33 protein-coding genes and 1 other annotated feature are annotated in these 43,692 nt (G+C 59.3%); of the genes, 12 read left to right on the top strand and 21 right to left on the bottom strand.

Going from position 1 to position 43,692, the window contains the following annotated elements; genetic code table 11:
* Both E0L15_RS06095 and E0L15_RS06090 read right to left on the bottom strand, forming a co-directional pair.
* Positions 1-3,048, bottom strand: a 3,048-nt coding sequence (locus E0L15_RS06095) for an alpha-L-fucosidase (RefSeq protein WP_243155409.1), incomplete at its 3' end; no start/stop codon positions are given.
* A 272-nt stretch (positions 3,049-3,320) separates the two neighbouring features.
* The gene (locus E0L15_RS06090) at positions 3,321-5,387 is read right to left on the bottom strand and encodes a ribonucleoside triphosphate reductase (RefSeq protein ID WP_243155408.1); all 2,067 of its coding nucleotides are present in this window, start codon (positions 5,385-5,387) and stop codon (positions 3,321-3,323) included.
* A 715-nt stretch (positions 5,388-6,102) separates the two neighbouring features.
* Here E0L15_RS06090 and E0L15_RS06085 point away from each other — a divergent pair.
* The 8 genes from E0L15_RS06085 (at position 6,103) to obgE (ending at position 13,869) form a co-directional block, all read left to right on the top strand.
* Entirely contained in the window at positions 6,103-6,789 is a 687-nt protein-coding gene (locus E0L15_RS06085) for an anaerobic ribonucleoside-triphosphate reductase activating protein (RefSeq protein WP_168124925.1), read from the top strand.
* Between the two features lie 110 nt (positions 6,790-6,899).
* Positions 6,900-7,535, top strand: a complete 636-nt coding sequence (locus E0L15_RS06080) for an MBL fold metallo-hydrolase (protein ID WP_168124924.1) — start codon at positions 6,900-6,902, stop codon at positions 7,533-7,535.
* Complete coding sequence (gene hemZ / locus E0L15_RS06075) at positions 7,532-9,016, top strand: coproporphyrinogen dehydrogenase HemZ (RefSeq protein WP_168124923.1); 1,485 nt, start codon at positions 7,532-7,534, stop codon at positions 9,014-9,016. The genes E0L15_RS06080 and hemZ overlap by 4 nt, the downstream gene beginning before the upstream one ends.
* A gap of 126 nt (positions 9,017-9,142) precedes the next feature.
* Entirely contained in the window at positions 9,143-11,077 is a 1,935-nt protein-coding gene (locus tag E0L15_RS06070) for a leucine-rich repeat domain-containing protein (protein ID WP_168124922.1), read from the top strand.
* Between the two features lie 179 nt (positions 11,078-11,256).
* Positions 11,257-11,568, top strand: coding sequence for a 50S ribosomal protein L21 (gene rplU / locus E0L15_RS06065; RefSeq protein ID WP_087233272.1), 312 nt, complete (start codon positions 11,257-11,259; stop codon positions 11,566-11,568).
* Between the two features lie 15 nt (positions 11,569-11,583).
* On the top strand, positions 11,584-11,928 hold the full coding sequence (locus E0L15_RS06060) for a ribosomal-processing cysteine protease Prp (RefSeq protein ID WP_168124921.1): 345 nt from the start codon (positions 11,584-11,586) through the stop codon (positions 11,926-11,928).
* Positions 11,929-11,966: 38 nt separating this feature from the next.
* Positions 11,967-12,251 carry a 50S ribosomal protein L27 gene (gene rpmA / locus E0L15_RS06055; protein WP_087233266.1) on the top strand — a complete coding sequence of 95 codons (285 nt, stop codon included), beginning with the start codon at positions 11,967-11,969 and terminating at the stop codon, positions 12,249-12,251.
* A 334-nt stretch (positions 12,252-12,585) separates the two neighbouring features.
* Positions 12,586-13,869 (top strand): GTPase ObgE, encoded by a 1,284-nt coding sequence (gene obgE, locus E0L15_RS06050; RefSeq protein WP_087233263.1) that lies wholly within the window; start codon positions 12,586-12,588, stop codon positions 13,867-13,869.
* Positions 13,870-13,907: 38 nt separating this feature from the next.
* Here obgE and E0L15_RS06045 read toward each other — a convergent pair whose 3' ends face one another.
* Entirely contained in the window at positions 13,908-15,173 is a 1,266-nt protein-coding gene (locus E0L15_RS06045; protein WP_168124920.1) for a chloride channel protein, read from the bottom strand.
* A 109-nt stretch (positions 15,174-15,282) separates the two neighbouring features.
* The gene (locus E0L15_RS06040; RefSeq protein WP_168124919.1) at positions 15,283-15,912 is read right to left on the bottom strand and encodes a hypothetical protein; all 630 of its coding nucleotides are present in this window, start codon (positions 15,910-15,912) and stop codon (positions 15,283-15,285) included.
* A gap of 377 nt (positions 15,913-16,289) precedes the next feature.
* Here E0L15_RS06040 and gap point away from each other — a divergent pair, with 377 nt between their 5' ends.
* A complete protein-coding gene (gap, locus tag E0L15_RS06035; RefSeq protein ID WP_087233254.1) occupies positions 16,290-17,300 on the top strand; it encodes a type I glyceraldehyde-3-phosphate dehydrogenase in 1,011 nt (336 codons plus the stop codon).
* 729 nt (positions 17,301-18,029) lie between these two features.
* On the opposite strand, the gene E0L15_RS06030 is transcribed toward gap, so the two are convergent.
* Positions 18,030-20,312 (bottom strand): YhgE/Pip domain-containing protein, encoded by a 2,283-nt coding sequence (locus E0L15_RS06030; protein ID WP_168124918.1) that lies wholly within the window; start codon positions 20,310-20,312, stop codon positions 18,030-18,032.
* A 200-nt stretch (positions 20,313-20,512) separates the two neighbouring features.
* Here E0L15_RS06030 and E0L15_RS06025 point away from each other — a divergent pair, with 200 nt between their 5' ends.
* Positions 20,513-21,064, top strand: coding sequence for a TetR/AcrR family transcriptional regulator (locus E0L15_RS06025; RefSeq protein ID WP_168124917.1), 552 nt, complete (start codon positions 20,513-20,515; stop codon positions 21,062-21,064).
* Between the two features lie 52 nt (positions 21,065-21,116).
* On the opposite strand, the gene E0L15_RS06020 is transcribed toward E0L15_RS06025, so the two are convergent.
* The 8 genes from E0L15_RS06020 to ileS form a co-directional block, all read right to left on the bottom strand.
* On the bottom strand, positions 21,117-22,478 hold the full coding sequence (locus E0L15_RS06020; RefSeq protein ID WP_168124916.1) for a hypothetical protein: 1,362 nt from the start codon (positions 22,476-22,478) through the stop codon (positions 21,117-21,119).
* A 310-nt stretch (positions 22,479-22,788) separates the two neighbouring features.
* Positions 22,789-24,174 carry a hypothetical protein gene (locus E0L15_RS06015; RefSeq protein ID WP_168124915.1) on the bottom strand — a complete coding sequence of 462 codons (1,386 nt, stop codon included), beginning with the start codon at positions 24,172-24,174 and terminating at the stop codon, positions 22,789-22,791.
* Between the two features lie 65 nt (positions 24,175-24,239).
* The gene (locus tag E0L15_RS06010) at positions 24,240-24,821 is read right to left on the bottom strand and encodes a hypothetical protein (protein ID WP_168124914.1); all 582 of its coding nucleotides are present in this window, start codon (positions 24,819-24,821) and stop codon (positions 24,240-24,242) included.
* Between the two features lie 16 nt (positions 24,822-24,837).
* Positions 24,838-26,220, bottom strand: a complete 1,383-nt coding sequence (locus E0L15_RS06005) for an amidase domain-containing protein (RefSeq protein ID WP_168124913.1) — start codon at positions 26,218-26,220, stop codon at positions 24,838-24,840.
* Between the two features lie 233 nt (positions 26,221-26,453).
* Positions 26,454-26,882: a hypothetical protein gene (locus tag E0L15_RS06000; RefSeq protein WP_168124912.1), complete on the bottom strand. Its 429-nt coding sequence runs from the start codon at positions 26,880-26,882 to the stop codon at positions 26,454-26,456.
* A gap of 1 nt (position 26,883) precedes the next feature.
* Entirely contained in the window at positions 26,884-27,750 is an 867-nt protein-coding gene (locus tag E0L15_RS05995; RefSeq protein ID WP_168124911.1) for a DUF4367 domain-containing protein, read from the bottom strand.
* A 2-nt stretch (positions 27,751-27,752) separates the two neighbouring features.
* On the bottom strand, positions 27,753-28,292 hold the full coding sequence (locus tag E0L15_RS05990) for a sigma-70 family RNA polymerase sigma factor (protein WP_168124910.1): 540 nt from the start codon (positions 28,290-28,292) through the stop codon (positions 27,753-27,755).
* A gap of 146 nt (positions 28,293-28,438) precedes the next feature.
* On the bottom strand, positions 28,439-31,246 hold the full coding sequence (gene ileS, locus E0L15_RS05985; protein WP_168124909.1) for an isoleucine--tRNA ligase: 2,808 nt from the start codon (positions 31,244-31,246) through the stop codon (positions 28,439-28,441).
* Positions 31,247-31,506: 260 nt separating this feature from the next.
* Positions 31,507-31,753 (bottom strand) — a binding site (T-box leader).
* A gap of 163 nt (positions 31,754-31,916) precedes the next feature.
* Here ileS and E0L15_RS05980 point away from each other — a divergent pair.
* Together E0L15_RS05980 and E0L15_RS05975 are read left to right on the top strand one after the other, a co-directional pair.
* Positions 31,917-32,492 (top strand): hypothetical protein, encoded by a 576-nt coding sequence (locus tag E0L15_RS05980; RefSeq protein WP_168124908.1) that lies wholly within the window; start codon positions 31,917-31,919, stop codon positions 32,490-32,492.
* Between the two features lie 101 nt (positions 32,493-32,593).
* On the top strand, positions 32,594-33,823 hold the full coding sequence (locus E0L15_RS05975; protein WP_168124907.1) for a Fic family protein: 1,230 nt from the start codon (positions 32,594-32,596) through the stop codon (positions 33,821-33,823).
* A gap of 47 nt (positions 33,824-33,870) precedes the next feature.
* Here the strand turns inward: E0L15_RS05975 and prmA are convergent, their stop codons facing one another.
* The 8 genes from prmA to E0L15_RS05935 all read right to left on the bottom strand — a co-directional run.
* A complete protein-coding gene (gene prmA, locus E0L15_RS05970) occupies positions 33,871-34,812 on the bottom strand; it encodes a 50S ribosomal protein L11 methyltransferase (RefSeq protein WP_087372301.1) in 942 nt (313 codons plus the stop codon).
* On the bottom strand, positions 34,809-35,537 hold the full coding sequence (locus tag E0L15_RS05965) for a hypothetical protein (protein ID WP_168124906.1): 729 nt from the start codon (positions 35,535-35,537) through the stop codon (positions 34,809-34,811). The genes prmA and E0L15_RS05965 overlap by 4 nt, the downstream gene beginning before the upstream one ends.
* A 12-nt stretch (positions 35,538-35,549) precedes the next feature.
* Positions 35,550-36,881: a Mur ligase family protein gene (locus E0L15_RS05960; RefSeq protein WP_168124905.1), complete on the bottom strand. Its 1,332-nt coding sequence runs from the start codon at positions 36,879-36,881 to the stop codon at positions 35,550-35,552.
* 17 nt (positions 36,882-36,898) lie between these two features.
* Positions 36,899-38,782, bottom strand: coding sequence for a tRNA uridine-5-carboxymethylaminomethyl(34) synthesis enzyme MnmG (gene mnmG, locus E0L15_RS05955; protein ID WP_168124904.1), 1,884 nt, complete (start codon positions 38,780-38,782; stop codon positions 36,899-36,901).
* A 693-nt stretch (positions 38,783-39,475) separates the two neighbouring features.
* Positions 39,476-40,330 (bottom strand): metallophosphoesterase, encoded by an 855-nt coding sequence (locus E0L15_RS05950; protein WP_168124903.1) that lies wholly within the window; start codon positions 40,328-40,330, stop codon positions 39,476-39,478.
* The gene (locus tag E0L15_RS05945; protein ID WP_168124902.1) at positions 40,320-42,221 is read right to left on the bottom strand and encodes a DEAD/DEAH box helicase; all 1,902 of its coding nucleotides are present in this window, start codon (positions 42,219-42,221) and stop codon (positions 40,320-40,322) included. The genes E0L15_RS05950 and E0L15_RS05945 overlap by 11 nt, the downstream gene beginning before the upstream one ends.
* 12 nt (positions 42,222-42,233) lie before the next feature.
* The gene (locus E0L15_RS05940) at positions 42,234-42,734 is read right to left on the bottom strand and encodes a shikimate kinase (protein ID WP_168124901.1); all 501 of its coding nucleotides are present in this window, start codon (positions 42,732-42,734) and stop codon (positions 42,234-42,236) included.
* Between the two features lie 437 nt (positions 42,735-43,171).
* Positions 43,172-43,692: hypothetical protein (locus tag E0L15_RS05935; RefSeq protein ID WP_168124900.1), on the bottom strand; the 521-nt coding region annotated here is incomplete at its 5' end.

Below are 43,692 nucleotides of genomic sequence, written 5' to 3'. Positions count from 1 at the left end.
GCCGGCGGGAGACACGGTGCCGCCGGCATTGGCGGTCACGGTGACGTTGCAGGTCTGGTAGTCGATGTTCTTGGGGGTGATGACCAGCTTGTCCAGCTGGGGAGACTTCTTGGCGGGGCCGGTGAACACCAGGGTGCCAGCGCCAGCCTCGGTGACCTCGATGTCAAAGGTGACGGTGTGGGTGGCGGTGGCGCTGTCCCCGGCGCCAGCGGAGACGGTGCCGGAGGTGATCTTACCGTCCGCCTCGCTCCAAGCCAGGGAGTTGTTGGTGTCGCCGCTGCGGTAGGTGGCGGTGACGGTGTAGGTGCCGGTGCGGTCGGCCACATAGGGGAAGGAGATGGTGTCGTTCTGGTTCAGGCAGTTGATGAACTTGCCGTGGCTGGCCCAGCTGGCCTCAGAGACCTGGAGGGGCCAAGTCTCGCCCTCGCCGGTGTTCTTGAGAATGGCGAACTCAGCTTCCACGGTGTAGGTGGAGTTGGGCTGCCAGGGGAAGGGCACGGGGTCGTCAGCAGAGTACTGCTCGCGCTCCACTAGAGCGCCCTTGGCGGCCTGGATGGCGGCCACAGCCTGGGCCATAGCCTCCTGGTCGGCGTCGGTGGAAGCCAGCAGCTCCTTGCCCTGAGCCACGGCCTGGGCGTAGGCGTCCCAGCCGGAGGAGTACCACTCGCCCAGCTTGCCCTCGGCCTCATTCACCAGGGCCTCCAGCTGCTCGCGAGAGGCGGAGTCCATATCCTTGATGGTGACGGTGGCGATGGGGTTGAAGCCCAGGATGACGTCCTTGTCGGCGGAGGACAGCTCGATGGTGAACTCCCGGTCGCCGGTGATGTTGGTGTTGCGGCGGGTCTCCACCGGAGCGGTTTTCTCGGTCTCACCGGGCTGGAAGGTGACCTCGGTGTTCAGCTCGGTGTTGAAGTCATCCTGAATGGCGGAGCCGGGGTTGGGGGACAGGCGCACGGTGACCGGCTCGTCGCTGGTGCCGCCCACGCGGACCAGCTTGACGTCCATGCGCTGGTCCTCGTTCATGGTGTAGCGGCTCTCCTCGATGCCGATCATGCCCTTGCCGCCGTTGTTGATGGTGTAGGCGGCCTCGATGCCGATGGCCTTGGAGGTGACCCGCAGCTCCAGGGTGTGCTCGCCGTCGGCCAGGTCCTCGGAGACGAAGATGTACTGACCCAGGGCACGGGCGGAGGCGTTGGTGTCGATGGTGGACACCTTCTCGCCGTCGATGTAGATGTCAGCCTTGCCGTGGTTGGGGTCCTTGGTACCCAGCAGGTAGATCTTGGAGCCGGTGAAGTTGACGGTGAAGGTAGCACCGGCGTTGGCCCACTTGTTGGTGCCGCCGATGAACTGGGAGCCAGTCTCGTCGGTCCAGCCGTTGGAGAACTGGAAGGCCCCATTCTTGATGTCGATGACGTCCATGCCGTCGGGGGCGGCGCCGGAGAGCTCAAAGCCCTCGCTGGCCTTGTACACGCCCACCTCGCTGATCATGGGCACCTTGTCGTCGGGGGTGGACACGGTGATCCGCACCTGATCGCCCCGGACGGCGCCGGTGCGCACCAGACGCTTGGCGCCGATGGTCTGGCCGGACTGCATCTCGTGCCACTCGCCGCTGGCATCGCGATACTCCACTTTGTAGGAGTTGATGCGCTGGCCGTTCTGGATGGCCTCTTCCACGCTCACCACGTCGAAGCTCTTCACGCCGCCCAGGTCGATGAGCAGGGTGCCCTCGTTGGTGCCGTCCTCGGTGGTCCAGTAGGTGGCGTCGTTGCCGTCGATGGTGTTGCCGGGCTTGTAGGCCACGTCATTGCCGCGGACGTTGGTGGCCTGCACGGAGGTGGCCAGGTTCTTCTTAAAGGTCTCCTGGACGTTCTGGCCGAACTCGGTCACACGGTCCAAAATGGCCTGGTCCACGGTGCCCTGGTTGTTGGGGGGCACGTTGAGCAGGAAGGTGCCGTTGTGGCCCACGGAGCGGAAGTACATCTCGCCCAGAGCGGCAATGGTCTTGGGGGTGTTCTTGGTGGTGCCCCAGAACCAGCCGGAGGTGATGCGGGCGTCACACTCAGGCACGGTCCACTGGTTGCCGTTTTCCAGGCCCACGGTGTAGCCGCCCTGAGAGCCGCTGTTGATGGTGTTGTTGTCGTAGTTCACCATGGACTTGGACCAGGTGTCGTCGGCGGCGTAGCCGTTCTCGTTGCCGATCCAGCGCACGGTGGTGTAGGCCTCAGCGCCGAAGAGCATACAGTCGGCCTCATAGCCGGCCTTCTTGCCCTCGTTGCTCTGAATGGTATTAAACCACTTCTGGAAGTCGTACTCCTGGGCGTTGGCGCCGGAGCCCTTGGCTCCGTCCATCCACACCTCGACGAAGTGGCCGTCGTTGCCGTACTTGTCGTTGCCCAGGATCTCCTGGAGCTGGTTGTTGTAGTACTCGTTGTAGTCCAGCACGTCGTTTTCCTTGCTGGTGGGGTTGCCGTTGGCGTCGTAGTAGCCGTAGCTGTCGTCGTGGATATCCCAGGGAGACAGATACAGGCCCATGTTCATGTCGTACTTGGTGCAGGCCTCGGACAGCTCAGCCAGAATGTCGCCCTGGCCGTTTTTGTAGCTGGTGTTGGCCACATCGTACTCGGTGTAGGCACTGTTCCAGATACAGAAGCCGTCGTGGTGCTTGGCGGTGACGATGAGCATCTGGAAGCCGGCGTCCTTCAGAGTCTTGACCATGGTGTCAGCGTCGAAGTCGGTCTCCAGCTTGAAGATCTCATCGGGGGTCTTGTCCCCGTAGTGCTCGCCCCACTCGATCTCGTTGAAGGTGTTGGGGCCAAAGTGGCAGAATGCGGACAGCTCTGCCTTCTGATACCAATACTGATTGGCGTTGGGCAAAACGGTGTCCGGGGTGGGGGCTGGGGTGGCGTTGTCGGTGAGAGACGCATCCCCGATGTAGGTGGGCTCTGCGGCCCAAGCAGTCGGGAAGCTGGTGCCTACCACAGTAGAGGCCAGCATGGTCCCCGCCAAAGCCAGAGCCAAACCGCGCTTAGCAGGACGTTTTCCTTTCATGTACATTCCTTCCTTTCATACGTGCGGCGCATTGTGGGACACGCGCCGTTTTTCATTTATATCATACCATACCCCACTTGCCATCGGTACATGTTCTTGTGCGAAATCCCAAATTTGTGAGGTTCGGCAGATTTAAGTATAATTTTTTGTAAAAATTAGATAATATTTCTTCCAGAAACAGGGATTCCCTCTGTTCCCGTGGCGGACAAATTGTTTTGCAGCTTGCACAACGCCCCGGCCTACCTATTTATAAGGTAGACCGGGGCGCTCTTTTATCCCACTTGATAGACTTGTCGGTCGTGGAACTCCTGGGTCTTGCCGTCGTTCCAGTTCTGTACCGGGCGGTAGTATCCGGTGATGCGGCTGTACACCTCGGCGGGCTTGCCGCAGTGGGGGCAGGTGAACTGCTCCCCGGGCAGGTATCCGTGGTCGGCGCACACCGAGTAGGTGGGGGAAATGGTGTAGTAGGGCAGCTTGTAATGTTCCGCGATTTTGCGCACCAGGGCGGCGGCAGACTGCCAGCTGGGCAGTTTCTCCCCCAGGAAGGCGTGGAACACCGTGCCGGAGGTGTAGAGCACTTGGAGCTGGTCCTGCACGTCCAGGGCGGCGAACAGGTCGTCGGTGCACCCCACAGGCAGGTGGGAGGAGTTGGTGTAGTAGGGGGTGCCGTGGTCGTTGGCGGTGCGGATGAGGGGGTATTTCTCCTTGTCGTGCTTGGCAAAGCGGTAGGTGGTGGACTCTGCCGGGGTGGCCTCCAGGTTAAAGAGGTCCCCATACTGCTCCTGGTAGTCGGAGAGGCGTTCCCGCATGTGGGTGAGCACCTCCACGGCGAAGGCCTGGGTGTCCGGGTGGGTGAGGTCGTGGTGCAGCCAGGGGGCGTTGAGGCCCACCTCGTTCATCCCCACCAGGCCGATGGTGGAGAAATGGTTTCGGAAGGTGCCCAGATAGTGGCGGGTGTAGGGGTACAGGCCGTTTTCCATCAGTTGGGTGATGACGGTGCGCTTGGTGTGCAGGGAGCGGGCGGCCAGGTCCATGAGGTGGTCCAGCCGCTGATAGAATTCCTCCGGGTCCTTGGACAGGTAGGCGATGCGGGGCAGGTTGATGGTCACCACGCCCACGCTGCCCGTGGACTCGCCGGAGCCGAAGTAGCCCCCGGACTTCTTGCGCAGCTCCCGCAGGTCCAGCCGCAGGCGGCAGCACATGGAGCGCACGTCGGAGGGCTCCATGTCCGAGTTGATGTAGTTGGAGAAATAGGGGGTGCCGTACTTGGCGGTCATCTCAAAGAGCAGCTTGTTGTTCTCCGTCTCCGACCAGTCGAAGTCCCGGGTGATGGAGTAGGTGGGAATGGGGTACTGGAAGCCCCGGCCATTGGCGTCCCCCTCAATCATGATCTCCAAAAAGGCCCGGTTGACCATGTCCATCTCCTTTTTGCAGTCCCCATAGGTGAAGTCCATGAACTTCCCGCCCACAATGGCGGGCTGTCCCGCCAGATCGGGGGGCACCGTCCAGTCCAGGGTGATGTTGGTAAAGGGGGCCTGGGTGCCCCAGCGGCTGGGGGTGTTCACCCCGTAGACAAAGGACTGGATGCACTGCTTCACCTCGTGCTGGCTCAGATGGTCCACCCGGACAAAGGGGGCCAGATAGGTGTCGAAGGAGGAGAAGGCCTGGGCTCCAGCCCACTCGTTTTGCATGATGCCCAGGAAATTCACCATCTGGTTGCACAGGGTGGACAGGTGACGGGCGGGGGACGAGGTGATTTTCCCCGGCACGCCTCCCAGACCCTGATAGATGAGCTGTTTCAGGGACCACCCGGCGCAGTACCCGGTGAGCATGGACAGGTCGTGGAGGTGCAGGTCCCCGTCCCGGTGGGCCTGGGCCACCTCCTGGTCGTAGATTTCGCTGAGCCAGTAGTTGGCGGTGATGGCCCCGGAGTTGGACAGAATGAGGCCCCCCACCGAGTAGGTGACGGTGGAGTTCTCCTTCACCCGCCAGTCGTTGATGCGCAGATAGTTGTCCACCAGCTCCTTGTAGTTGAGGAGGGTGGACGAGGCGTGGCGCACGTTTTCCCGCTGCTTGCGGTAGAGAATGTAGGCCTTGGCCACCTGGTCATACCCCGCCTGGATGAGCACCACTTCCACGCTGTCCTGGATGTCCTCCACGGCGATGAGGTCGTTTTGAATCTTGGGCTGAAAATCCGCCGTCACCCGCAGCGCCAGCAGCTCCACCACCTCCGGGTGGGCCTGCTGCCCCTGGGCCTCAAAGGCACGGGTCATGGCGGCGATGATCTTGCTTAATTGAAAGGGAACGGTGGAGCCGTCCCGCTTGGTCACTTGGTACATAGGCCACGCTCCTCTCTGTGTTTGCGGTTGCCGCCCCGCGGGCGGTGCTCTTTCATGATAGCACGCCCCCTGACGAAAATCAACATATATTGCTATGTTATATTTTGGACACAAGATATTGTGTATTCAAGCGTGTCCCTGCCAGGGACGCTCCGCTGGGCCCCATTTCTCGCCGATGAGAAATGGGGGAAAGAATCGCCAAAGGCGGGGCCTTCCCCCGCCTTGTGGAATCCACCCCGCCGGTACGGGGCTGCCTGATGCGTCTTTCTCTTCTCGGCCCTGGTCCGGTGGGGTCACATAGATAGACTGTCTTTCTACAGAATGCACCTGCTTCTCTGAAAAATGCTACTTCTACTCCCAGGGCCTCACCCTGGTGAGCCACTGTTCCCAGCGATCGGTGGCCTGGCTGACGGCGGCGGGAACGCCGCTTCTCCAGGGAAGGCCCGGAGGTGGAAACCGCCCAGCCATAGGGCCAGCTGCCATAGTGGCCTGGTGTGGTGGCAGTGGCAGGAGCCACAGCAAGGGTAACGGGCCGAACATAGGCTTGACATATTTACAGCCTCGTACCCCAGGGAGGTCCTTAGGGGGGAACGCCCTAAGCGGGTTTTGGTTCCTTTTGCCCGCACAAAAGGAACCCCCAGCGGGGAGCGTCACCCTTGACAACCCGGCTCCACCCGTCTACCATGAATGGGAGAACAAAAAAGGGGGAATTGCCATGACCATCGATGGATTTCAGCCCATGACCCTGCTGGACTTTCCCAACAAGGTGGGGTGCACCGTATTTTTGAAGGGCTGCAACTTCCGCTGCCCCTTCTGCCACAACGCCCCCCTGGTGGAGGGGGAGCGCCCCTCCCCTGCCATGACCCTGGAGGAGCTGCACCACTTCCTCACCCGGCGGCAGGGGCTGCTGGACGGGGTGTGCGTCAGCGGCGGCGAGCCCCTGTTGAATCCCCAGCTGCCCCAGCTGCTGGAGCTGGTCAAGGGCCTGGGCTATCTGGTGAAGGTGGACACCAACGGGAGTTTTCCACAGCGGCTTGTGGAATTGTGGAAGTCTGGCCTGGTGGACTACGTGGCCATGGACATCAAAAATAGCCCCGCCCGGTACGCCGAGACCGTGGGCGTGGAGGGGCTGGACCTCTCCCCCATCCGGGAGAGCGTTTCCTGGCTGCTAGAGGGCCGGGTGGACTACGAATTTCGCACCACCGTGGTGCGCCAGTTCCACGACGCCCAGTCCTTTGCCCAGATTGGGCCTTGGATTGCCGGGGCCAAGCGGTATTACCTCCAGACCTTCACCCACCGGGACACGGTGCTGCGCCCGGGCCTCTCCGCCTGGGACGGGGAGACCATGGAGGGCTTTGCCGCCCAAATGCGCCCCTATGTGTCAAACGTCGAAGTGCGTTGAAGGGGGTCGAACGGTTCCATCTTTACATTTTGTATCAAACAAGGTATGATGTTACCGACAATTTATGACCTTCTCCCGCCCCAGGCGGGGGAACTGTTCGAGGTGACAATATGGAAATCAAACGCATGCAATTGGGCATGATTCAAACCAACTGTTATATCTTCTGGGACGAGAACACCCTGGACTGCGCCGTGGTGGACCCCGGCGACGACGGGGAGCAGGTGGCCGCTTTCATCCAGGGCCGTGGCCTGAATCCCGTGGCCATCCTCCTCACCCACAGCCACTTTGACCACATTCTGGGCATTCCCGGCCTGCGTGCTCAGTGGCCCAACCTGCCCGTATACTGCCACCCGGCGGATGTGAACCCCAACGAGACCACCACTTCCCTGTTCGGCACCACCTTCCCCAGCGTCAGCTCTTTTGGGAACGTGCTGCCCTACCAGGAGGGGGACACCGTGCCCGTAGGCGGCCTCACCGTCCACGTGCTCCATACCCCCGGCCACACCCCCGGCGGCGTGGTGCTCCAGGTGGAAGACGCCCTGTTTACCGGAGACACCCTCTTTGAGGGGTCCATGGGCCGCACCGATTTGGAGGGGGGCAGCGAGACTCAGCTGCTCCATTCTCTCAAGCGCCTGGCCCAGCTGCCCGGGGACTGGCGGGTGTTCCCCGGCCACGAGGGCTCCTCGACCCTGGAGCGGGAGCGCACCACCAACTTCTGCATGCTGGAGGCCATGAGACGGGGATGAAGCTGTATTTGGTGGGCCACCAGTACCAGTACGCCGTGGAGCAGATGATGATGACCCTGTTCCCCGGCCAAAAACCCGAATATCCCGACACACCACCCACCTGGGACCAATCCATGGCCCAGGTGGAACTGTTCACCCGGGGGCATGAAGTGGTGGCCCATGCCAAGCTGTGGTGGGACGGGGGTGTGTATGAGGCCCAGCGCAGCGAGCCGGAGGCCAACCTCACCGGCGGGCTGGAGGACGACCGGGTGCGCCAGCGGGTGATTCGCCTGGCCTTCTACGACGCCGGAGTGGCCGCTCTGGGCCAAGAGCCCCCCTGGGGGGCCCTCACCGGGGTGCGCCCGGTGAAGCTGCCCACCCGCCAGATGGTGGCGGGCGACACCCCCCAGCAGGCCCGGGACACCCTGACTAATCTCTACCGGGTCAGCCCCTCCCGGGCGGACCTGGCCATGGACTGTGCCCACGCCGCCCTGTCTGTCATCCGCAGCCTGGAGCCCAAACAGCTGTCTTTGTATGTGGGTATCCCCTTCTGCCCTACCCGGTGCGCCTACTGCTCCTTCATCTCCGCCGATGTGAAGGGGGCTCTGGCCCTGGTGGAGCCCTACGTGGACGCCCTGTGCCGGGAGATTGAGGAGGCCGGGGCGCAGCTCAGAGCCCACGGCGTCACCGTCAAGACCGCCTACATGGGAGGCGGCACCCCCACTACCCTGTCCGCTGAGCAAATGGACCGGGTGCTCACCCACATGGAGCAGCACTTGCCCCTGGAGGGGTGCGTGGAGTTCACGGTGGAGGCGGGCCGCCCGGACACCATTACCCGGGAAAAGTTGGAGGTCTTGAAGGCCCACCACATCCACCGCATCTCCATCAACCCCCAGACCATGGAGGACTCGGTGCTCATCGAGATGGGCCGGGCCCACACCGCCGCCCAGATCGTGGACGCCATGGAGTTGGCCCGTGACGCCTACGGCGGCATGGTAAATATGGATTTGATTGCAGGACTGCCCACCGACACCGTGGAGGGCTTTGCCCGCACCCTGGAGCAGGTGGTGGCTATGGACCCCGCCAACATCACGGTCCACACCCTGGCCCTGAAAAAGGGGGCCAAGCTCATGGAGGAGCAGGGTAAGCTGTGCACGCCCCAGGAAGTGGCGGACATGCTGGCCTATGCCGAGAACACCCTGCGGGGGGCGGGATATGTGCCCTACTACCTGTACCGGCAGAAGTACATGTCCGGCTCTTTTGAAAATGTGGGCTGGGCCAAGCCTGGTGCCGTATGCGCCTATAACATCATCATGATGGAGGAGTTGCAGTCGGTGCTCTCCCTGGGGGCCGGGGGCATCACCAAGCTGGTCAACCCCGCCACGGGGAAGATCGACCGCCTGTCCAACCCCAAGTACCCCAAGGAGTATTTGGAGAGCTGGGAGCGGATTTGCCAGCATAAGGCCCAGGCGGCGGAGTTTCAACATCATTTGAATGGTTGAGGTTACCTGTAATGTATTGACATCATTTTCCTGTAGAAGTATAATGTGTGGTAACAACCTTACCGCATCACTTTGAGGAAAGGAGAGACCATAAGACTCCTTTTTAGGGGCTTTATGGGAAAGATTATGAAAACAAAGAGGTACCTTGCTCTGACCATTGCTTTGGTTCTGCTCATTGCGCTGTTTCCTGTAACAGCGTGGAACCAGGCCATAGCCGCTCCCGCCAACGATACAGTGGACATTTCTGACCCTGCTTTTTTGGCCTACCTGAACAGTGAACTGGACGAAAGCAGACCCAGTGACACACCCATTACCCAAGAAGAAATGGCCAGTTTTACCTCCATCGATACTCGGTGGACGGAAGAGTCGATCAGCAGCATCAAAGGCATTTCTGCTGCAGTGAATCTGAAACGGCTGGCAGTATCCGGGGATATAACCGGTTTGGAGGATATTGCTGCGCTGGAGAATTTGACGTCTCTGACGGTAACGGAAAATGAAAATGTGGAAGATTTGACCTTTTTGGGAGAGAAGCCCAATCTGACTTCCTTGTCTGTGGGAGAAAACCCGAATATGACCTCTCTCCAAGGCTTGACTTCCAATACCTGTCCTTCCCTGTCCGTACTCGATTTGTCTCTGAACTCCAATTTGGCGGATATTTCTGCTTTGGATCATGTAGCCTTCCCTGGGCTGACCAAACTGGATTTGGGTGACAGCTCTGCAATTTCCAGCATTTCTGCACTGTGTGGATATACCGCTCTGACCGATTTAAACCTGGAGAAGGTGAAAATTACAGAGGAAAACCGTGAGGACTATCGAAACGCAGTTGCCAGCCTAACAGCGCTGAAGTCCCTATATATGCCTTATTGTGGAGTTACGGATGCCGATGCTGAGGTAATGTTTGCGCCCCTGTCTCAGCTGAAAACTCTTGTCCTGAACGTCAATGATCTGACCAGTGTGGACTTTGTGGATACTATGTCCGCCAACCTTACCACGCTTGGTCTCTACGGCAACGAGATTACCGACATGGACAGCCTGAAAAAGTTTCAGGATTTGAAGACGTTGGGCTTTAGTGGAAACCATGTCACTGATTTCAGCTTTATTTCTGCATTGCCTCAGTTGGGGAATGGTAGCATTCGCCATGAAGAGGGAACGGAAAGCTTCCCCTTTGTCTCCCAATTCCAAGTGGGAGATCCCTCTGACCGCATAGAACTCGGCAATGGCACCCTTACCATTGAAAATCCCTATGTGCAGCCCAATGGTGAGCCCATTTCCTTCGCAGAGGCTTTGCCTGCCCATGTGCTTGGACAGCCGGATGACTCTGGTTACACCATTTCTTATGACGAGGCGACAAACGAGATTACCCTGGAACATGTGAGTGGAGATGTGAGCTTCTATGTGAACTATCAGCTGCCCGCATCCAATGGGAAATTTAAGGTGTGTAAGCTGTTCATCAATGTGTACGCCGATCATCAGCACACCTGGTCTGCCACCACCTATACCTGGGCGGAGGATGGCAGTTCCTGCACGGCCTCCCGGGTGTGCGAAGACAATGCTGCCCATGTGGAACAGGCCACTGCTGTGATTGACCAGCGGCAGACCAAGGAGCCCACGTGCACACAGGCTGGTGAGACGACCTATACCGCTACGTTTAACCAGGATTGGGCTGTGACCCAGACTATGACCCTGGCCGATGTGGCCAAGCTGTCCCACAGTTACAGCCAGGCATGGCAGTGGGATGACACCAGTCATTTCCATAGCTGTGAGCTCTGTGGAGAAAAAGCAGATGCCGCTGCCCATACGTTCCAGTGGGTCACGGATACCCAGGCCGGAGAGAAGTACCAGAAGTGCACCGTGTGCGGCTATCAGTTGGCTGCGGAGCCTCTGCCTACCGCTTCCCCCGCTCCCTCTGCTACCCCCAATCCTGCTCCCTCCGCCACGCCTGCCCCCAGTCAGCCCCCTCAGACTGGAGATACCTCCTCTGTGCTGCTGTGGATTTCGGCCCTGGCTATGTGTTCGGTCCTGCTTCCTGCCCTGATCGCCTGGAAGCGAAATGTCAGATAATTTTCTGATCATCCCATCGGGACGCAGTAGCCGCTGCGTCCCGATTTTTTTCAGAAAACCATTGACAACGCCCCCAGGCGTTGATATAATGTCAAAGCCGCTTTGAATGGGACATAAGTGAAGCGTTCGCTTCCTCCCCCGACAGCGAGCCCGTAATAAAGGAAAGGCAGGTGCAAAGTATGCACGCAATCATCGAGACCGGCGGCAAGCAGTACAAGGTGACCGAGGGCGACGTCCTCTACATCGAGAAGCTGGATGCCGAGGCCGGTAGCTCCATCACCTTCGACAAGGTTCTGGCTGTCCTGAACGGCGACAGCGCTACCTTCGGCGCTCCCGTTGTGGAGGGTGCCTCCGTCACCGCCAACGTGGTGAAGAACGGCAAGGGCAAGAAGGTGCTGGTCTTCAAGTACAAGCCCAAGAAGAACTACCGCCGTCGTCAGGGCCATCGTCAGCCCTACACCAAGGTGGAGATCACCAAGGTCAACGCCTAATTTAGGAGGCGCCATATGACCACCGTCACATTCCACGCAAGCAATGGCCGCATGGACGGCGTTGTGGTGGATGGACACAGCGGCTACGCCGATGCCGGGTCCGACATCGTCTGTGCCGCCATCTCCTCTACCGTGGGCCTTCTGGAGTGTACCTTGAATGAGGTGCTGGGTCTGGGAGCGCCGGTAAAGGTCAAGGAGGAGGAAGCCCACCTGTCTCTGCGGCTTCCTACTGGCCTGAGCGAGGGAAATGAGCACACCAGCCAGAATCTGATGGTTGGCTTGATGGTCTATCTCCAGGCTCTGAGCCAGGAATACCCCGACAATCTCATCGTTCTGCTGGACGATGATGACGAGGACTGAGGTCCTCAATCAGCCTTTAGAAAGGACGGTAACGACTTATGCTGAAGATCAACATCCAGCTCTTCGCTCACAAGAAGGGCGGCGGCTCCACCAAGAACGGCCGTGACTCCGAGTCCAAGCGCCTGGGCGTGAAGCGTGCCGACGGTCAGTTCGTTCTGGCCGGCAACATTCTGGTTCGTCAGCGCGGCAGCCACATCCACCCCGGCACCAACGTGGGTAAGGGCTCCGACGACACCCTGTTCGCCCTGGTGGACGGCAAGGTGAAGTTCGAGCGCATGGGCAAGGACCGCAAGAAGGTCTCCGTGTACGAGATCGCTCAGTAATGCTGTTAAAACGTCCCGGACATAGCTCTTGTCCGGGACGTTTTTGTAATCCCACAAAATGCACGCATTTTGTGGGAGCTTGCAGCCCGCTGCATGCATAATTGGGTCAAAGGGCGACCCAATTCCACACTGGCGGGCTCCAGAAGTGTCTTTTCCCATGCGCATGTCCTGGGAAAAGACGTGATTTTAATTTATTTCCCCGCCTGAAGGCGGGGAAACTCTGCCGAGGGCTTTTTGACCTGGGCGCTCAATCGAAATCTGTGCCGCAGGCACACCATACTTCTTCATTATTCATTATTCGTTATTCACTTTTTTCGAAATGGAGGTGCCTACCATGGCCAATCAATTCATTGATACCGCCCGAATCCTGGTGCGGGCCGGGGCGGGCGGCGGCGGCGCCGTCTCCTTCCACCGGGAGAAATACGTGGCCGCTGGCGGTCCCGACGGCGGCGACGGCGGACGGGGCGGCAACATCGTCCTCACCGTGGACCCCCACATGTCCACCCTCATGGACTTCCGCTATAAGCGCAAGTATGTGGCCGAAACCGGCATGAACGGCAGCGGCAAGCGCTGCACCGGCAAGGACGGGGCGGACCTGGTCATCAAGGTGCCTCGTGGCACCGTGGTGCGGGACGCCGAGACCAAGGAAATCATCTGCGACATGTCCGATGACAAGCCCTTTGTACTGGCCAAGGGCGGCAAGGGCGGCTGGGGCAACCAGCACTTTGCCACCCCCACCCGCCAGGTGCCCCGGTTTGCCAAGGCCGGCCTGCCCGGGCAGGAGCGGGACGTCATCCTGGAGCTGAAGCTGCTGGCCGACGTGGGACTGGTGGGCTTCCCCAACGTGGGCAAGTCCACCCTCTTGAGCGTGGTCACCCGTGCCCAGCCCAAGATCGCCAACTACCACTTCACTACCCTCTTCCCCAACCTGGGCGTGGTGCCCATGGAGGAGGGCCGCTCCTTCGTGCTGGCCGACATCCCCGGCATCATTGAGGGCGCCGCCGAGGGCGCCGGACTGGGCCACGACTTTTTGCGCCACATTGACCGCTGCCGCCTCCTGATCCACGTGGTGGACGTGTCTGGCAGCGAGGGCCGGGACCCGGTGGAGGACTTCGACACCATCTGCACCGAGCTGGAGCAGTGGTCCCCCGAGCTGGCCAGCCGCAAAATGCTGGTGGCTGCCAACAAGGTGGACGTGATGGAGGACCCCGAGCTGCTGGAGCGGCTGCGGGCCCACGTGGAGGCCAAGGGCTGCCGTCTCTTTGAGATGTCCGCCGCCACCCACCAGGGCACCAAAGAGCTGATGTACGCCGCCGCCGACGAGCTGGCCCACCTCCCCCCCATCCTGGTGTTCGAGCCCACCTTTGTGGAGCGTCCCCCCGAGGTGGACACCTCCGCCCCCCTGGAGATCACCCGGGACGACGACGGCACCTGGCTGGTGGACGGGCCCTGGCTGCGCCAGCTCATGGCCAACGTCAACTTCTCCGACTACGAGAGCCGCAACTGGTTCGACAAGCGGCTGCGGGAAGCGGGCGTCTTCGACCAGATGGAGGCCAAGGGTGTCACCGACGGCGACCTGGTGTGCCTGTACAACCTGGAATTCGAGTATCAGAAGTGAGAAAAACACCCTGGAAGCGATGGCTTCCAGGGTGTTTTTTAGTGCGCATGTTCGTCAATGAACCGGGGTTCCAGCTTGGAATAGACAATTTTCTGGCTGGAGTACAACGAGAACTTGCCGCTGAGCAGGTAGCTGAGGGCACAGGCCAGGGCGAAGAACAGAAGCCCCTCACTGCCGAACAGCTCCACACTCAAAAAGATGCTGGCCAGGGGGCAATTCACCACCCCGCAAAACAGAGCGATCATACACACCGCCGCCCCAAAGCCCGGGTCCACCCCCAGCAGCGGGGCCACGGCACAGCCGAAGGTGGCCCCCACAAAGAAGGTGGGCACGATCTCGCCGCCCCGGTAGCCCGCCCCCAGGGTGAGAGCGGTGAGCAGCAGTTTCAACGCAAAGGCCCAGGGCACGTGCACGGTGCCCTCATCCACCGCCAGGGCGATGATGTGGCCCCCTGCCCCGTTGTAGTCGCCGCTGCCCTCCAGGAGGCTGATGGTCACCACCAGCACGCCACCCACCACGGCCCGCAGATAGGGATTGCGGAAGGTGTGGGCGTACCAGTGCCCGGTCTGGTGCACCACCACGCAGAAGGCGATGGCCAGCAGGGCGCACCCCACCCCCAGCACCCCAATCTGGGCCAGAGACGCCGCGCCCAGGGTGGGAATGGCGTCCAGGGTGTAGTGCTCCCCCTCCACCCCCAGCAGGACGGTGACCCCCGTGGACACCAGGGCGGTGAGCAGACAGGGGAAAAAGGCGGAGTAGTGGACGATGCCCACGCTCACCACCTCCATGGCAAACACCGTGGCGGTGAGTGGGGTGCCAAACAGGGCGGCAAACAGGCCGCTCATGCCGCACATGACCTCCACATTCATCTGGCGTTCCCCCAGGTGCACCCGCTGGCCCACCTGGCAGGCCAGACTGCCGCCAATTTGCAGGGCCGCTCCCTCCCGGCCCGCGCTGCCGCCGGTGAGGTGGGTGAGCACCGAGCCGATGAAAATGAGGGGGGCCAGGCGCAGAGGCGGACGCTGGCCGGAGCGTACGCTGGCGATGATCTGGTTGGTGCCGCTGTCGTTTTCCATGCCACAGACCTGGTACAGCCACACAATGGCCAGACCTGCCAGGGGCATACACAACAGCAGCCAGGGGTGCTGCCCTCGCCATGCGGTCACCAGAGTGATGGCATGAGAAAAGGCGGACCCCGCCGCCCCGCATACCACACCCGTGAGGGCTGCCAACACGGTCCAGTGGACCCAGGCCCCCGCCGTGGGGCTGACCCTGCCCCAGAAATCCCTCGCTTTTTCTCTCATATCCTCCCGCCCTTTACGGTTACATTGGTGATTTCGATTATATTCCCCCCTCCCTACACTGTCAAGGGCGGGGGGAGCAAACCGCTCCTCCCGCCCGGGGTATGTGGGTTCAGCCGCCACGGGTGAAGGTCACTTCACCCAGACTGACGTTGCTGAAATCCATATTTAACTTGTCGCCGTCCAAAGTGTAGGGGGTGGCCCCATCGCTGCCCGGCTCCGTGTCCTTGTCATCGGAGGTGTACATCTGATTCCCCTCCAGCCGGTACTGGCCCTCCGTCTGAATCTGCTGGACTACGGAGGAGCTCAGATTGCCCATGCTCTGTTCCATCAAGTCGGTGAAGCTCTCCCGGTCCATGCCGGACTGGGCCAGGGCCTCATCCACCGTCATGTTGGTGATGCCCTGCTCCTTGAGCATCTGCTCCATGTATACCATGGTGGCATCCACCGACTTCTGAATCAGCGCATCCATGCTCTCGTCCAGCTTATCCTGGTCCACCGTCATGATATAGGTGTTGTCGTCCCGGAATTCCATCTCCAGGGGAATGTAGAAGTTCTCTAGCTCCAGCTCGTCGGCGATCTCGGGGGCGGTCACCCGTATCCCCTCCACCACTTGGTCCATCATATCCACCTGGCCGGACCAGGCGCCCACCAGGTCCTCCTTGGGGTCGTTGCCGCCGCAGGCGGCCAGGGTCAGAGTCAGTCCTAAGGCCAGAGGCAATGCCATCCATCTGTGTTTCATGGTTCATAACTCCTTTCCTCGTCTCTCTTGGGCGCATAGCTGCGCTTTTTGGTTCCATCATATCATACGTGTGCATATCTTTCAAGCAGGGCCCAGGATGTTACAAATTTTTTGGATTATTTGACGTGATTTGTCTGGAGAATTTGGCGGTTTTGCCCCGGATTTTCGCGGTTGCTGCCGGTTCAACCGCTCTTTTTTGGCCCGAGTTTCTGCCATATGGAGGATTTTTCCGGCTTTTTGTAGCCAGAGGGTTCCTGTGCTGCCTGGGGCAAAGAAACTTTGAAAAATTTTTCACAACCCCCTTCCATTTGGCTGGAATGTGATGTATAATAGCCTTGCGCAAACGCGATCATCCAATTTTATAAGGAGTGATACCAATGAGCATTAAAGTAGGTATTAACGGTTTTGGCCGTATCGGCCGAATGGTTTTCCGCGCCAGCATCAATCATCCCGAGATCGAGATCGTGGGTATCAACGATCTGTGTCCCGCTGATTACCTGGCCTATATGCTGAAGTACGACACCATGCACGGCCACTTCGAGGGCGAGGTTTCCGCCACCGAGACCGGCATCGTTGTCAACGGCAAGGAGATCCCTGTCTTCGCCGAGCGTAACCCCGCTGACATTCCCTGGGGCAAGCTGGAGGCTGAGTACGTTGTGGAGTCCACCGGCCTGTTCCTGACCAAGGAGAAGGCTCAGGCTCACATCGACGCCGGCGCCAAGAAGGTCATCATGTCCGCTCCTTCCAAGGACGACACCCCCATGTTCGTGTGCGGCGTCAACCTGGACGCTTACACCTCCGACATGACCTTCGTGTCCAACGCTTCCTGCACCACCAACTGCCTGGCCCCCATCGCTAAGGTGCTGAACGACAACTTCGGCATCAAGGACGGCCTGATGACCACCGTGCACTCTGTCACCGCTACCCAGAAGACCGTTGACGGTCCCTCTCTGAAGGATTGGCGCGGCGGCCGTGCTGCTACCGGCAACATCATCCCCTCCTCCACTGGCGCTGCTAAGGCCGTGGGCAAGGTCATCCCCGCTCTGAACGGCAAGCTGACCGGTATGTCCATGCGTGTTCCCACCCTGGACGTGTCCGTGGTCGACCTGACTGTCAACCTGGAGAAGCCCGCCACCTACGCTGAGATCTGCGACGCCATGAAGAAGGCTTCCGAGGGCGAGCTGAAGGGCGTTCTGGGCTACACCGACGAGGACGTGGTGTCCAGCGACTTCCTGGGCGATTCCCGCACCTCCATCTTCGATGCCAAGGCTGGTATCGCTCTGACCGACACCTTCGTGAAGGTCGTGTCCTGGTACGACAACGAGATGGGTTACTCCAACAAGGTTCTGGAGCTCATCAAGCACATGTACTCCGTGGACCACAAGTAAGAAAACCATTTCAAAGGGCTCTGCTTTAAGCAGAGCCCTTTTTTTGCGCTTTTTGGTTCCAAAAGGGGGAAGATTGACCTTCTCCCCGGCTTGGTTTAGGCTTGCCAGCCTGGTGGGGACGCTACCCGCTGGGGGTTTCTTTTGCCCGGTCAAAAGAAACCAAAACCCGCTTAGGGCGTTCCCCCCTAAGTACCCCCCTGGGGTACGAGGCTGGACCTGCGTCAATCCCACCGTCGGCCCTGGCCCCGGTGGGGTCACATAGATGGCCCGGCAACTCTATAGCAAGCCCACCCTTCTCTGTAAGACGGTGCCTCTGTTCCTAGGGCCTCACCCCGGTGTGCGACGTTCCCGCCGCCGGAAGCCTGGCCACCGATCGCTGGGAACAGCGGCTCACCAGGGCAAGGCTCTGGCGGTAGAAGGATGCACCAGCAGAGAAGTAGGCATTTTCCGTAGAATTTCTACGCCATCTATGTGACCCCACCAGAGTAAGGGCTGAAAAGAGGAAGGCGCACCCTCCACCCAGTACCGAGGGGTGGATTCCACAAGGCGGGGGAAGGCCCCGCCTTTGGCGATTCTTTCCCCGATTTCTCATCGTTGAGAAATCGGGCCCAGCGGAGCGTCCCCACCAGGCTGGCAAGCCTGAACCAGCTTCCGGATAGGGACAGCACGCCATACCATACACACTAAAAAGCCCCAAGACCGTAGTCTCGGGGCTTTCCTTTGATGAAATTATGCCAGGCTGTGCTCTTCCAGCCACACCATGAGGGTGGGCTGCCCCCGGCGGATGCGGCGGGTGCGCACGTGGAACACCACCAGCGTCAGGGCGGTGAACACCACAAACCACACCCCCAGATACACCAGGCATCCCGTGATGTCCTGGCCTCCGGCAATGGCGCTGCGGAAGGCCCGCACGGTGTAGGTGAAGGGCACCCAGCCGTTGAGGGCGGGGACGAAGGAGCCGGACAGCTCCAGGGGATAGGTGCCCACCGAGCCCGCCAGCTGGAGCACCATGAAGATGAGCATGAAGAAGCTGCCCACCTTGCCCATCAGGCAGGTGAAGAAGTACATCACCGACATGAAGGTGAGGGCGGCCACCAGGGCCACCAGCACCGTGCGGCCCCAGTCCACGGGCTGGAACCCGTTGAACAGGTGGAGGCTGCCCAGCATCACCAGGGCCTCCGCAATGGCCACGGTGTACAGCACCGAGGCCTTGCTCCGCCACCAGGCAAAGCCGCTTTTCAGCTCGCCGCTGTACTGGGTCAGGGGATACATCAGGCTAAAGGCGATGCAGCCCACCCACAGGGCCACCGACATCATGTAGGGGGCCATGCCGTGGCCGTTGTTGGGCACCTGGGTGAGCTGGCTCTCCTGGGTGTCCACCGGGGCGGCCATCATGTCCGCCACCTCGTCTCCCGTGTTGGTGTCGGCAATCTCCTGAGCGCCCTCGGCCAGTTTGTCCTGGAGGGTGGCCGCTCCGTCCTCCAGGGCCTTTGCCCCGTCGGTGAGGGTCTGAGCCCCCTGGTGCAGCTGTCCGGCGGCGTCCTGAATCTGCACCGAGCCCTGGGTGAGGGCGTCCATGCCCTCCGTCAGCTGGGCCTTGTTGTCCATGAGCTGGCCAGCGCCGTCCACCAGGGTCTGGGTGCCCTGGTGGAGCTGGGCAGCGCCCTGGTACAGCTTGTCCACTCCCTGAGTGAGGGCGGGAAGCTGGCCCTGCATCTGGGTCACGCCCTGGGACAGCGTCTCACTGCCCTGGGCCAGGGTGTCGAGGCCCTGTTGCAGTTGGGCAGCGCCGGAGCGCAGGGGAGCGGTGCCCTGGTCTTTCAGCTGTCCGGCCCCCTGGGCGGCCTGAGCAATGCCCTGGGTGAGGGCGGGGGCCTGCTGGTTGAGCTGGCCCAGCCCCTGGGACAGCTGGTCCGCCCCCTGTTGCAGCTGGCCCACCAGGGCTTGCAGCTGCTCTCCACTCACTTGGCCGCTCTGGATGGCCAGAGACAGCCCCTGTAGCCCCTGCTCCAACTGCTTGGCTCCTTCGGCCAGGGCCTGGGCGTTCTGGGGTAGATCGGCGGTCTGGCTTTGCAGGGTCTGGAGGCCCGCCAGGAGGGCTCCCAGGCTCTCATCCACCTGGGCGGCACCCTGGGATAGGGTACCGCTGCTGGACGCCGCCTGACCGGCTCCCTGGGCCAAATTCTGGGCTCCTGCTTGCAGCTGCTCCACCCCTTGGGTCAGGGGCTGGGTGGCCTGTTGGAGCTGGCCCAGCCCGTCCTCCAGCTGCTTGGCGCCATCGTTGAGGGCTCCGCTGCCCTCTGCCACCTGGGTTACCCCCGCCAGATACTCGCCCAGGCCCTGGCTCAGCCGCTGGGAGCCGTCTACAAAGGTGAGGGAGCTCCCTGCCAGCTGCGCCAGATAGTCGGTGAGGGACTGGGCTCCCTGGGTGAGGGTGTTTGCCCCGTCTTTCAGCTCCCCGCTGCCGTCAGCGGCCTGGGTCATGCCGTCTCCCACCACGCCAATCTGCTCCAGCATGGTGGTGGCGTAGGTGCGGGTCACTTCCTCCCGCACCCCCAGCTCCATCTCCTTCATGGCGCTCTCACTGAGCTTGGAGGCGATGTAGTTGGTGCCGGGGTTGGTCTCGTACTTCAGCTCCATGGTCTGGGGGTGAGCCTCGGTGATGGAGGCGGCCCGCTGGGAGAAGTCCTCCGGGATGGTGATGACCATGTAGTAGGTGCCGTCCGCCAGCCCCTTCTGGGCCTCCTCCTGGCCCATGAAGTGGAAGTCCAGGGAGGCGTCCTCCTTCAGGTTGTCCACCAGGGACTGCCCAATGTCATAGGTCTCGTCCTCCACCGTCACCGGCTGGTCCAGATTTACCACCGCCACCGGCAAATGCTCCACATTCCCGTAGGGGTCCCACATGGAGCCCAAAAACAGGGTGGTGTAGATGGTGGGAATGGCGATAATGGCCACCATCACCACCAACAGCAGCGGATTGCGGAGCAAACGCTTCCATTCTTGTCGTTTCAACGTCAAACCCTTCCTTCCAGGTTTTGTAGACATAGTGTCTACTATACATCTCAGTATTGTGATTTTTTACAAGAGGCATTATACTGGAGGGGATGAGACAACACAACCGACAATTGGTCGGCGTTCTGTGGATTAATAGACAGAGTGACGACAGAATGTCCATTGTTCAAAAAAGATTTACAAGACAGGAGGGGCTTGGGATGGAGCGGAAACCAGACCGACGGGTGCGGCGCACCCGGGCCCAGCTGCGCCAGGGGTTGGCCCAGCTGATGGGGGAGAAGAGCGTCAACGAGGTGACGGTCACCGAACTGGTGGATTTGGTGGACATCAACCGCTCCACCTTCTACCTCCACTACCGGGACATTCCCCACATGCTGGAGTGTGTGGAGCAGGAGCTGTATGAGCAGATTCGCCACGCCATGGAGCAGACGCTGACCGGGCGGTTTGAGGGGGACACCCTGGCCTTTTTGGAGGATGTGTTCTCCATTCTCTTTGCCAACCGGGACATCTGTGCCGCCCTGCTGGGCCCCCGGGGGGACATTGGCTTTCTCCACCACATTGAGGAGATGCTCTCCCAGTACATTCTCACCCCCTTGCAGCGCACCCAGCCGGATGTGGCCTATCGCTACACCTTCTGCGTGGCGGGGGGTATGGGCCTCATCAAGGACTGGCTGTCCCGGGGCTGTCCCGAGTCCCCCCAGGACATGGCCCGGCGTACCAACGACCTCATCGCCGGGGTGACCCACCGATAAAAAAGACCCCCAGGAGCCCGCCAAATGGCGAGTTCCTGGGGGTTCATGGGTTTTAGTAGGACCGGGGTTCCACTTGCTGGAATTCTCCCGTCAACATGTTTTTCGTGCAGGAAAACAACATGGGAAGGCCGTATTCCATGGGTTTCTCATATAAAAGTTCTGTATCGGTCACCTTTGTATACTCATTTTGCATCTCTGCGTCAAAGCGGTGGAAAAACTCCGGGTTCCCCACAGTCCAGCCCACCTCCACATTGGACACTGGGTTCGGCACAGAAATACGGTAGTAGGGCCCGGTGCCCTCCAGCTCCGGGCAGTCGGGGAAGCGATACTGTTCCAGCTCCTTCTGGGTATACTGGTACACCACGTCGGTGTGTCCGTCGTGCACATACAGGCGGTACAGGGCCGCCCCGTCCCCATCTTCCGCTCCAGCCCAGAAGTACAGCACCGAGCGGTCGGCCAGAGGCAGGGGGTTCTGGATGCAGGCAGGCGCAGGCGTTCCATCATAGCGATAGGTATACGCCACAGTCAGAGGGTCGGAAATGCCCCGGTTCATGGTGGAAATGAGGCCGCTGTCATCCACAAAGAGGGTCTCCTGGTGGTTCCCTTTGTAGTCCATGCGGATGAGGGTCTTGCCATCTACGATGCCGTAGATCCACGCCGGGTCCACCGCCTTGACCTCCAAGTTGTCCGTGTCCCAGACCTTCCACAGCGCCTCCCCGGTTTTTTGGCTGTCCACCAGATACAGAGCGCCGTCCCGATACTCAAAGTCGCACTGGTCGTAAAACCACGCATAATCCAGGTCCTCAAAGTCATACTCCCGCTCCTGCTCAAAATACTCCTCGTAGGACACCGACGGCTGCTCCGGTACCTCCCAGGGCACCGTCTGGGGCAGCTGGCTCGGGGTGGGACTGGGCTCTCCCTCTGGGGCCCCAGGGGAGCCATGGGCCACCAGGAGGGGGGACAGCCGGTCATATACCTTCTGGTACAAGTCCTGGCCGTCCACAATGGAGCAGTGGGTGTCCCCAAATTGGGCGGATGTGTAGGCGGAATTGGTGCTCAGGTTTACCCGCATGGACCCCTCAGCCAGCCCCACCTGGATGCTGATGTACACCGAGTCCGGCTCCACGGTGTAGGCGTTCGGACGGGGAAAGAGGGTGTTTCGGATGGTGACCCCCTGGAAGAGGGCCACCAGATCGCTACTCAATTTCTGGGGAATATTCTCCTGGGAGATGTCACAGTGATAGGTCTCCCCGCCGTTCCAATAGTCGGCGCTGATGGAGCGCACCTGGAGGGTGTCGGCGGGGTCCACCATGGGTTTGGAGCGGAAGAACGCGGCGGCGGCCACGGCTACCAGGACCACCAACACCGTCACAATTCCCAGTGGCTTTTTCCACGTGTTTGCTGTGTGCTTCATTTCATACCCCTCCTTACTTGTGCAGCTCACAGGCGTTTGGATTGGAACCATTCTCTGGGGCAATGTGTTTTCCTTGATGCAGGACCAGATTAGACTGGGAAGTAGCTACCCCCCACAAACCAGATTTCGCCCTCTTTGATAAGGATAATGCTCTGGGTGATCGTTCCGTCATCCAGAGGAGAGGGCCAGAAATACACTGGCAAAGTTCTTCTTTTTCGTGTTGCTCACCGCACTTTCCAAGTCATAAATTGCCCCGTCATCAAGTTAAGAACTACTGATGTGATTTAGAAGGAAAAATCGAATCAATATACTATTCATTTTCATTGGCATTGTTTCCTACAGACATAATTCCACCGCTAATATTACCCACATATCCACACCCAAGACACCGGACGTTTGTTCCGGGAGTCTGAGCGTAGTGCCGCTGCAAAATATATCCAGAACACCCACCGTAGCTGCAAGGTACTTTGTGGTAAGAGGCAGAATATTTCTGCGCAGTCCCTGTGAATTTGTGGGCTACGCTCTTAGAAACATAATCATAGATTGCCCTGAACTGTGCAAATGTGTATGTATTCAGCATTACCTTGCAGTGTCCGTCCGCATTTCCTTCGTAGATTGTCACAGTAGAATTGGTACTACCAGCAGTCACAAACGCATGAACGGGTCCACTTACACCATCGCTTCTTCTCGAAACCCACATATATGCCCCATATCCCAACTCTGTGAACACCCGCTTGACATCTGCATCGGCATTGAACCTCCTCGTCGTGGCATTTGAATGTGCATTAGAGTCCGAATACCATGAGCCAGAGGCGGGATATAGATTAGAATATTTGTCAAAAGCATATTTGGCAAATCCAACACACTGAATAGAAGCCCGATAACTTTTACAGTTACACCCACCATAATAGTCACAGTTACTATGGGTCGTACATGCCATCCCGTTATTTGTGAAGTGCGAGCCGTGGCGGTACTCGGGCAAGGGGAACGAGACTGGGCCAGTTGCCGCAGCAGGGGTAGCCGCTCTGCTTACCGGCGCTTGAATTGCTATCTCCTCAGCAAACAGCTTTTGAAGGTCAACTGGCTCGTCCCCAACGTTTACGGTGTGCCGATATGTTTCTTCTTCATCGTTTGCCCACACAAAGCTGGTATTAGTTAGAGGAAATAGGAAAGTAATATTTTCACAGACCGCAATCTGTTCTGTTTCATTATTTTCCAGATCAAGCCGAATCACACGATTACCAACAGAGAATAACAATGTGCCATTGTCATACTCCATGTTGGCGACATTGCCCGCAGCATGATACAGCGTCGTTTGCACATTTCCCCAGTAGTTGGTCTGAATAATGGTTCCACCATCAACGACACAAAACATGGTATTTCCAGACAATCTAAAGTAATCCACCGGGGCGTTTAAGACCTTCCAAATCTCCATTGTTGTAAGATCTTGAACATACAAATAACCTGGAACACATGCGCTACAATCGCCAATCAGTTCTCTGGCCCACGCAAAGTCTTCATCTTCCGAATACACAAATGGATAGTAGCGCATTGCGGAGGAGTCTTCTAAAACAACCTCATCTGTATTTTGATGAGTGTTGATGGCATACGTGGTAGATGTTAAGCTTAACATCAGCGAGCACACACAGAACAATAGCATTAACATACCAACTTGTTTTTTAAGTTTACTACACATTTTTGCTCCTCCTTTTTCTTTTGGAATGTAGATCGGTCTGAGTTCTAAACAGCTGTTGCAGTGACTTAGGTTACATCGGGGGATTGCCGATTCCACACGCTCCAGACTCCGTCCTCTTTGGTGAGGAAAAAGTTCTGTGTTACCTTTCCCGAATTCATGAATGTCTTGGTGTTGTCATACTCCACATCATACTGGGCAGATACCACCATAAATCGGGTGAGCATATCCTCTTGCGTCCAGTCGGCAAACAGTTCCGACTCCCTGCAGAAATAGTGTTTCCACTGCCACGCCGTCTCAGAGGGAGATGGAGTGATTTCCCCGATGGTGAGGGAGATGGTATATTCCTGCTCCGCCTCTTGTTCCAGCTCATTTCTCACCGCAGCCACAGCGGCGTCCTGCTCCGCCTGGGAGTAGGCAAACCGCTCCTGACTGACCTGGTCCGGGTCGGTGAAGGACCATACCCGCTCTGGCAGCTGGGAAGGCGGGCCCTCTGGCTCTTCCGGCGGCGGGGTCATGGTGGGCGTTGGGGCTGGTGTGGCGCTGGGGGTGGCGGTAGGCTGCCTTGCCTCCTGCGGCGTTCCCATGCTACATGCGGCGCACAGTATCAAGACCAGTGCGCCCAGGAACATCCATCCAGACTTTTTCATCATGTTCCCTCCGTTTTTACGAAATCGAACCGTCCACCACATATCGTGCACTACCAGAAATTGCAACCGTTAGATACTGACTAGCAGGTAACTGACTATAGGAAGACAGAGATTGATAGGCTGAATTTGTGGAATCATTATTGGCTGCTATCTTAATATTGCTGATGCCCCGGGACCCGGCGGTTCCGGTGACAGAAGTGACAAACATTGCATGTGTCAAATTCGAAGAACTAGGGGCCCCGTTTTTAGCATGGAGAATTTCATCCCCCACCTTAGCATAACTTAAGCCGGTGCGTACGGTTCCAACTGGACCTACCCGTCTTCTAGAACTGGTTTCGATCAGCTTTGTAAATCCACCCACATTGTCCCAGGCCCAATCCCAAACTGGATTCTGGCCTTTGTCTTTGTAATGACTTGAGGACTGATTACAACACCAGACGTTGGGGGCATCTTTCCCCACCAAACTTGTTGGAACTGCAGGCCAATCCGTAGCCCGATTTGGAAGGTTTGCTTCTGAATTTAGGCCTGCCCAAATACATTGCGAGGCAAAATTTTGACAGTTGCTAGAATTGTATCCGAAAATAGGGTTTGCTGTTTGGCCGTTTCGGGCGGAATACCACTGTTTTGCATAGTTCACGGCTTTTGTTGGGTTATATGTATAGAAGATCCACTTCATCGGCTGATCTGCCAAAGATTCAGGCTCCTCTTCATTTAGAATTTGAGAACGGCTCCCATCCGTCTGGCTTTGCAGAATTTGCACAGTCTCCCTCACATCTAGGGCGGCAAAGGCAGCATAATCAAAATCCTCTGTCTCCCAGGGGTCGTTGGTAACTACCTGCGCAATACACCAGTTGTCGTTCTCTTTTTCCAACGTAAATGTGTACTCACGCATACGATAGTTAAAATCATCATCGAAACCTTCATCTACGTAGTAGCTGTACTCTTCCACCACACTGGCAGTTGCTGTGTTTTCAAAAATCTCAGCTGAGAAATTGGAAAACTTAATGTCATCTGCATAGATTTCCGCACCATTTGCCTGTTGGAGTGCATGCAGCAGTTCATACTCGGACAAACGATACTGAATCGTTGAATCACTTGCTCCTTCCGTGGAAATCAGCTCTGTGCAATGATACGCTTGATTACGGACAGACGCTCTGGCCATTGTAAGAAACGTTTTACAGGTTAGCTCGATTTTGGATGACTCATTTAAAAGCGGATTAGAGCTTGCCTCTTCAACATTTCTGATGTAGGTGGTAGGAGAAGCGTGGATTGTTTCACCAGATACAGTTTTAAGATAATTCTGTGTTTGAAGTGCGCTGGCATGACCTGCCATTGCAGGAGTAAGGGACAGTGATGTTACTAGGCAACCTGTTAATACCAGGGGATAGAGTTTCCTCATTTCGATTGCTCCTTTCTGATGAAGTGAAGATAATGATACTGCCTTCTTGAAACCATTATGGAAGGCCAAACAAAATGGCCCCGTTTAGATTAAGTCAAAACCAAAGGACTTCCCTCCCTCATTATTGTAATTTTCACTTTTGTTATATATACGTCTACATACCTCTGAAAGGTGACAGCAAAATAGAAACTGGACCAGAAAAATTTTTGGTTCAGTTTCAAAATAGATGAGATTTATTTAGGCGCTTGTATGGTCTGAGTTCTTACCAATCTTGTATCATAATCGCTGGCACTACCTGCACATAGAGTAACCTTTGCATAGTAGGACATGCCGGGTGTTCCTTTGTATGTATAAGTCACAATGTGAGCTATACTGCTTTTTGGTGCGATCAAACCGTTGGATATCGTTCCCTGTATGGTGGTCACGTGGCTTCCATCGGATTGAAAAATTTGAATTTCCTTCACCCCAATTCGAGGAACTGCCCAATTAGCTCTAATATCGCATTGGATATAAACCTGGCCACGATAATCGCCCTGTTGAGCAGAAACAGAATATCTATCGACATAATAACTAGCACGAGTCTGAGCGTATGCCTGCGTCCCTGTAATACAAATTAGTACAACGGTCACGAGGAACGCAAGCCCCAACTTCCAATGCTTCACACTACATACCTCCCTCAGTGGATTCATATATTTTCATTGCTGTTTCCTGCGTGATGTCGCCAGATATGGAGCAAATGATATTCCGATGCTGGTATACCGATTTCTTATACCCACAATTTTCGTAAAAGTAGACGGTCTCCCCATTGGCCAGATGCCTTTCCTGGACGGGGGTATCGTCCTTCTCAAAGATCATATACTGCATTTGCTCCAGGCCCTCATAGACATCGACAGATAGATAGAAGGTGGGCAAGTTCTCACCGCTAAACGTGATGATGGCAGTAGACCGGTCGCTCAACTCGTGGGTCTGAATTTCTTCCACGGCATACCCCTCTGGAATCCAGCGGGGCAGATACTCATTCATCTCCAACTCCTCTTGTCCATTCATCCAGCTGGAGGAGGGACCTTCGCCCTGGTAGCTGAAGTGGAAGGTCTCGTCCGACCACCGGACGATCACACCCCACAGGTCCAAGCCAGCGGCTTGCGCTGCCAGCAGGGTGGCAAACAGAATGGAGATGACAGCAGCCACCAGGCCCAAGCGGCGCATGACCCGCAGCCGGGGTCTGCGGCGGGGAGCCTCAGCGGGCGGCACAGCCTCGCTCTCCTCCCAAGCATAGAGGGAAGCAGGGTCATCACAGGGAAGATAGAGCGCCCGACATTGGGCCAGCTTCTCCCGGGCCGTCTCCTCCCCCTGGGGGTCGTCCCCCTTCCTGCGCTCCAGTACGTCCAGAATATACAGAATCGTCTCGGGGTCCAGGGCATCCTCCTGGGGGCAGTCCAGGTCCGCCCGGAGCAGCTCCTCCAGCTGCGCTGTGGTCATGGTGTCAAAGCAATGGTAATCTGGATTCCATGTTTTTTGGGAATCGCCCATTGTCATGACCCCCTTTCATTCATAGTACGTTCGGATGGGACGGAATGGTGACACCTTCCGTCCATTTCTTCAAAATATTTTTTCAGCCGTTTTCGGGCCCGCTCCAGCCGCTTTTTACAGGCGGCAATGGTAATGCCCCGCCTCTGAGCCAGCTCCTTTACCGTCCGTTGCTCCAAGGCGAACTCCTTGAGCAACTGGTAGTCGGGATATTCCCGCAGGTCGCCGTATTCCACATCCAGCCCGTGCTCATCCCGGGCCACCGCTTCCACCTGCGGGGCAGCGGAGAGCTGGACCACTAAGTTGGCCATCCGGGCCCGGGTTCTCCGAATGTTGAGGATTTCCCCCTTGAGGGTGTTCACGATCCACCCCCGCACATTGGGGGAGGAGGCTGCCTGGTCATACTTGGCCCAGAAAATGCGGAAGGTGTCCTGCACTGCCTCCTCCGCCAGGTCCAGGTTTCCCTCCAGGCCTCGTGCGGCGTAGCTCAGAAGTTTATGGTAAAGCTCCAAATAGAGGGCTTCAAAGTGCGCCTCTCGCTCCACGTCTCCATCACCAACTTTCCTCTTTGTCGTTTCCTTTCCAATCAGCATATCACAATCTGGGTGTTATGTCACGGGTCCAGAAATATCAAAGGTGGAAGCAGTCACCGACTGCTTCCACCTTTTATGCGTCAATATGGAGTTGTTGTTTACTCGCCCAGCACAGCGGCGCAGCGAGCGCACAGCTCGGCATGGCCGTGATCGGTGCCGATGCTGGTGTCGTGGTTCCAGCAGCGGGGGCACTTCTCGCCAGCGGCCAGAGAGACGGCCACGGTGAGGCCCTCGAACTCCTCGCCCTGGTAGCCCTGGCCTTCGCCCTGGGCCACGGTGACCTGGGAGACGATGCACAGGGTGGCCAGATCGGCCTCGGAGAGGTTCATGGCCTGGAACTGCTCCCAAGCGGAGGCGGTGAAGGTGAGGGACAGAGCGGCGTCGGTGCTCTTCTTGATGCCCTGCTCGCTTCTCGCGATCTCCAGAGCCTTGTTCACGTCGTCCCGCAGGGCGATGATGCGGTTCCACTTCTCGTCCTCGGCCTCGGTCATGGCGTAGGCGGGATTGACGGCGGGAATGTCGTTAAAGAGCACGCACTCGGTGTCGTCGGTAGAGGCGTGGGGCATGGCGGCCCAAATCTCCTGGCTGGTGAAGGCCAGGATGGGGGCCAGCAGCCGGGTCATACCGTCCACAATGATGTAGAGGGCGGTCTGAGCGGAGCGGCGGCCCGCCTCATCGCCACAGTACAGGCGGTCCTTGATGATATCCAGGTAGAAGTTGGACATCTCCACCACGCAGAAGTTGTAGATGGCGCGGTAGGCGGCGTGGAACTCGTAGCGCTCATAGGCCCCGCGGCAGGCGGCCACCAGGTTGTTGAACTGGTGCACGGCCCAGCGGTCCAGCTCCATCATGTCGGCCACGGCCACAGGGGCGTTGGGGTCGAAGCCGGCCAGGTTGCCCAGCATGTAGCGGGCGGTGTTGCGGATCTTCAGGTAGGCCTGGCTGAGCTGCTTCAAAATCTCGGGGGAGATGCGCATGTCCTGGGTGTAGTCGGCGGAGGCCACCCACAGGCGCAGCATGTCAGCGCCGTAGTCCTTGATGACCTCGTCGGGGGACACGGCATTGCCCAAGGACTTGTGCATGGCCTTACCCTCGCCGTCCACGGTCCAGCCGTGGGTGATGATCTGCTTGTAGGGGGCCACGCCCTTGGCGGCGATGGAGGTGAGCATGGAGGACTGGAACCAGCCACGGTACTGGTCGCCGCCCTCCAGGTACACGTCGGCGGGGAAGGTCAGCTCGGGACGCTCGTCCAGCACGGCGGCGTGGGTGGAGCCGGAGTCGAACCACACGTCCATGATGTCGGACTCCTTGGAGAAGTGGACGCCACCGCAGTGGGGGCACTTCAGGCCCAGACCCTCCACCAGCTCGTCGGCGGTCTTTTCAAACCAGACATTCGACCCGTGCTCCCGGAACAGCTCGGAGACACGCTGGATGGTCTCGGGGGTGACAAGGTCGGCCCCGCACTGGTCGCAGTAGAAGATGGGGATGGGCACGCCCCACTTGCGCTGACGGGAGATGCACCAGTCGTTGCGCTCGCTGATCATGGAGGTCATGCGGTCCTTGCCCCAGGAGGGGTGCCAGGAGATGTTGTCGCAGCTCTTCACAGCGGTGTCCTTGATGGCATCCACGGAGCAGAACCACTGCTCGGTGGCACGGTAGATGATGGGGTTCTTGCAGCGCCAGCAGTGGGGGTAGGAGTGGACGATGTTCTCCTTGGCCAGCAGGAAGCCCTCGGCCTCCAGGTCGGCCACCACCAGGTCGTTGCCCTTGGCGTAGAACTGGCCGTTGTACCGCTCGTCGGTCATGACACCCTTGGCGTTGACGGGAACGGGGGTACCGATGTGGGTCTTGCCCGCGTCGTCGTAGGCCTTGCAGATGTTAAAGTCATCGGCGCCGAAGCCGGGGGCGGTGTGCACGCAGCCGGTACCGGCATCCAGGGTCACGTGGTCGCCGCAGAGGATGACGCTCTCCCGGTCGAACAGGGGGTGCTTGGCACGCATCAGCTCGAAGTCGCTGCCCTTGAAGGTGGCCAGCACGGTGCAGGCGGCCTGGTCCAGGCCAGCGGCCTTGCACACGGACTCCACCAGGCCCTCGGCCAGGATATACACCTCACCGTTGGGGGCCTGCAGCAGCACATAGTCGAAGACCGGGTTGACGGAAATGGCGTAGTTGCCGGGGATGGTCCAGGGGGTGGTGGTCCAGATGACGAAGTAGGTCTTGCTGAGGTCGGTGACCGAGGCCAGCTTGCCCTGGTCGTCCTTTACGGGGAACTTCACGAAGATGGTGGTGCAGGGGTCGTCGGCGTACTCGATCTCCGCCTCAGCCAGAGCGGTCTGGTCGTGGGGGCACCAGTACACGGGCTTCATGCCCTTGTAGATGTAGCCCTTCTCGGCCATCTTGCCGAAGATCTCCACCTGCTTGGCCTCAAACTCGGGCTTGAGGGTGAGGTAGGGGTTCTCCCAGTCGCCGATGACGCCCAGGCGCTGGAACTCGCTGCGCTGGATGTCCACGAAGTTCAAAGCGAAGTCCCGGCACTTGTCCCGGAACTCGGAGTCGGTGAGCTCGTCCCGCTTGATCTTCTTGTCCTTCAAGATGGCGGACTCGATGGGCAGGCCGTGGGTGTCCCAGCCGGGGACGTAGGGGGCCTGGAAGCCAGTCATGTTCTTGTAGCGGATGATGATATCCTTGAGAATCTTGTTCAGGGCGGTGCCGATGTGGATGTGGCCGTTGGCGTAGGGAGGGCCGTCGTGGAGGACAAACTTGGGCTTGCCCTCGTTCTTCTTCATCAGCTTGTGATAGGTCTCCACCTCCCACTTGCCGTTGAGCAGCTCGGGTTCCCGCTTGGGCAGGCCCGCCCGCATGGGGAAGTCGGTCTGGGGGAGGTGTACGGTCTTGTTGTAATCCATGGTGGGATTCCTCCTGTGTCATAATAGAATTTCATTTTAAACGATGTCAAAAGCCTCGCAGAGTTTGCGCCTCTCAGGCGCAAAAAATTGAAATCATTTTCTCCCGGGACATGCGCACGGGAGAAAATACTTCTCGCCCTGCAAGTGTGAATTCGGCCGCGATGTTTGCGGACGAACTTTGCGCGCAGCAGGGTGTAAATCACCGTTGGAAAAGGCTTTTGCCTTTTTCAACGAATAAAAAACACCTTTGTCCCTCTGAAATGAGAGACAAAGGTGTGAATAACCTCTGCGGTACCACTCTCGTTGCCTGTGCCTTCACGCACAGACCCCTCGACGGGTCCCAATAACGGAGACCAACCCGGCAAAGCCTACTGGGGCAAACACTTGCCCGTTGGGTTTGCAGCTCCCAGGTGATATTCCCCAAGGCCCGCCCTGCCGCTCTTCCACCCAAGTGAGCGGCTCTCTGGTGGGGGACAGATGGGTACTCGTCCTGTTCCACGCATTTAACCTCTATATCTTATCCAGTTGGCGGGGGTTTGTCAACTGTTTTTGTGGTGTGGTGGTATACAAAATCCTCCTTGTTTTTTCGGAAAAACCACCCTAAAATGGAGACAGAGAACTTCAACCAGGCTGTAGCCTGGTTTGCGCACCGTAAGAAAGGAGAGACCCCATGTTCTACCATGCCTCCCAGACCCCAGGCATTGACGTGCTTCAACTCCGGGTGTCCAACCACCACGTCCCCCTCATTTACTTCTCCAAAAAGCGGGAGAATGTGCTGGTGTACCTGAGCAACGCCATCGAAAAATATTGCCGGGAGACAGGCTTTGAACACCACGGCCCCTGGCAGAAGTGGGGCCCTTATGGCTTTGACCAGCAGGGCAGGCTGCAATTCCAGGAGTACTACCCCAATGCCCTGGTGGACACCTACCAGGAGGTATCCGGGTACATCTACGGGGTGGAGACGCTGGAGCCCTGCGACTTCCCCCTGGAGATTCCAGATGCCGCCGTGTCCGACGTCCCCGTCCCGGTGGCGACCTGCGAATTTGTCCCCGATGCCCTGGAGGCCATTTTGCAGGCGGAGCGGGAGGGGCTCATCTCCATTTTGCGCTATGAGCAGCTCTCCCCGGAATTTCAGGACTGGAACCGCCGGACCATCCGGGAGGAGTACGAAAACGCCCAGGACCACCCGGAATACCGCCATTTTCTAGAGGGGAAATTTCATCTCAAGGAGAATGATAATTTTTAATGTATACTGCGTCATCCCTTGGTGTCAATCTAAAAAAACCGTTGTTTTTTAAATTGACAATGGGTATAATGTATTTGAGATGAAACAGGCAGGTGATTTTGATGTCATACAAGCAGCTGCGGAAAATCAAATACCAGGGGGATGAGGCCTATCAAAGGGCTTACGAGTCCAGATTCTGTTCTGAGGACTGCATTAAACTGGATTTTTTTGTGGGCAAGAACCAGGCCTTTTTCCTGTTTAATGCGGATGTGTCACGTTTAGCCCTAAAAATTTGCCGCTTGGACAAAAAAATCTATCAGCTGGCACACCAGCTGCCCCGGATTGCCAGCAAACAGTATGCAAGAAAGTGTCTCATTGACGAAATCGTCCTGACCAACGGCATTGAGGGTGTGCATAGCAGCCGGAAAGAGATCGGGGAGGCCCTCCAGGAATTGGCCCAACAATCTGCGGAAAAAAAGAAGTCCCCCCGGTTTCTGAGTTTGGTGGGAAAATACAACAAGCTGATGACCAAAGAACAGATCCCCATGAAAACCTGCGAAGACATTCGAGCCATTTATGATGAACTTTTGTTGGATGAAATTATGGCGGAGGACCCCAATCATCGGCCCGACGGCGTGTTATTTCGCAAAGAAGCGACGCATATTTATGACGGTAACCGAGTCCTTCACTCTGGTCTGTACCCAGAAACCAAAATCATACAGGCGTTGCAGCAAGCCCTGTACTTTTTGAATGACGATCATGTGGAGCCGTTGCTGCGTATCAGCTTGTTCCACTATCTGCTGGAATATATTCACCCCTTTTATGACGGAAATGGTCGGTTGGGACGATTTATTCTCAGTTATTGCATTTCTCAGAATCTGGAGCCGTTGCTGGCCTACCGGATTTCCACGACCATTAAGGACAACCTTACCCAATACTACAAGGCGTTTGAGGACTGCAATGACCCTGCCAACCGGGGAGATTTGACCCCCTTCCTTCTTATGCAGTTGAATATGATCTTGAAGGCCTGTCAAAGCCTGGAGCAGTCTTTGACCGAAAAGCTGGAGCGCTTTGAATATTATACAGAACATCTGCGCCATGTGCTCCCTGCCACAGAGACTGATTTTGAATTTTTCCAGATTGCCAGTCTCCTCATTCAGGCATCCCTGTTCAGTGAGGATGGCATAGCCAAAACATATTTATTGGAGCACTTTAGCAACTATATTTTGAATAAAAAGCTGTCACTCATCCCGAAGCCTCTCTTGTGTGTCAAAAAGAAGCATAAATTCAACTTCTATCAGTTTAACTTATCTGTGCTAGATGAGATGATTTCGAACTCTGCCCAAACATAACAAGCGGAGAACTTGCAACCTCTTTCGGCAAGTTCTCCGCTTTTTTCTTATCTTCTGGCCTCGTAGGCAAACCAGCCCTTGCGCTCCAGCTTGCGGGTGATCCGCCAGCCGTTTTGCTCCAGGGCCTGGGCCACTTCCTCCGCCCGGGAGTCAATGATGCCCGAGCACAGGAACACCCCGTCGGGGGTCAAAAACCGATGGGCCACGGCGGACAGGGGGATGATGACATCCGCCACGATGTTGGCCAGCACCACCTGGTTTTGCCCCGGGCGCAGCTGGTCGCCGAACTTCTGGTCGGCCAGGACATTGCCCGCCAGCACGGTGAGGCGGTCCTTGCCGATGCCGTTCATGGCGGCGTTTTCATAGGCCACATCCACCGCCTTGGGGTCAATGTCCACCCCCACGGCGTGCTCCGCCCCCAGTCCCAGGGCAGCAATGGCCAGAATGCCGGAGCCGCAGCCCAGGTCCAGCAGCTTCTCGCCGCCGTGGATGTGCTGCTCCATCAGCTCCAGGCACAGCTGGGTGGTGGGGTGGGAGCCGGTTCCAAAGGTGAGCCCCGGATTCAGGTACAGGGGCACCCGGCCGTCGGGGATGGGCTGGCCCTTCATCCACTCGGGGACGATGTACACCCGCTCACCCACCGGGATGGGCTGATAATACTTCTGCCAGGAGGTGGCCCAGTCCTCCTCCCGCAGGGAGACGGTCTGGGGCTCGTACTGCTCCAGGCCCCGGAGGGCGGCTCTCATCTGGGCCTCGCCCTCTTCATTGTCAGGGACATAGAACTTTACCCGGCTGGCCCCCTTCATGTGGCGGGCCAAATCCTCGTCTACATAGTCCCAGTATTGGCGGTTTTGCTCCAAAAACTTGAGGAATTCTCCCTCTTCCTCCACCACCAGCCCGGTCATGCCGTTATTGGTGAGGGTGTCGCACACCCGGTCCATGTCTTGGGCGGGGACGGGGAGGGTCACTTCCAACCAGCGCTCGCTCATCCTGCGTTCTCTCCTTTGCTGCGTAGTTCCCGCAAGGTCACGTCATAGGCCTCCTGCTGGTGGGGGAGCACCGGCAGGGTCTGGGGCACCTCTGCCCCGGCACAGGTCAGCACCCGCCGCAGCACCTCGTGGGCCAGGGCGGGATTCTTCACCAGCACCGGGCCGGTGAGATGGGTGGCCATCAGATTGCCCCGGATGTACCCCTCGGGGCCCCGCTGACAGTCGTTGCCGAAGCCCATCTCCAGGCTCTCAAAGAGGGGGGTGGACACCCCGGCGGTGAGAGAGCACTTGTTTAGAAAGCCCACCACCGGAGAATGTCCCGGCGGGGTGTTGGCAATCACATCGTGGGGGGTGCGCTGGCGGGTCTCAATGGTGGTGAAGTCCGCCAGACCCAACCCCTGCCACACCTTGCCCTGAGTGTCGGTGATGGACTGGCCCAGGATTTCCATGGCGTTTCCGGTGAACAGCACCACCGCCCCTCGGTTCAGGGCCCCTTTCAGGTCCTCCACCTGGGGACGCAGCCCCTCCAGAGCAAACTTCTGGGCCTGCTCGGTGCCGCAGCCCATGTAGATGAGGTGGGCGTGGGAGAGGTCGGGGTTCTCCCCGGCCACCACTTCCACCTCATGACCCAGAGCCTCCGCCATGCGCTGGAGCACCACCAGATTGGCGTACTCCCCATACAGGCTCATGCGCTGGGGACACAGATGCACAAATTGCAGTTTCATGTCTCTCACCCCTTACTTTTCCTCAATCTCCACCCGGTCCAACACCTTGTCCCGGTCGGAGAAGCAGGTGACCACGTACACATCCTCGCTGCCGCTGCCCTCCAGGTATTCCACCGCCTGGGGGATGCTGGCCTCCAGCACCACCTTGTCCTGGGGCACGGCGGAGCAGGCAAAGCGCAGGGCCAGGTCGTTGACGTAGCGGCCGGAGAGCACCACCCGCTGCACGTGAGGGGCGGCGAGCATGTCGAAGTCAATGTCCCACAGCCAGCTGGTCTCTCCGGTGAAATATTTTCGGGAGATGGCGTCCACCACCACCAGCACGGAACAGGGGGTCTTGGTGTCCCGGATGTACCGCAGGTTGGTATCGTAGGCCACGGAATTCTCGTGCTTGCTGGTCAGCAGGGTGCCGTGGTGCTGGCCCAGGGTAAAGCGCACCATGCGCCCGTTTTTCAGGATGTAGTTGTTGATAACCCCGGCGGCGGTGGCCTTGTCCACCCCGATCATGCGGCAGGCGGACCAGGCGGCCAGGATGTTGTACACGTTGTAGATGGAGCGGAAGGCCAGCTGAATGGGGGTGTCCCCGTCCAGCACCAGCTGTCCCGCCTCCAGGTCCAGGCTGGTCACGGCAAAGTCGGGGTGGGGCCGATGGTGGTCACACTGGGTGCAGCGATAGTGGCCAATATGGTTGTAGTGGTACAGCTCGTACTCCATGGGCGCGCCGCACAGCGGGCAGAAGGCCCCGTCGTGGTACATGCCGTGGTGCTCTTTTGTGGCCCCGGGCCATGCCTCCAGCCCAAACCACTTCACCGGGTTGCCCTGGTGGGCAAAGCAGGCCACCAGGGGGTCGTCGGCGTTGAGCACCAGAGTGGTGGAGGGGTGAATGGCGGGGAGAATGGCGTCATACACCCACTGGGGGTGTCCGTTGCGGGTGAGCTGATCCCGGTAGAGGTTGGTGATGACGAAGTGGGTGGGGTGGAACCAGTGGAAGGTGTGGCGGGCGTACCGCTCGTCGCTCTCTAAGAGGAGCACGTCTCCCCGCACCCGGCCCCCCAGGTCGCACTGGGACAGGATGAGGGTGGTGACACCCTCGATTTGATTGGAGCCCTCGGCGTTGTACACCACGTTTTTCCCGGCGGCCTTCAAAATGGCGGCGATCATCTCCACGGTGGAGGTCTTGCCGTTGGAGCCGGTGACGGCGATGACGTAGGGGGGCAGCTTCACCCGGCTCAGCACGTCGGGGCACACCTTCAAGGCGAACTGTCCGGGCAGGGAGGAGCCCCGGCCCAGCAGTTTGCCCACCAGGCGCATGAATTTACACAGAATGATGGCTAAAAATCGTCTCATGGTACCAGCCTCTTTTCTCAGTTTGACGGGTTATGGCCCCGGTCCAGCCAGATCATCAAAGCCGCCAGGTCTGCCGGGCTCACCCCGCTGATGCGCCCTGCCTGGCCCAGGTTCAAGGGCTGAATGTCGCTCAGCTTCTGCCGGGCCTCCAGCCGCAGGCCCTGGATGGCGTTGTAGTCGGTATTGGGGGGAATGGCCCGGCGCTCCAGCTTGGCCATCTCCGCCACCTGCCGTTTTTGCCGCTCAATGTACCCCTGGTACTTCACCGAGATTTCCACTTGCTGTGCCACTTCTGTGGAAATCTCCGGGCGGTCCGGGTCGAAGGGGGTGAGATCGGTGTACGTCACCCGTGGACGGCGCAGCAGGTCCGCCAGCCGTGCCCCGTGGGGACATGGCGGCTCGCCCCGGGCGGCCAGCATTTCGTCCAGCTGGGGGGAGGGGGCGGCTCCGGTGTGCTCCAGCCGCTTGGCCTCCCGCTCTACGGCGGCGTATTTCGCCTCCACCGCCCGCATCCGCTCCTCACTCACCAGCCCCACCCGGTATCCCAGGTGGCACAGCCGCTGGTCGGCGTTGTCCTGGCGGTGGATGAGGCGGTACTCGGTGCGGGAGGTCATCATGCGGTAGGGCTCGTCGGTGCCCTTGGTGACCAGATCGTCGATCAAGACCCCGATGTACCCGTCTCCCCGGGAGAGGATGAGGGGCGGCTCGCCTTTCAGCTTCAACGCGGCGTTGATGCCCGCAATCAAGCCCTGGGCGGCGGCCTCCTCGTAGCCGGAGGAGCCGTTGAACTGCCCGGCCCCATAGAGGCCCGGCACCCCCTTAAACTCCAGGGTGGGCAGCAGCTGAGTGGGGTCTACGCAGTCATACTCGATGGCGTAGGCGGGGCGGGTCATCTCCGCCTCTTCCAGCCCCGGGATGGTGTGGAGCATCTGGACCTGCACCTCCTCGGGCAGGGAGGAGGAAAAGCCCTGGATGTACAGCTCCTCGGTGTTCAGGCCCATGGGCTCAATGAACAGCTGGTGGCGGGGTTTGTCGGGGAACCGCTCCACTTTGGTCTCAATGGAGGGGCAATACCGGGGACCCACCCCCTCGATGGTGCCGTCGTACAGGGGGGATTGGTCCCAGTTGGCCCGAATGATGGCGTGGGTGTGCTCGTTGGTGTAGGTGAGGTAGCACACCGCCTGATTTTGGGGCGGCTCCTGGGTGGAAAAGGAGAAGGGCACCACCTCTTGGTCCCCCTCTTGCAGCTCCATGGGGGAGAAGTCCACGCTGCGGCGGTGGACTCTGGGGGGCGTGCCCGTCTTAAAGCGGCGCAGCCGCAGACCCAGCCGCTCCAGGCAGGCGGACAGGGACTGGGCGGCAGCCATGCCGTCGGGGCCGGAGTCCCGCACCACAGGGCCCACAATGGTGCGGCCCTTCAAGTAGGTGCCGCTGGCGATGATGGCGGCTTTCACCTGGTAGGTGGCCCCGGTCTCGGTGACCACGGCGGACACCGCCCCCGCCTGGTCGGTGAGAATGTCCACAATTTCACCCTGTTTTACCCACAGGTTGGGCTGGAGCTCCAGGGTGTGCTTGCACACCTCCTGGTACCGTCTGCGGTCTGCCTGGGCCCGCAGGGACCACACGGCGGGGCCTTTGCCCCGGTTGAGCATCCGGTACTGGATGCAGGCGGCGTCGGCGGCTTTGGCCATCTCGCCGCCCAGGGCGTCAATTTCCCGCACCAGGTGGCCCTTGCCCGTGCCGCCGATGGCGGGGTTACAGGGCATGTTGCCCACGGCATCCAGGTTGATGGTGAAGCACAGGGTGCGCAGACCCAGCCGGGAGGCGGCCAAGGCCGCCTCGATACCGGCGTGGCCCGCCCCGATGACGGCAATGTCAAATTGTCCTGCTTGATAGGCCATGAAAACAAGTCCTTTTTTCTCTGAATCCAGCGAAAATGCTGGTTTATGGCGGTTATATGGAGGCTATTCTTCTATCGCCTCTCGGGTTCCGGCTTGCCAGCCTGGCGGGGACGCTGCCCGCTGGGGGTTCCTTTTGTTCGGGCAAAAGGAACCAAAACCCGCTTAGGGCGTTCCCCCCTAAGTACCCCCCTGGGGTACCAGGCTGGAACTGCGTCAAGGCTATGTTCGGCCCGTCACCCTAGCTGTGGCCCCTGTTTGTGCCACCACACCAGGCCCCCTTGGGCAGCTGGCCCTATGGCGTGGCGGTTTCCACCTCCGGGCCTACCTTGGTCAAGCGGCGTTCCCGCCGACGGGAGCCAGCCCCCCGGCAACTGGGAACAGTTGCATACCAGGGGAAGGCCCTGGAGGTAGAAGTGGTATTTCCCGTAGAAGCTGGTACTTGCAAAAGAATTACCATGCCGTCTATGTGACCCCACCAAGCCAAGGGCCGGAAAGAGGAGGATGCACACCCCTACCAGTACCGCGGGGTGGATTCCACAAGGCGGGGGAAGGCCCCGCCTTTGGCGATTCTTTCCCCGATTTCTCATCGGGGAGAAATCGGGCCCAGCGGAGCGTCCCTGCCAAGGACGCAGGTATGCGCCTGAAATGTGGCAGAAGGTCAGGCCCTCTCCCGAAGGGCCAGGGGTGTGGCGCTTATTGGGCCACTAGCTCCAATACCGAAATTTCCGGCCGATTGAACATCCGAAATCCCGGAATGGGGGTGGTGTTGTTGCCCAGCCCCCGGGTGGCGTACAGGGTGCTCTCCCCCAGGGTGTACACCCCGGCGGTCCAGGTGGGGAAGAGATCTCCCCCCGAGCCAAACACCCCGTCGGTGAAGGGCAGGCGCACCAGCCCGCCGTGGGCGTGGCCGGACAGCACCAGGGCGTAGCCACAGGCGGCGTATCGGTCAAAGTAGTTGTTGCGGTGGGCCAGGAGCAGGGTGCACAGGCCCGGATGGTCCTGCCCAATCTCCTCGTACAGCTCCTGGGGCGTCTTCTGGTCGGCGTAGCCGTTGGCGTCGTCCACCCCGGCCAGCACCACCTGGTCCCCATTCCGCTCCAGCACCACGTACTGGTTGGACAGCACCGTCACCCCGTTTTCGGCTAACAGCTCCTTGGTCTGGCGGATGTCTCCCACCGCCCACTCGTGGTTTCCGGTGACGAAGTAGGTGGGGGCGATGGCGGACAGGCCCCGGGCCAGGGCGGGGAGCATACCCCGCTGGCTGGCCTGGTCGATGATGTCCCCGGTGAGGGCGATGAGCTCCGGGCTCTGGGCGGCAATCTGCTCCAGCAGGTCCTGGTGTCCCTCCCCGTACTGGTGGCCGTGGAGGTCGGACAGGTGCACCACCCGCATCCCCTCAAAGCCCTGGGGCAGGCCGGAGACAGGCACCTGGGTGTGGGTCACCTCCAGCCCCCAGAACTGCCAGTTGAGGAAGGCGGCGCCGCCTAAAATACACGCCGTGACCCCCAGGGCAGCCCCTAGGGTACGCAGTGGTTTTTTAATCTTCATCGTGGAGGTAGTAGGGCCGCATCAGGCTGCGGTGCTCGGTGGAGTCCTTCTGGCGGTTGGAGCGAGGCGCGGCCTCAATGGGGCGGGGCCGATCATTGCCCCGGGAGCGGCGGCGCTTGCCGGACAGAGAGGGGGGCAGGATGGAGGGTTTCTCCCCCTTGTTCTTCTTGCCGCCCTTGCCCTCCTGGGCTTTGGGAGGCTGGGGCTCCTTCTTGAGCTTTTCCTGCTTGGGCTGCTCCTTCCGGGGCTTCTCCTGTTTGGGTTTCTCCGGCTTGGCAGGCTGCTCCTTCCGGCCCTTGCGCTCCCGCTGCGGCTTCTCGCTGCGGGGCGGCTGGACGGGACGGCGGGGGGCCAGCAGCCGGGCAGTGGCGTCCATAATCACGTCCGAATCCAGGGGATTGGGCTTGTAGAAGTCGGTCTCGGGCATGGCGGGCTGCTGGGGCAGGGTGTCGGACAGCTTGCCCTGACGCACGCCACGCTTGTGATGGTGGGGCTCCTCGGGAATGGGAGCGGGAGCGGGGGCAGGCTGAGGGGCCTTTTCCCGGCGAGGCTTCTCCTTCCGAGGCTTTTCCTGCTTGGGCTTGTCGGCCTTGGCGGGCTTCTCCGGCTTGGGAGGCTGCTCTTGCTTGGCGGCCTTCTCTGCCTTCTGGGCCTGGGCCTCCTCCTGCCGCTGACGGCGGCGGTCCCGGGCGGCCTGACGGGCCTCGGCATCCTCGGCGTTGATGATGCGGCCGTTCTTATCCCGCTTGGGGGCCTCCAGATTCACCATGGGGAAGGGGTGGTCCTCCACCACGGGGATGGAGCGGCCCAGCAGCTTCTCAATGGCCTTCAGCTCGGCCTTCTCGTCAAACTGACAGAAGGAGATGGCGGTGCCGGAGTGGCCGGCCCGGCCGGTGCGGCCGATGCGGTGGACGTAGGTCTCGGGCACATCGGGGAGGTTGTAGTTGAACACCCAGGACAGCTCGTCGATGTCAATGCCCCGGGCGGCGATGTCGGTGGCCACCAGCACCCGTACCCGCCCCGCCTTGAAGTCGTTGAGGGCCTGGACCCGGGCGGTCTGGCTCTTGTTGCCGTGGATGGCGGCGGCGGTGATGCCCTGGGCGTTGAGGTCCCGGGCGATGCGGTTGGCCCCGTGCTTGGTGCGGGAGAACACCAGAGCGGCGGGAATGTCCCACTTCTGAATTAAGTGGCACAGCAGCTTGGTCTTGTTGTTCTTGTCCACGTAGAACAGCTTTTGGCCGATGACCTCCACCGGGGAGGACACCGGGTCCACAGCTACCCGGGCATAGTCGTGGAGCAGGGCGTTGACCAGCTCCATGACCTCGGGGGGCATGGTGGCGGAGAAGAAGAGGGTCTGCTTCTTCTTGGGCAGCAGCTTCAACACCCGGCGCACGTCGTGGATAAAGCCCATGTCCAGCATCCGGTCGGCTTCATCCAGGACGAACATCTCAATGTGGCTCAGGTCCAGCAGGCCCTGGCCGTGGAGGTCTAAGAGGCGGCCGGGGGTGGCCACCAGGATGTCCAGACCCTTTTTGATTTTATCCACCTGGGGCTGCTGGCCCACGCCGCCGAAGATGACGGCGCTCTTCAGAGGCAGGTGCTTGCCGTAGGCCACCAGGGAGTCCTGAATCTGGATGGCCAGCTCCCGGGTGGGGGTGAGGATCAGGGCCCGGATGACCCGGGGGTTAGGGACCTTCTTGGACAGACGCTGCAAAATGGGGGCGGAAAAGGCGCAGGTCTTGCCGGTGCCCGTCTGGGCGCAGCCCAGCACGTCCCTTCCGGCCAGGGCGGGGGGAATGGCCCCTTGCTGGATGGGAGTGGGGGCGGTGTACTCCTGCTCTGCCAGGGCCTTCAAGATGGGGTCAATGAGACCCAGTTGTTTGAAATTCATGTGATCGTTCCTTTACTTGTATTGCGTCAAAGCCTGTTGCACGGATACGACCGTCTCCGCCAGGCTCTGGTTGTGCACGGGGACGGTGAGATGGGCGCAAGCTTCATAGAGCGGGGTACGGTAGGCGTAGACGTCGGCCAAAGTCTGGCCGGGCTGGAGGGCAATGCCCCGGGTGGCCATGTTGTGGATGCGCCCTTCCACTTCCTCCAGCGTCAGCTGCAAATAGACCACGGTACCCAAACTGCGCATGTGTTCGATGGCCCGCTCCCGGCAGATGCAGCTGCCGCCGGGGGCGATGACGGTGTGGGAACAGTGCACCGAGGCGATGGCGTCCGCCTCCGCGTCCAGAAACCACTCCACACCCTTTTCATCCAACAGCTCTTGCAGCAGTGCCCCCTGCTGCTGAAGGAGCAAATCCACGTCCAGAAAGTCGTAGCCCAGGGTCTTGGCCAGGACCACGCCCACGCTGCTCTTTCCCGAACCGGGCATTCCAATTAAGATGATGTTGTCCATCTGCCTCACATCCCATACGCAGGCCCATCTCCCCGTGGGAGGATGGGCGATATTTGCCCATGATAAGACAGACTATTATATCAGATGATAGGCCGAAAAGGCAAGAGGGAGGGGGGCCTGCTCCCGGCTTTGCGTCCCTTCCTGTGGTGTGCTGTGGTAGGGGCCGTGGCTTGCCCGGCCCGTTGGCTCCCTGGCATTGCTCTGGAGGATTCGGGAGGGGCAAGTCCCTCCCCTACGGCCGAAAAACCAGGGAAAGTGGAACTGTTTAAAGCCTTTTCAGCGTACGGCACCCCGCCTTGCCTCTCCCTTTGGGAGAGGTGGCACAGCGCCAGCTGTGACGGAGAGGGCTACAAGGAGTGGCGATGTTTGAGGCCTTTCCGGGCAAATAGCAGCACCCCTGGAGCAGGATTTGCTCCAGGGGTGCGGTCTGGTTTTCGTTACGCTTTGCGCTTATTGGCAGCCAGGGTCAGCAGGGAAACGGCGGCCAGCATCATGACGCTTAGATAAGCCATGAGCGGGGCGTGGTCCCCGGTGGGGGGTACTGGCTCACTACCGGAGGACTCCACCACATTGGCCAGCACATAGGTGCTGAAATGGGTGAGGTTGGCGGTGACGGTGCGGGCGTCCGGGTCCACGGTGATCTCCACTTCCTGATACTTGCCGTCCTCCGACATATAGAACAGCTTGAGGTGGTCGGCGGTCAGGTTCTGGGGGATACCAAAGGTGACGGACAGAGCGCCGTCGGGCTGGACGGCCTTGCCGTCCCGGGTGGCGGTAAACTCGAAGATGGCGGTATGGTCCATCTTGTCCACCACCTGAGCCAGGGCCTTGGTGACGCTGTCGTAAATGGCGCCCTGGGTGATGTTTTCCACGGTGACGGTGGTGCCGGAGGCAAACACCTTCCCGGCGTTGTTCAGCACCAGGTCTACGCCGCCCACGGTGGCCTCGGCCTTGTCCC

The organism is Pseudoflavonifractor sp. SW1122, assembly GCF_012027765.1.
Taxonomy (GTDB): domain Bacteria; phylum Bacillota; class Clostridia; order Oscillospirales; family Oscillospiraceae; genus Enterenecus; species Enterenecus faecium.
The sequence above is the reverse complement of the archived record's forward strand: the minus strand, read 5'-3'. Positions and strand labels throughout refer to the sequence as shown.

Excerpts from the sequence above, each read along its gene's own strand:
- E0L15_RS06090 (WP_243155408.1), bottom strand. The coding sequence starts at position 5,387 with ATGTACCAAGTGACCAAGCGGGACGGCTCCACCGTTCCCTTTCAATTA.
- E0L15_RS06085 (WP_168124925.1), top strand. The coding sequence starts at position 6,103 with ATGACCATCGATGGATTTCAGCCCATGACCCTGCTGGACTTTCCCAAC.
- E0L15_RS06080 (WP_168124924.1), top strand. The coding sequence starts at position 6,900 with ATGGAAATCAAACGCATGCAATTGGGCATGATTCAAACCAACTGTTAT.
- hemZ (WP_168124923.1), top strand. The coding sequence starts at position 7,532 with ATGAAGCTGTATTTGGTGGGCCACCAGTACCAGTACGCCGTGGAGCAG.
- E0L15_RS06070 (WP_168124922.1), top strand. The coding sequence starts at position 9,143 with ATGAAAACAAAGAGGTACCTTGCTCTGACCATTGCTTTGGTTCTGCTC.
- rplU (WP_087233272.1), top strand. The coding sequence starts at position 11,257 with ATGCACGCAATCATCGAGACCGGCGGCAAGCAGTACAAGGTGACCGAG.
- E0L15_RS06060 (WP_168124921.1), top strand. The coding sequence starts at position 11,584 with ATGACCACCGTCACATTCCACGCAAGCAATGGCCGCATGGACGGCGTT.
- rpmA (WP_087233266.1), top strand. The coding sequence starts at position 11,967 with ATGCTGAAGATCAACATCCAGCTCTTCGCTCACAAGAAGGGCGGCGGC.
- obgE (WP_087233263.1), top strand. The coding sequence starts at position 12,586 with ATGGCCAATCAATTCATTGATACCGCCCGAATCCTGGTGCGGGCCGGG.
- E0L15_RS06045 (WP_168124920.1), bottom strand. The coding sequence starts at position 15,173 with ATGAGAGAAAAAGCGAGGGATTTCTGGGGCAGGGTCAGCCCCACGGCG.
- E0L15_RS06040 (WP_168124919.1), bottom strand. The coding sequence starts at position 15,912 with ATGAAACACAGATGGATGGCATTGCCTCTGGCCTTAGGACTGACTCTG.
- gap (WP_087233254.1), top strand. The coding sequence starts at position 16,290 with ATGAGCATTAAAGTAGGTATTAACGGTTTTGGCCGTATCGGCCGAATG.
- E0L15_RS06025 (WP_168124917.1), top strand. The coding sequence starts at position 20,513 with ATGGAGCGGAAACCAGACCGACGGGTGCGGCGCACCCGGGCCCAGCTG.
- E0L15_RS06020 (WP_168124916.1), bottom strand. The coding sequence starts at position 22,478 with ATGAAGCACACAGCAAACACGTGGAAAAAGCCACTGGGAATTGTGACG.
- E0L15_RS06015 (WP_168124915.1), bottom strand. The coding sequence starts at position 24,174 with ATGTGTAGTAAACTTAAAAAACAAGTTGGTATGTTAATGCTATTGTTC.
- E0L15_RS06010 (WP_168124914.1), bottom strand. The coding sequence starts at position 24,821 with ATGAAAAAGTCTGGATGGATGTTCCTGGGCGCACTGGTCTTGATACTG.
- E0L15_RS06005 (WP_168124913.1), bottom strand. The coding sequence starts at position 26,220 with ATGAGGAAACTCTATCCCCTGGTATTAACAGGTTGCCTAGTAACATCA.
- E0L15_RS05995 (WP_168124911.1), bottom strand. The coding sequence starts at position 27,750 with ATGGGCGATTCCCAAAAAACATGGAATCCAGATTACCATTGCTTTGAC.
- ileS (WP_168124909.1), bottom strand. The coding sequence starts at position 31,246 with ATGGATTACAACAAGACCGTACACCTCCCCCAGACCGACTTCCCCATG.
- E0L15_RS05980 (WP_168124908.1), top strand. The coding sequence starts at position 31,917 with ATGTTCTACCATGCCTCCCAGACCCCAGGCATTGACGTGCTTCAACTC.
- E0L15_RS05975 (WP_168124907.1), top strand. The coding sequence starts at position 32,594 with ATGTCATACAAGCAGCTGCGGAAAATCAAATACCAGGGGGATGAGGCC.
- prmA (WP_087372301.1), bottom strand. The coding sequence starts at position 34,812 with ATGAGCGAGCGCTGGTTGGAAGTGACCCTCCCCGTCCCCGCCCAAGAC.
- E0L15_RS05965 (WP_168124906.1), bottom strand. The coding sequence starts at position 35,537 with ATGAAACTGCAATTTGTGCATCTGTGTCCCCAGCGCATGAGCCTGTAT.
- E0L15_RS05960 (WP_168124905.1), bottom strand. The coding sequence starts at position 36,881 with ATGAGACGATTTTTAGCCATCATTCTGTGTAAATTCATGCGCCTGGTG.
- mnmG (WP_168124904.1), bottom strand. The coding sequence starts at position 38,782 with ATGGCCTATCAAGCAGGACAATTTGACATTGCCGTCATCGGGGCGGGC.
- E0L15_RS05950 (WP_168124903.1), bottom strand. The coding sequence starts at position 40,330 with ATGAAGATTAAAAAACCACTGCGTACCCTAGGGGCTGCCCTGGGGGTC.
- E0L15_RS05945 (WP_168124902.1), bottom strand. The coding sequence starts at position 42,221 with ATGAATTTCAAACAACTGGGTCTCATTGACCCCATCTTGAAGGCCCTG.
- E0L15_RS05940 (WP_168124901.1), bottom strand. The coding sequence starts at position 42,734 with ATGGACAACATCATCTTAATTGGAATGCCCGGTTCGGGAAAGAGCAGC.